The 57,671-nt window shown below is 37.9% G+C and carries 55 protein-coding genes and 2 pseudogenes (1 of these 57 running past the window's edge); 26 read left to right on the forward strand and 31 right to left on the reverse strand.

Translation table 11 applies throughout. From position 1 onward, the window contains the following. The coding region (locus PVV63_RS05965) for a helix-turn-helix domain-containing protein (RefSeq protein ID WP_273791061.1) at positions 1-217 on the forward strand (217 nt) is incomplete at its 5' end. A 160-nt stretch (positions 218-377) separates the two neighbouring features. Here the strand turns inward: PVV63_RS05965 and PVV63_RS05970 are convergent. Beyond that, the gene (locus tag PVV63_RS05970) at positions 378-542 is read right to left on the reverse strand and encodes a hypothetical protein (protein WP_273791062.1); all 165 of its coding nucleotides are present in this window, start codon (positions 540-542) and stop codon (positions 378-380) included. A gap of 572 nt (positions 543-1,114) precedes the next feature. Here PVV63_RS05970 and PVV63_RS05975 point away from each other — a divergent pair. Continuing rightward, complete coding sequence (locus PVV63_RS05975; protein WP_273791063.1) at positions 1,115-2,404, forward strand: MFS transporter; 1,290 nt, start codon at positions 1,115-1,117, stop codon at positions 2,402-2,404. On the opposite strand, the gene PVV63_RS05980 is transcribed toward PVV63_RS05975, so the two are convergent. The 3 genes from PVV63_RS05980 to PVV63_RS05990 are packed head-to-tail and all read right to left on the reverse strand — an operon-like array spanning position 2,401 to position 3,279. Further along, entirely contained in the window at positions 2,401-2,664 is a 264-nt protein-coding gene (locus PVV63_RS05980) for a hypothetical protein (protein ID WP_273791119.1), read from the reverse strand. The two genes, PVV63_RS05975 and PVV63_RS05980, sit on opposite strands and share 4 nt — an antisense overlap. Then, positions 2,654-2,833, reverse strand: coding sequence for a hypothetical protein (locus PVV63_RS05985; protein WP_273791064.1), 180 nt, complete (start codon positions 2,831-2,833; stop codon positions 2,654-2,656). The genes PVV63_RS05980 and PVV63_RS05985 overlap by 11 nt, the downstream gene beginning before the upstream one ends. Further along, positions 2,833-3,279: a DNA polymerase III subunit chi gene (locus tag PVV63_RS05990; protein WP_273791065.1), complete on the reverse strand. Its 447-nt coding sequence runs from the start codon at positions 3,277-3,279 to the stop codon at positions 2,833-2,835. Before PVV63_RS05990 ends, PVV63_RS05985 begins: the two co-directional genes overlap by 1 nt. Before the next feature lie 397 nt (positions 3,280-3,676). Here PVV63_RS05990 and lptF point away from each other — a divergent pair, with 397 nt between their 5' ends. From lptF to rsmA, 6 genes are all read left to right on the forward strand, one after another. Further along, positions 3,677-4,867, forward strand: a complete 1,191-nt coding sequence (lptF, locus tag PVV63_RS05995) for an LPS export ABC transporter permease LptF (protein ID WP_273791066.1) — start codon at positions 3,677-3,679, stop codon at positions 4,865-4,867. Further along, entirely contained in the window at positions 4,864-5,955 is a 1,092-nt protein-coding gene (gene lptG, locus PVV63_RS06000; RefSeq protein WP_273791067.1) for an LPS export ABC transporter permease LptG, read from the forward strand. The genes lptF and lptG overlap by 4 nt, the downstream gene beginning before the upstream one ends. Continuing rightward, positions 5,956-8,316, forward strand: coding sequence for an LPS-assembly protein LptD (locus tag PVV63_RS06005; protein WP_273791068.1), 2,361 nt, complete (start codon positions 5,956-5,958; stop codon positions 8,314-8,316). It begins immediately after the preceding gene. Between the two features lie 109 nt (positions 8,317-8,425). After that, a complete protein-coding gene (locus tag PVV63_RS06010) occupies positions 8,426-9,382 on the forward strand; it encodes a peptidylprolyl isomerase (protein WP_273791069.1) in 957 nt (318 codons plus the stop codon). After that, positions 9,382-10,395, forward strand: coding sequence for a 4-hydroxythreonine-4-phosphate dehydrogenase PdxA (gene pdxA, locus PVV63_RS06015; protein WP_273791070.1), 1,014 nt, complete (start codon positions 9,382-9,384; stop codon positions 10,393-10,395). Before PVV63_RS06010 ends, pdxA begins: the two co-directional genes overlap by 1 nt. Further along, a complete protein-coding gene (rsmA, locus tag PVV63_RS06020; RefSeq protein ID WP_273791071.1) occupies positions 10,386-11,216 on the forward strand; it encodes a 16S rRNA (adenine(1518)-N(6)/adenine(1519)-N(6))-dimethyltransferase RsmA in 831 nt (276 codons plus the stop codon). The genes pdxA and rsmA overlap by 10 nt, the downstream gene beginning before the upstream one ends. A gap of 29 nt (positions 11,217-11,245) precedes the next feature. Here the strand turns inward: rsmA and gmk are convergent, their stop codons facing one another. The 7 genes and pseudogenes from gmk to PVV63_RS06055 form a co-directional block, all read right to left on the reverse strand. Beyond that, the gene (gmk, locus tag PVV63_RS06025) at positions 11,246-11,923 is read right to left on the reverse strand and encodes a guanylate kinase (protein ID WP_273791072.1); all 678 of its coding nucleotides are present in this window, start codon (positions 11,921-11,923) and stop codon (positions 11,246-11,248) included. Between the two features lie 299 nt (positions 11,924-12,222). After that, positions 12,223-13,331: pseudogene (gene mltG / locus PVV63_RS06030) on the reverse strand (endolytic transglycosylase MltG). A 96-nt stretch (positions 13,332-13,427) separates the two neighbouring features. After that, complete coding sequence (gene fabF, locus PVV63_RS06035; protein WP_273791074.1) at positions 13,428-14,690, reverse strand: beta-ketoacyl-ACP synthase II; 1,263 nt, start codon at positions 14,688-14,690, stop codon at positions 13,428-13,430. A 101-nt stretch (positions 14,691-14,791) separates the two neighbouring features. Continuing rightward, entirely contained in the window at positions 14,792-15,028 is a 237-nt protein-coding gene (locus PVV63_RS06040) for an acyl carrier protein (protein WP_004860281.1), read from the reverse strand. A gap of 261 nt (positions 15,029-15,289) precedes the next feature. Next, complete coding sequence (fabG, locus tag PVV63_RS06045) at positions 15,290-16,027, reverse strand: 3-oxoacyl-[acyl-carrier-protein] reductase (protein WP_273791075.1); 738 nt, start codon at positions 16,025-16,027, stop codon at positions 15,290-15,292. Between the two features lie 18 nt (positions 16,028-16,045). Further along, entirely contained in the window at positions 16,046-16,990 is a 945-nt protein-coding gene (gene fabD / locus PVV63_RS06050; RefSeq protein ID WP_273791076.1) for an ACP S-malonyltransferase, read from the reverse strand. A 77-nt stretch (positions 16,991-17,067) separates the two neighbouring features. Then, positions 17,068-17,655 carry an undecaprenyl-diphosphatase gene (locus PVV63_RS06055; RefSeq protein WP_273791077.1) on the reverse strand — a complete coding sequence of 196 codons (588 nt, stop codon included), beginning with the start codon at positions 17,653-17,655 and terminating at the stop codon, positions 17,068-17,070. 334 nt (positions 17,656-17,989) lie between these two features. On the opposite strand from PVV63_RS06055, the gene rpsF reads away from it, so the two are divergent. The 9 genes from rpsF (at position 17,990) to PVV63_RS06100 (ending at position 26,909) form a co-directional block, all read left to right on the forward strand. Beyond that, the gene (rpsF, locus tag PVV63_RS06060) at positions 17,990-18,397 is read left to right on the forward strand and encodes a 30S ribosomal protein S6 (protein ID WP_273791078.1); all 408 of its coding nucleotides are present in this window, start codon (positions 17,990-17,992) and stop codon (positions 18,395-18,397) included. Continuing rightward, entirely contained in the window at positions 18,397-18,645 is a 249-nt protein-coding gene (gene rpsR / locus PVV63_RS06065) for a 30S ribosomal protein S18 (protein ID WP_012754957.1), read from the forward strand. Before rpsF ends, rpsR begins: the two co-directional genes overlap by 1 nt. A 148-nt stretch (positions 18,646-18,793) precedes the next feature. Then, positions 18,794-19,774: a hypothetical protein gene (locus PVV63_RS06070; protein WP_273791079.1), complete on the forward strand. Its 981-nt coding sequence runs from the start codon at positions 18,794-18,796 to the stop codon at positions 19,772-19,774. Positions 19,775-19,799: 25 nt separating this feature from the next. Next, positions 19,800-20,396 carry a 50S ribosomal protein L9 gene (gene rplI, locus PVV63_RS06075; protein ID WP_273791080.1) on the forward strand — a complete coding sequence of 199 codons (597 nt, stop codon included), beginning with the start codon at positions 19,800-19,802 and terminating at the stop codon, positions 20,394-20,396. A 594-nt stretch (positions 20,397-20,990) separates the two neighbouring features. Further along, on the forward strand, positions 20,991-22,481 hold the full coding sequence (locus PVV63_RS06080) for a replicative DNA helicase (protein WP_273791081.1): 1,491 nt from the start codon (positions 20,991-20,993) through the stop codon (positions 22,479-22,481). A gap of 6 nt (positions 22,482-22,487) precedes the next feature. Beyond that, complete coding sequence (gene radA, locus PVV63_RS06085) at positions 22,488-23,864, forward strand: DNA repair protein RadA (protein ID WP_273791082.1); 1,377 nt, start codon at positions 22,488-22,490, stop codon at positions 23,862-23,864. Positions 23,865-24,006: 142 nt separating this feature from the next. Next, positions 24,007-24,588, forward strand: coding sequence for a CvpA family protein (locus tag PVV63_RS06090; RefSeq protein WP_273791083.1), 582 nt, complete (start codon positions 24,007-24,009; stop codon positions 24,586-24,588). Positions 24,589-24,663: 75 nt separating this feature from the next. Next, positions 24,664-26,157 carry an amidophosphoribosyltransferase gene (purF, locus tag PVV63_RS06095; RefSeq protein ID WP_375630765.1) on the forward strand — a complete coding sequence of 498 codons (1,494 nt, stop codon included), beginning with the start codon at positions 24,664-24,666 and terminating at the stop codon, positions 26,155-26,157. Positions 26,158-26,159: 2 nt separating this feature from the next. After that, on the forward strand, positions 26,160-26,909 hold the full coding sequence (locus PVV63_RS06100; protein WP_273791085.1) for an SDR family NAD(P)-dependent oxidoreductase: 750 nt from the start codon (positions 26,160-26,162) through the stop codon (positions 26,907-26,909). Between the two features lie 70 nt (positions 26,910-26,979). Here PVV63_RS06100 and pssA read toward each other — a convergent pair whose 3' ends face one another. The 5 genes from pssA to cysS form a co-directional block, all read right to left on the reverse strand. Next, complete coding sequence (gene pssA, locus PVV63_RS06105; protein WP_273791086.1) at positions 26,980-27,819, reverse strand: CDP-diacylglycerol--serine O-phosphatidyltransferase; 840 nt, start codon at positions 27,817-27,819, stop codon at positions 26,980-26,982. Positions 27,820-27,827: 8 nt separating this feature from the next. Then, positions 27,828-28,526: a phosphatidylserine decarboxylase gene (locus PVV63_RS06110; protein ID WP_273791087.1), complete on the reverse strand. Its 699-nt coding sequence runs from the start codon at positions 28,524-28,526 to the stop codon at positions 27,828-27,830. Between the two features lie 117 nt (positions 28,527-28,643). Next, complete coding sequence (locus PVV63_RS06115) at positions 28,644-30,527, reverse strand: ABC transporter ATP-binding protein/permease (protein ID WP_273791088.1); 1,884 nt, start codon at positions 30,525-30,527, stop codon at positions 28,644-28,646. A gap of 114 nt (positions 30,528-30,641) precedes the next feature. Beyond that, positions 30,642-31,313 (reverse strand): DUF421 domain-containing protein, encoded by a 672-nt coding sequence (locus PVV63_RS06120; protein ID WP_273791089.1) that lies wholly within the window; start codon positions 31,311-31,313, stop codon positions 30,642-30,644. A gap of 39 nt (positions 31,314-31,352) precedes the next feature. Then, on the reverse strand, positions 31,353-32,861 hold the full coding sequence (gene cysS, locus PVV63_RS06125) for a cysteine--tRNA ligase (RefSeq protein WP_273791090.1): 1,509 nt from the start codon (positions 32,859-32,861) through the stop codon (positions 31,353-31,355). Between the two features lie 499 nt (positions 32,862-33,360). Here cysS and PVV63_RS06130 point away from each other — a divergent pair, with 499 nt between their 5' ends. Then, positions 33,361-33,729, forward strand: a complete 369-nt coding sequence (locus PVV63_RS06130) for a TIGR02301 family protein (RefSeq protein ID WP_273791091.1) — start codon at positions 33,361-33,363, stop codon at positions 33,727-33,729. Between the two features lie 419 nt (positions 33,730-34,148). Here PVV63_RS06130 and PVV63_RS06135 read toward each other — a convergent pair whose 3' ends face one another. After that, positions 34,149-35,477: a dihydroorotase gene (locus tag PVV63_RS06135; RefSeq protein ID WP_273791092.1), complete on the reverse strand. Its 1,329-nt coding sequence runs from the start codon at positions 35,475-35,477 to the stop codon at positions 34,149-34,151. Positions 35,478-35,541: 64 nt separating this feature from the next. On the opposite strand from PVV63_RS06135, the gene PVV63_RS06140 reads away from it, so the two are divergent. The 3 genes and pseudogenes from PVV63_RS06140 to PVV63_RS10500 form a co-directional block, all read left to right on the forward strand. Continuing rightward, positions 35,542-36,414 (forward strand): folate-binding protein YgfZ, encoded by an 873-nt coding sequence (locus PVV63_RS06140; protein ID WP_273791093.1) that lies wholly within the window; start codon positions 35,542-35,544, stop codon positions 36,412-36,414. Further along, positions 36,407-37,024: an HD family hydrolase gene (locus PVV63_RS06145; protein WP_273791094.1), complete on the forward strand. Its 618-nt coding sequence runs from the start codon at positions 36,407-36,409 to the stop codon at positions 37,022-37,024. Before PVV63_RS06140 ends, PVV63_RS06145 begins: the two co-directional genes overlap by 8 nt. 351 nt (positions 37,025-37,375) lie before the next feature. After that, positions 37,376-37,518 (forward strand): annotated as a pseudogene (locus PVV63_RS10500) (integrase); the annotation flags it as partial. A 98-nt stretch (positions 37,519-37,616) separates the two neighbouring features. Here PVV63_RS10500 and panB read toward each other — a convergent pair. From panB to rpoZ, 11 genes are all read right to left on the reverse strand, one after another. After that, positions 37,617-38,432, reverse strand: coding sequence for a 3-methyl-2-oxobutanoate hydroxymethyltransferase (gene panB, locus PVV63_RS06155; RefSeq protein ID WP_273791095.1), 816 nt, complete (start codon positions 38,430-38,432; stop codon positions 37,617-37,619). Next, positions 38,429-39,289: a pantoate--beta-alanine ligase gene (panC, locus tag PVV63_RS06160; RefSeq protein WP_273791096.1), complete on the reverse strand. Its 861-nt coding sequence runs from the start codon at positions 39,287-39,289 to the stop codon at positions 38,429-38,431. The genes panB and panC overlap by 4 nt, the downstream gene beginning before the upstream one ends. A gap of 23 nt (positions 39,290-39,312) precedes the next feature. Further along, positions 39,313-40,059, reverse strand: coding sequence for a DNA repair protein RecO (recO, locus tag PVV63_RS06165; protein ID WP_273791097.1), 747 nt, complete (start codon positions 40,057-40,059; stop codon positions 39,313-39,315). A 26-nt stretch (positions 40,060-40,085) separates the two neighbouring features. After that, the gene (gene era / locus PVV63_RS06170; protein WP_273791098.1) at positions 40,086-40,991 is read right to left on the reverse strand and encodes a GTPase Era; all 906 of its coding nucleotides are present in this window, start codon (positions 40,989-40,991) and stop codon (positions 40,086-40,088) included. Further along, positions 40,984-41,691 (reverse strand): ribonuclease III, encoded by a 708-nt coding sequence (gene rnc, locus PVV63_RS06175; RefSeq protein ID WP_273791099.1) that lies wholly within the window; start codon positions 41,689-41,691, stop codon positions 40,984-40,986. Before rnc ends, era begins: the two co-directional genes overlap by 8 nt. Beyond that, positions 41,672-42,484, reverse strand: coding sequence for a signal peptidase I (lepB, locus tag PVV63_RS06180; protein WP_273791100.1), 813 nt, complete (start codon positions 42,482-42,484; stop codon positions 41,672-41,674). Before lepB ends, rnc begins: the two co-directional genes overlap by 20 nt. Positions 42,485-42,564: 80 nt before the next feature. Continuing rightward, the gene (gene acpS / locus PVV63_RS06185) at positions 42,565-42,966 is read right to left on the reverse strand and encodes a holo-ACP synthase (RefSeq protein WP_273791101.1); all 402 of its coding nucleotides are present in this window, start codon (positions 42,964-42,966) and stop codon (positions 42,565-42,567) included. Positions 42,967-42,993: 27 nt separating this feature from the next. Further along, on the reverse strand, positions 42,994-43,602 hold the full coding sequence (locus PVV63_RS06190; RefSeq protein WP_273791102.1) for a DUF2062 domain-containing protein: 609 nt from the start codon (positions 43,600-43,602) through the stop codon (positions 42,994-42,996). A 95-nt stretch (positions 43,603-43,697) separates the two neighbouring features. Continuing rightward, positions 43,698-44,276 (reverse strand): orotate phosphoribosyltransferase, encoded by a 579-nt coding sequence (gene pyrE / locus PVV63_RS06195; RefSeq protein ID WP_273791120.1) that lies wholly within the window; start codon positions 44,274-44,276, stop codon positions 43,698-43,700. A 16-nt stretch (positions 44,277-44,292) separates the two neighbouring features. Then, the gene (locus PVV63_RS06200) at positions 44,293-46,518 is read right to left on the reverse strand and encodes a bifunctional (p)ppGpp synthetase/guanosine-3',5'-bis(diphosphate) 3'-pyrophosphohydrolase (protein ID WP_273791103.1); all 2,226 of its coding nucleotides are present in this window, start codon (positions 46,516-46,518) and stop codon (positions 44,293-44,295) included. A gap of 128 nt (positions 46,519-46,646) precedes the next feature. Continuing rightward, positions 46,647-47,045 (reverse strand): DNA-directed RNA polymerase subunit omega, encoded by a 399-nt coding sequence (gene rpoZ / locus PVV63_RS06205; protein ID WP_273791104.1) that lies wholly within the window; start codon positions 47,043-47,045, stop codon positions 46,647-46,649. A gap of 567 nt (positions 47,046-47,612) precedes the next feature. Between rpoZ and PVV63_RS06210 the strand changes: the two genes are divergently transcribed. Continuing rightward, a complete protein-coding gene (locus PVV63_RS06210) occupies positions 47,613-48,281 on the forward strand; it encodes a uracil-DNA glycosylase (RefSeq protein ID WP_273791121.1) in 669 nt (222 codons plus the stop codon). 48 nt (positions 48,282-48,329) lie between these two features. Here PVV63_RS06210 and smpB read toward each other — a convergent pair whose 3' ends face one another. Further along, positions 48,330-48,806 carry an SsrA-binding protein SmpB gene (smpB, locus tag PVV63_RS06215; protein WP_012231306.1) on the reverse strand — a complete coding sequence of 159 codons (477 nt, stop codon included), beginning with the start codon at positions 48,804-48,806 and terminating at the stop codon, positions 48,330-48,332. Between the two features lie 18 nt (positions 48,807-48,824). Continuing rightward, positions 48,825-49,709 carry a 4-hydroxy-tetrahydrodipicolinate synthase gene (gene dapA / locus PVV63_RS06220; RefSeq protein ID WP_273791105.1) on the reverse strand — a complete coding sequence of 295 codons (885 nt, stop codon included), beginning with the start codon at positions 49,707-49,709 and terminating at the stop codon, positions 48,825-48,827. 250 nt (positions 49,710-49,959) lie between these two features. Between dapA and PVV63_RS06225 the strand changes: the two genes are divergently transcribed. After that, entirely contained in the window at positions 49,960-52,050 is a 2,091-nt protein-coding gene (locus PVV63_RS06225; RefSeq protein WP_273791106.1) for a lytic transglycosylase domain-containing protein, read from the forward strand. Between the two features lie 1,039 nt (positions 52,051-53,089). Here PVV63_RS06225 and PVV63_RS06230 read toward each other — a convergent pair. Then, a complete protein-coding gene (locus PVV63_RS06230) occupies positions 53,090-53,860 on the reverse strand; it encodes an energy transducer TonB (protein ID WP_273791122.1) in 771 nt (256 codons plus the stop codon). 245 nt (positions 53,861-54,105) lie between these two features. Between PVV63_RS06230 and PVV63_RS06235 the strand changes: the two genes are divergently transcribed. From PVV63_RS06235 to PVV63_RS06245, 3 genes are all read left to right on the forward strand, one after another. Continuing rightward, positions 54,106-56,286: a TonB-dependent hemoglobin/transferrin/lactoferrin family receptor gene (locus tag PVV63_RS06235; RefSeq protein ID WP_273791107.1), complete on the forward strand. Its 2,181-nt coding sequence runs from the start codon at positions 54,106-54,108 to the stop codon at positions 56,284-56,286. A 272-nt stretch (positions 56,287-56,558) separates the two neighbouring features. Continuing rightward, positions 56,559-57,602 (forward strand): hemin-degrading factor, encoded by a 1,044-nt coding sequence (locus tag PVV63_RS06240; RefSeq protein ID WP_273791108.1) that lies wholly within the window; start codon positions 56,559-56,561, stop codon positions 57,600-57,602. Between the two features lie 18 nt (positions 57,603-57,620). Beyond that, positions 57,621-57,671, forward strand: the 5' end (the start) of a protein-coding gene (locus tag PVV63_RS06245; RefSeq protein ID WP_273791109.1) for a hemin ABC transporter substrate-binding protein. Its footprint extends 852 nt past the window's final position; the window shows 51 of its 903 coding nt (coding positions 1-51); it begins with the start codon at positions 57,621-57,623; its stop codon lies beyond the right edge, outside the window.

Raw genomic sequence — 57,671 nt, forward strand, 5'->3', positions numbered from 1 at the left:
TCTGAAAGAAAAGAACTTAACACAAAAACAGGCTAGTCAACTTTTGAAAATGACTCAACCAAAACTGTCTAAACTCTTAAGTGGAGAATTTCGAGGAATTAGTGAAATGAAAATGCTTGAGTGTTTGACAAAATTGGGAAACGATATAAAGATTATTGTTAATCCGAAAGAAGTTAAAACGCTTGAAGGACATTTTGAAGTTGTTTTTTCTTCTTAAACTTCTTTATGATTAGCTTTTTTGGGTCTATTCATACATGGCAATTGTTTATAAAAAATGGTCAAATGAATCACGTATAAAAGTGTGGATTCTTGAGTGGATTCATATAAGATAACTACACTCAACCTATTGACTTTATTGTGTTTTTTAGTATTATATCTCATATGACCGATAACAACTTTCTTGTCTCTTCTAGATGTTCACTGATACTTACTGGTGTTAATAACTTTTCTCTTGGTGTAGCTACTCCATCTGCACTCGCAATCTTGACAAAAAAACCACTGGTCATTAGTGCATAAAAACTTAATTTCAATTTGCGTTGCATTCTTTACACTCCATAATTTCAAATTTAAATTCTCCCATTTAGAAAAAAGTGCATAGACAAAAACAACACAACATAATTGCTCAACCTCATGTCTTTTAAGATAGCAAATCATTCGATGGATTAAGCCCTGATAGACGAAATATACACCTTGTGTTTTAAAATGTATGCACAACTAAAAGATTTAATTTGCTTCAGATACACTTTAAAAGTGTTGCAATTACATGCATGAAAAATATTTTTAATATTTTGAAACACTAAACACTGATCTACGAATAAGATTGATCCCTTAATAGATAAAAATGGCATTAAACTTTAAAGGAAACAGCAATGTGAATGAGAGCTGCGTTTATAGCCACCTATTGCCATCTTCTACAGCATTTAAAGCAGCGTCTTTATTTTATTCATTTTGGATAATATATAGAACACTTATTCATACTCATCAGTCCATAATCATTGTTCTAATATATAACGAAGTGTCATAATATTGACTCGACACTGATTTGAAATTTCTATAGTTATAATTAGTTAACTCGTTATTTGATTTGTCATATACTGAAAGGGACATTCTATTCATGTCTATAAACTCAGAAATGAAAGCTACAAGCAACAGAAACTCCCCTCGTCGAATTTTATTTGCTAGCCTTATTGGACCGACAATTGAATTCTTCGATTTCTATGTCTTTGGCACTGCCGCAGCTCTTATATTTCCTCATGTGTTTTTTCCAACACAAAATGATCAGACTGCCATTTTACAATCTTTCCTAATATTTGGAGCAGCCTTTTTTGCCCGCCCTTTTGGATCAGTTGTTTTTGGACATTTTGGGGATAAAATTGGAAGAAAAGCAACACTTATTGCTTCTCTTCTCACAATGGGTCTTTCAACAGTCATTATTGGTTTTCTTCCTACTTATGAAATAGCAGGGTGGTTTGCCCCTTTCCTCTTAACCTTGTGCCGTATTGGACAGGGAATGGGATTAGGAGGAGAATGGGGAGGCGCTGTTTTACTCGCAACAGAAAATGCCCCTCCAGAAAAGCGCGGCTGGTATGCGATGTTCCCCCAATTAGGCGTTTCAATAGGTTTGTTTTTATCTATTGCTGTTTATTTAGCTCTGTTGCATTTCCTTGATCGTGCGGAACTTTTAGCTTGGGGATGGCGTATTCCTTTTATTGCTTCAGTTGTTTTTATGATTATAGGATTATGGGTCCGTCTTTCAATTAATGAAACTGTTCAATTCAAAAAAACTCTTGAAAGTAAAGAACATGTCAAAGTTCCTATCATAGATGTCTTTTTAAAATGTCCACGAATCCTATTTCTTGGAGTATTTTCTGGTATGGCAACTTTTGTTTTGTTTTACTTGGTTACTACATATTTGTTAAGCTATTCAACAAACCATCTGCAATTGCCATTTCATCAAGCTCTTCAAATCGAAATTGTCGGTGCTATTTTTTGTGGGATTTTTACTGTCATCACTGGAAAACTCGCTGACCGTATTAGACGTAGAACTTTGATGATTTGGATTACAATCATCACCGGTATTTATTCTTTCGCAATTCCTTATTTCTTAAATTCTGGAGTTATAGGAGTCCTTGCAATGTCTGTTATTGGTTTGTCTCTCATGGGAATGATATACAGTCCTCTTGGTGCTGTTTTGGCTTCACCATACCCAACAGCAATCCGATATACCGGTTCTTCTATCACTTTCAATTTATCTGCTATCATAGGAGCTTCTCTCGCGCCTTATATTGCAGAATATCTGGTGCAACATTTCGATACATCTTATATCGGTTATTATTTGCTTCTTGCTTCTTTTATTTCACTGATTTGCTTCGTAGGATTTACAGATGATGAAATATCCAACTAAAATATAATAACGAAGAATAAAATAAGGACTGGCGGCAAAAATGCTGCCAGTTTTGTTTTTAAAGACAGGGGTTGAGGTATTTTCCACCACAATATTCCCGCAAACAATGCACTCAAAAAGAAAAATAAAAAATCTGCAATATTACTCATATAAGCAACAGCAAACATTTTTGATAAGATATGCGTTGTCCCCAACCACGACACGCAAAAGAAGGACAACATCACAGCCCATAAAATAAGCAAAATTCGATCAATAATCATCATCATGGCGTTTCGTTTTTTTAATTATAGGCCATATCTTTAGCATGCCTAAAAGAAAAATCACAATAAAAACCCAACGCCCTCCCCCTGAACCTTCCGTAATAAAAAATGCTGGATTTACTATTCCCAGCAATCCTATAAAAATCAGAGCAATAGATACGAGACGCATTAAACCTGTTTTTCCCAGCGACGATCTTCAGTCTGTTGCCAATACGTTAAATTATGATTTTCCATTTTATATTTTTTCCACTGTGCACGAACGAGATTCAACTGCTCTTCACTTCTACCATCAAATATCACGACAAGCCGTTGATAAGCATCAATATCCGAACAAACAGCTCCCTCTATGAGAAAACGAACCTTTGAATCATTCGGATTTTCTTGTCCTGTCGTCAGAAATACAGGCTGAAAGTTTGAATATTGATCACACTCCGTTCCATGTCCAATAAATGATTCATCAGCATAAACCCATAAATGTATATCTATAGAATCGCGTTGTTCTTTACTCACACATTGTATTGTTACTTTACCAAAACGAGCCAATGCACGCTCCACAAGCGTCGGCAAAATATCCTTCAGCGTTGACTGCGTCAAATGATAGAATAAAATATCCAATCTCTTAAGCCTTCATCATTCTTTATAAAAAAGCTAACATCTTTTTAAAAAAACTTCTATATCTCTAATACAAAGGAAACGGTTCAAGATATAAACCCTCTTTTTTGATGGAGATGCATCATCTTTTTGCACGTGTCTTTAAAAGACAATAATTTTTATTTTCAACGTTAATAAAAAAGTTTTTTAAGTTATTTTCTAGATTCTTTGTAGACTATAGTTGAAAATAAAATATAATGTACGGAAAATTTAAAGAGGACCTCATAGGCAATTTGATATTATTTATTTGGTAAAAATATCCAATTCATGAAAGGATATTTTTTCAAACTTTATTACATTTTAACCGAAAGCAGTAAAAATATTTGCTATCGAATTAAAGACTGAGGATTTTCCCCAATTTATGCGTATTATTGAGTTCTACATCCTGAAACGTGTCCTTGTTTTGTTTAGTTCTGTCATGATTGCAGCAGTGGGCGTTAGTTGGACTATACAAATTCTTGCACGGATAAACTTTCTCACAACAAGTAAACAAACACTCCTCACAGTCTTACAATTTTCACTTTCATTGGTTCCTTCTGTTATTTTTCTTGTCATTCCATTTGCATTAGTGATCGCAGTTACAACCATCCTCTCAGCAATGCATCAAGACTCAGAATTTGCTGTCATCAATGCCTCTGGTTTTCCTAAAAGTACTGTTTGGAAACCTATCCTTCTTCTTGCTATTGTTGCATCCTGTATCTCCTTTTCTATAGCTAATTTTGTTGTTCCTCAAGCGCGTCTTCATATGCGACAAATGCTAGCAAGCGCTCATTTTGATCTTATTAATCTATTCATTAGTGAAGGGAGCTTTCAAAAACTCGCCAATAACCTTTACATAGAAATTGGCGAACGAAATCCAAACGGAACACTTGAACGCCTTTTCATTGCCGACCAGCGTGATCCTAAGACTGATCTTTTTTATTATGCAACAGACGCATCCATTGTGAGCAATAAAAACGGCAGTTTTCTGGTTCTCAATAACGGTGAAATAGAAAGAGTCAATCATCAAAATAACAGTGTTTCAATCGTGCAATTTAGCTCATATACTTTTAGCCTAGGAGAGTTTATCCCCAGTGATAAAACACCTACTCTTTATCCAAAAGATCGGTCTCTTTCTTATTTACAAAACCCTGACCCAAAAGATCCCTACTATCAACGAAAACCACTCCAATATAAAGCTGAATTTCACCGTAGATTAACACAATGGCTCTACCCTATTGTTTTTTCACTTATTGCATTAGCAGCGGCAGGGGATGTACGCTCCCATCGACAAGCTCGTCATTCCGCAAATCTCTCGGCAATTGCCCTTTCTTTTCTGGTGTATTGGATAGGATATTTTTTCGCAGAAAAATCAAAAAGCGATCTTGCATACGTTCCTCTCCTTTATATTATACCCATAGGAACAAGTGCATTTGTCTTTTTTATGCTTTTAACGAATCATAAAATTGGGCTTCCCACAAAAGTTAATGAGATACTTCAAATCGCTTTTCAAAAAATAATGAACAAATTTGAACAGCGAAAATCTCAAGATTCCTCGGATAAAATATCATGATTGGGTGGACACTTGGACGATATTTTTTTATACGGTATCTTAAAATAACTTGTTATTTCTGGGGAAGCATTTTTGTTCTTGCTCTTTTAATCGATTTCACAGAGAATTCCGGTAGGCTATCTTCCCTTCCGCATTATACAGCAAAAGATGCATTTTTCCTCTCTGCTTTACGCATCCCTTTTATCATGCAACAACTTATCCCTTTCATTGCACTCTTTTCTGCAATGGCAACGCTTATCTCGCTCAACAAAAAACTTGAACTTGTAGTGACTCGTTCAATCGGTGTTTCTGCATGGCAATTTCTTATGCCAGCTTGTTTTGGAGCTTTTCTTTTGGGATTATTTTCAATTCTTCTCATTAATCCACTTGCTGCATGGGGATTTTCTCAAGCAGAAAAAAAGATGACTGAATGGCGCAATCACAATGTACTAACACCTCTTCACAATACAAGTATCCACTGGTTAACACAACGTACAAATTTAGGCAGAACAACCATTGGTGCCAAATCTATCACCGATCAAGGACTTTCTCTTCTCGATGCAACCTTTGTACAATACAATGACAACGCAACCGTCAAAAATTGGATTAACGCCCCAAAAGCAACCTTGACTAATGGATTTTGGCTATTAACAAATGGAACAATCTATAAAATAGGGCATCCTCCTGAAAAATTTACCGTGTTGCAAATAAAAACCAATCTAAAACCTGAATTTTTAACGGAACGTTTAGTGAATCCCGCAACTATTCCATTTTACCAATTGCCAAAAAAAATTATGATTGCACGTTCATTTGGCTATTCTGCTAATAATTTTGATATGTATTTTCAATCTTTGATTGCATTACCGGCATTGCTTGTGGCAATGACCCTCATTGCAGCAACTGTATCTTTAAATTTTACACGTTTTGGGCAATCTAGAATGTTGATTCTTGGTGGCGTAATAGCTGGGTTTATGCTTTATGTTATTTCCGTACTTGTTCAAGCTTTTGGTAATGCTGGATATATTCCACCAATTATTGCATCTTGGACACCCGTTGTTATTGCGTTATTCTTAGGAATCTCTTTTTTACTTCATAAAGAGGATGGCTAAGTGAAAGCATTAACACTTAAAAAAACTATTTTAACAAAATTAAGTGCTCTCGCTTTTAAAAGTGTTATAGGGGTTATTTTAGGAAGTGCTTTGTCTTATTGTGCGCACGCTCAAAGCCTTCTATCTCCTTCTCAAAGTCGCATTCAAAATCCGGAACCTCCTCTTTTGCTCTCTGCGGATGAACTCATCTACAATCGTGATGAAAACACTGTTTCTGCACACGGTAATGTTCAAATCGAATATGATGGCAATAAAGTTGTCGCTCAAAAAATTATTTACAATCAAAAAACAGGACGGCTTATAGCACAAGGGAACGTTGAAATTACTCAAAAGGATGGTAATAAAATTTATTCCAACCAAATTGATATGACCAAAGATCTTGGCGAGGGTTTTGTAAACGCCTTACGTATTGATACAGCCAACAATGTTCACTTTTCAGCCCAAAATGCTACACGCAAACACAACCACATAACAGTCTTTGAAAATGCAACCTATACAGCCTGTGAACCTTGCTCTTATAAACCAGATCGAGACGTCCTATGGAAAATTAAAGCAAGAAAGATCATATGGAATAATAGCATCAAAAAAATTCGGTTTGAAAATAGCAGTTTTGAAGTTTTTGGTGTACCGATTATAAAATTTCCAAATTTTGAGATCTATGATCCAACTGTTAGGCGTGCTAGCGGTCTGCTTACTCCTCATTTTTTTTATACTGATTATCTCGGTATGGGGATAAAGAATTCTTATTTCTGGAATCTCGCCCCCCATTATGATTTTACCCTTTCTTCTACGGTTTATACCCAACAAGGGCTTTTAACCGAAGGGGAATGGCGTCAGCGTTTAAAAACGGGACGTTATAACATTCGCTTTGCTCATATATATCAAATGAAACCGCATAGATTTGATAATGATACGATTGATGCCCAACATAAAAACCGTTATATGCTGGCGACAAAGGGGGATTTTCGTATTAATTCACACTGGACTTATGGATGGGATATTCTTGCACAATCAGATCGGCATTTTAGTCGTGCCTATAAACTTGAAAACTATAACAATCCTACACAACTTTCTCAGATCTATCTGAATGGTCTTGCAGGAAAAAATTATTTTGATATGCGTTTTTATCATTTTAAAGTTCAAGATTCAATATTGAATGATCCTCATTATGAACGTCACTCTCGGCAAGCGTGGGTCTTACCACACATCGATTATTTTTTCACACCAGATGAACCCATTTATAATGGAGAGCTTACCTTCCATAGTAATATGCAATCAGTTTATCGTCGCCATGCTGACTTCAGTTCACCCGACCAGAACGGAAACCCTCTCAACACAGTAAAACTTTCTGGTATGGCTGGAAATAGTTTGCGTTTAACAAACGAGCTTCAGTGGAAAAAGCGCTTCAACACGCACAACGGACTCATCTTAACCCCTCTTCTCTCTCTACGAGCTGATATCATTACAACCAATGCAAGAGAAAATCACACAGATTCTATAGAAAACAATGCCTTATCCGCAATTCATAGTTCAGCAATTCGTGGCATGGCAACAGCAGGGTTGGAACTACGCTATCCCTTCCTCATTACAGCTGATCATTCTACACATATTATAGAACCAACTGCACAAATTTTTATACGCAATAATGAACAATATATTGGACAAATTCCTAATGAAGATGCTCAAAGCTTTGTCTTTGATGCAACCACTCTCTTTCAACGAGACAAATTTTCTGGTTATGATCGTGTAGAAGGTGGTACAAGAGCCAATATAGGTATAAGATATTCTGGAAGCCTTAATGATAATTGGTCTCTTTATGGTCTCATTGGACAATCCTTTCATCTAGCAGGAAAGAATTCTTTTGCAGAAAAGGACTTTATCAATGTCGGTACTCATTCTAGCTTAGAGGCAAAACGTTCAGACTATGTTGCAATGTTTGGTACAAACCATAAAAGTGGTTTTTCCTTAGAAACGCGTGGACGCTTTGACAAAAAAACAGGAAAAATCCGCCGTAGTGAAATCGAAGCATCACAAAAATGGCAAAATTTTTGGGCAGCTCTACAATATGCCTATATCGCAAAGCAACCAGATTATGAATATTCTCAAGAGCGCCAAGAAATTTCTTTCCAAACAGGACTTAAATTGGCAGATTATTGGTCCATTAATAGCAACGCCGGTTATGATTTAGTATCTGGTACATTTATAAAGCGAGGAATTAGCTTGAGTTATATGGATGAATGTTTCGGGTTAACATTCGGTTATCAACAGGTAACGAATCCAGGCAGGAAAGCACCCTTGCAAAACTTTAATTTCTCTCTTTCATTGCGTACGATTGCAGATATCGGAAAAAAGATAGATTAATTTATAAAGGGAATGTATCAGTCATTTAACTTATCATTGTTTTTATGAAAGAAAGCGTGTATTTTAAGTTGTTGATGAGAATTAATAAACAATGCGAAAGCCTATTTACATGAATAAATTGAAAAAGCGTTTTCTTGCTTTATTTTATATTGCGTCTTTGAGCGTAAGTAGCCTGTTAATAAATGGATTTTTGAGTCCGACAGTCTTTGCGCAGACTTCTATTGTTGTTACAGTTAATGGCAACCCCATCACAAATTATGATATACAAAGACGCCTTGCTTTTCTCAGATTACAACAAAAGCAAGGCAATTTGGTGGCACAGGCTAAAAAAGAGCTTATTGACGAAAAGCTAAAAAATATTGAAATAAAACGTCTTAACATTGAAGTAAGCAATGATGAAGTTGATAGAGCTTTTGAGAATTTTGCGACACAAAATAATATGACGATTGATCAGCTCAACCAGATTCTGATCCAAACTGAGATCACAGTGCAACACTTTAAAGATTACATCCGTGGACAAATAGGATGGGGGCGTCTTGTTAGCGCACGCTATCAAGCTGAAACAGGTATGATTAGCGAACAAGAAGCTGTACGCAGAATATTAAAAAATGGTGGTGTAAAACCTTCAACCAACGAATATACATTACAGCGAATTGTTTTTGTCATTCCTGCACATCGTCGTTCAGAGATCTTTGAAAGACGTCAAAGAGAAGCAAGTAATTTTCGCGCACATTTCCGTGGATGTGCCAATGCTCACAATCAAGCAAGAGGTATTTTAGACGTTACTATCCGCCACTTAGGAAAGTTTCTGGAGCCACAACTTCCTAATGCATGGGAACAAGCTATTCTTGAAACGCCTGCTGGAAAAATGACAAAATTACAAGAAACATCTGATGGAATTGAAGCAATTGCTGTCTGCAAAATAAAAAGAGTTTCTGATGATTATGTCGCTCGACTGATATTTTCTCTTCAAGATAGTAAAAAAAGAAGCCCGCAAAAACTTGAAGAATTAAGCGACAAATATTTAGGAGAACTGCGGCGAGTGGCACGCATTCAAAATTCATAATGGCTGCTCTTATTGTTAGTGGTGGTGATCCTGCCGGTATTGGTCCTGAAATAGTATTAAAAGCGTGGAATTTGCGTGTTACGCGCCAAATTCCACCTTTTGTACTTCTTGCTGATCCAGATGTTATTCGTTCGCGCGCTCGTTTTTTACAGATTGATGTTGAGGTGCAATCTGTTTTAAGCAATAATCCTGCAAAAAATTTTCAAAACGCTCTTCCTATCATACCGTTAAAAAACAAACAAAGTGATCAATTAGGTATACCTTCATCGAATAATGCCGCTGGAATTATTGAAGCAATTAAACGCTGTGTTCAATTGATTCAAAATGGCCATGCATGTGCACTTATCACTTGTCCTATTGCAAAAAAGAATCTTTATGATGCCGGTTTTCAATTTCCAGGTCATACAGAATTTTTAGCTGATTTAGCCCATAAAGCTTTTCATAAATACTATCATCCAGTTATGATGTTAGCAGGACCTCGATTAAAAACAGTACCAATAACTGTTCATATTCCATTTAAAAATGTTCCTTCACAGCTTACCCGTGATTTAATTATTCAAACGGTACTTATTACTGAATGTGACTTAAAAACACGGTTTAAAATAACGTCACCCCGACTAGCTGTTGCTGGTCTTAATCCTCATGCTGGAGAAGGAGGTGCAATGGGCAAAGAAGATATTGAAGTTATCACTCCTGCTATTGAATATCTTAAAAAGAAAGGACTCAATATTGCAGGCCCGCTACCTGCCGACACAATGTTCCATGAATGTGCAAGAAAGGCATATGACGTTGCCATTTGTATGTATCATGATCAAGCCCTTATCCCTGTTAAGACATTAGACTTTGACAGCACTGTTAATGTCACGTTAGGTCTACCTTTTATTCGCACGTCTCCAGATCACGGAACTGCTTTTGACATTGCTGATAAAGGGATAGCCTCTCCCGAAAGCTTTATTGCTGCTCTTAAACTTGCAAATCAACTTGCAAAAAATAGTTTAATACCATGCCAATAGATAATCTCCCTCCTCTGCGTGAGGTCATTGATATATATGGATTACAAGCGCATAAATCTTTGGGGCAGAATTTTCTTTTTGATCTTAATTTAACATCTAAAATTGCTCATCAAGCAGGCAATATAGAAGGAAAACCTGTTCTTGAAATTGGTCCTGGTCCTGGAGGTCTCACACGTGCCTTGCTAGCAAAGGGTGCCATTGTAACAGCAATAGAACGCGATGAGCGCTGCATACCGGCTCTCTTAGAAATAGAAAAACACTATCCTAAAAAATTAAAAGTTATTTGTAATGATGCACTAAAGCAAGACTTCTCAAAACTCTTTGAAACAAGCCCAGAAAAACCTCGTATTATTGCAAATCTTCCCTATAATATTGGGACAAAACTCTTATTAAATTGGCTTTTGACTGAACCATGGCCTCCTTTTTATGAATCAATGACATTGATGTTTCAACGTGAAGTTGCCAAACGGATTACAGCTAAACCTCAATCTACTCATTATGGACGTCTTAGTGTCTTAACTGGCTGGCGTACTACTGCTAAAATTGCTTTCGATGTACCCCCTCAAGCCTTCATACCAATACCTAAAGTAACGTCTTCCGTTGTTCATATTATTCCACGAACACAACCTCTTGCCTGCTCTGCACAAAAACTAAGCCTCGTCACAAAAACCGCCTTTGGGCAAAGACGAAAAATGCTTCGTCAAAATCTCAAAATACTTGGAGGTGAAGTGCTATTAGAAAAAGCTGGAATTGATGGAATGCGCCGTGCTGAAACGCTCTCGGTTTCTGAATTTGTAACTCTAGCGCATCTAGTGCTCTAAAAAATACACTTTGTGTTATGAAACCTTTTTTAATCACAACATTTATCGATTTTTTCAGCAATAAGCCCATCAACAAAAGAGCCAAGATAAGAACAACGCTCACGTTTTACGGTTTCAGCTAAATAAATTGATTTAATAAAAGATAAAGACTGATCTAAATCTTCGTTAATCACAACATAATCATAAGAACGCCAATGCTTTAACTCCGTTCGTGCATTTTCCAATCGCAAATTGATGATATCTTGACTATCTTCTGCTCGACGATGTAAACGCGAAACAAGCTCTTTCATTGATGGTGGAAGGATAAAAACAGATACAGTGTCTCCTAGCATCTTTTTTTGCAGCTGCTCGGTACCTTGATAATCAATATCAAATAACATATCATGGCCAGCATTCAATGCGTTTTCAACAGTTTCACGCAAAGTGCCATAATAATTTCCGTGAACTTCTGCCCATTCAATAAATTCATCTCTATCACGCTTATATTCAAACTCTTCCTTTGAAATAAAGTGATAATGTAGCCCATCTACTTCACTAGGACGCCTTTTCCTTGTGGTCATACTTACGGAAAGCTCTAATTGTCCATCTTTTAGAAGTAATCGAGAAATTGTTGATTTACCAGCACCTGAAGGTGAAGAGAGAATAAATAAAAAACCGCGGCGTTGATTTATTTTTATAGCACTCAATTTACTTTCAAAGACTGTCATTACATCACTCTACTTTGTTCATAAATGTTTCTCCAAAATTTGAATTATACATTATCTCAACCTCTCCCCTAATCAATGTGTTTTCTTAGCAATTCTCAATGTTATTTTGCTCTTTTTTGAGATAAGGTATTAGCAGTATATTCACTTCTTTCTTAAATATTTTTATCCATACGCCAATCCCACTTGTGACAGACAAGAAAATGATTTTTTATCATTCTCATAAAAAGTTTAAATAGAAAAATTTTACTATATTTGGGATTCTCATTTACGATGCAAAAAGATGTGTTATCACTATAAATTCAATGTTTTGCCTTTAATTCTCGCCACTTGCGAACATTCATATTATGTTCCTCTAAAGTTCGAGAAAAAACATGCCCTCCTGAACCATCAGCAACAAAATAAAGTGCATCACTGCTTGGTGGATGTGCCACCGCTTTTAAAGAATCTCGACCTGGATTTGCAATAGCCGTTGGGGGCAAACCATTAATTTTATAAGTATTATATGGTGTTTCCTTCTCAAGATCTGAACGATAAATTGCACGACCGGATGGTTTTCCTTTTCCTCCGAAGAGACCATAAATTACTGTTGGATCTGATTGAAGACGCATATGCTTTGTAAGGCGGTTATAAAATACCGCAGCAACCATTGGTCTTTCTGCTGCAATTCCCGTTTCTTTCTCAACAATTGAGGCTAATATAACAAACTCATCAATTGATTTAATGGGTAAATCAGGTGAACGCGTAGCCCATATAGCATGAATTAATTTTGTCTGTCCTTCACGCAACCTGTTTACAATCTCTTTACGCGTTGTTCCCCGAATAAAACGAACAGTATCCGTCATTAAATAACCTTCTGGAGGCAAAATTTTTGGAAGGTCTCCAATCAAAATTTCATTCGCAGCTAATCGATCGAAAACTTGCTGAACCGTTAAACCTTCAGGTACTGTAAATGTATACTCTATAGATTTTCCTTTCACAAGAATATCCATAATATCCTGCATCGAAGCATGAGCTGGAATTAAATATTCACCAGCCTTCAGATGCGTTGTTTTTTGGTGATAACCAACCCCATAAACAAAAATATCTGATGATCGAATGAAACCACGTTTTTCTAGCAATGAAGCAATTTCACGAATTCCGGTACCAGGATGGATAAGAACAATTTGTTCTTCCTCAATTTTTCCCTTTTCTTCAAAAATACTTTTTCCAATATAAAGAGGAATACTTATGGCAAAAAGAATAATCACAATCAGCATAAGAAAAAAATGACCGAGAATGACCAACGGATTACGGACGATAGATGATTTCTTTCGTTTTTTATGTATTAACATGTCATAACTATCTGCTAAATGATTCGAAGAGGAATCACTTACGCCCTTTAATGATTTCCATTTTTCACATCGGACATAACCCCTCAATAGCGATTAAGGATAATATTATAATTTCTCATTCACCTTATAATAAAATAGAAAACTCAAAAGCAAAAATTAAATAAAAATACTTATTATCCCCTAAAACGTCGCATCACCAACGATGCATTTGTCCCACCAAATCCAAAAGAATTAGAAAGAATCGTATCAATCTTTCGTTCACGCGGTTTGTGTGGTACAAGATCGATTTTCGTTTCAATCGATGGATTGTCAAGATTAAGTGTCGCTGGGGCTATATTATCCCGTATAGCTAAAATAGAAAAAATAGCCTCAGCAGCACCGGCTGCACCAAGTAAATGCCCGATAGATGATTTCGTTGATGACATAGAAACTTGTGGTGCATAACTCCCTAAAACACGCTCAACAGCCGCTAGCTCTATGGAATCAGCCATCGTAGATGTACCATGAGCATTAATATAATCAAGTTCACTCACATTCACTTGTGCACGCTTAAGAGCAGCTATCATACTACGCTGAGCCCCTTCACCACTTTCTGAAGGCGCTGTAATGTGGTAAGCGTCACCAGATAAACCATAACCAATAACCTCAGCATAAATACGCGCTCCTCGTTTTTTGGCATGTTCCAGCTCTTCTAAAACAACAACTGCTGCTCCTTCCCCCATCACAAAACCATCACGATCAGTATCATAAGGACGTGACGCCCGTTCAGGATCATCATTGCGACAAGTGGAAAGAGCTCTACAAGCTGCAAAACCTGCAAGAGATATCCGATTTATCGGAGATTCAGCCCCCCCTGCCACCATGACATCTGCATCACCAAACATAATCAAACGTGCCGCATCACCAATCGCATGCGCCCCTGTTGAACAAGCCGTTACAACAGAATGATTAGGCCCCCGTAAACCATATTGAATAGACACATAACCAGAAGCAAGATTAATCAAACGACCTGGAATAAAAAAAGGAGAAACACGACGTGGGCCCTTATCACGAAGCGTATAACCAGCTTCAACAATACCCTCAACTCCCCCAATTCCCGAACCAATTAACACACCTGTACAAATCTGATCTTCATCACTCTTAGGAAACCATTCGGCATCTGCAAGCGCTTGGTTAGCAGCAGCCATTGCATAAACAATAAATGCATCAACTTTACGTTGCTCTTTAGGTTCCATATACAAATCAGCATTATAAGTCCCCTCTGCTCCATCCCCTAAGGGGATACGCGCAGCAATCTGGCATGGCAAATCTGACACATCAAACTCTGTGATACGTCGGACACCACTTCTTCCTTCAAGAAGTCGTTTCCAACTATATTCAGTATTACCAGCTAATGGAGATACCAACCCTAAACCAGTAACAACAACACGTCTCATAACTTCTAACCTTGAACTAAACTTCACCTCTCAAAGCTCTCTTTTCAAAAGAGCTCCGAAGAATATAGGCAAAAGCAATTCATGCCTTTGCCCTTTAGTAATCACGCAGAAGCTTTATCAATGAACTTGACTGCATCGCCAACTGTGAAAATCGTTTCAGCAGCTTCATCTGGAATTTCTACCCCAAACTCTTCTTCAAAAGCCATAACGAGTTCAACCGTATCAAGGCTATCAGCCCCTAGATCATCGATAAAGCTTGCATTTTCTACAACTTTATCAGCATTAACCCCAAGATGTTCCACGATAATTTTCTTAACGCGCTCTACTGTATCACTCATGTTGAAATCCTCGAATTTATATTTTCCTATAATTTGGTTAACTATATCGGTTCATCTAATCAAGCAATAGATGCATTACTTTAAAAGATTTTAGTAATGATTTAAAACATCCTGTGGATATCCCCTACAAAATGAACCAATCTGACATTCCGACATCAATTGATCAACGACCATATTAAAGAAATAGATGCATCTATCCATTTCAATCGTTACTATCTAAAATAATACAACTCATAAATCAATGTGGAATAAAATAAATACTCAAATCATTGCCATTCCACCATTGATATGGAGTGTTTGACCTGTCGTATAGGCTGCTTCATCGCTTGCTAAATAAACAGCAGCAGCGGCTATTTCTTGCCCACTTCCCATACGCTTCATCGGAATCGCAGCCATAATGGCTTCTTTTTGCTTTTCATTAAGCTTGTCTGTCATTGCGGATTTAATAAATCCTGGAGCAATACAATTGACAGTGATGTTTCGCGAAGCAATTTCTTGTGCCAATGCTTTAGAAAAACCTATCAAGCCTGCTTTTGCAGCACAATAATTCGTTTGTCCAGGGTTTCCCACAACACCAACAACAGATGTAATGTTAATAATCCTTCCATAACGGCGGCGCATCATAGAATGTATTAATTCACGCGTCAAAAGAGAAGCAGCTGTTAGGTTAACTTCTAAAACATCATCCCAGTCTTTATCTTGCATACGCACAAAAAGACCATCCCTAGTGATTCCCGCATTGTTAACCAAAATATCGACGCCATCCATTTCTCTTTCTGCAACTTCAGCCAATTGTTTAATCGATTGGCGTTCAGAAAGATTAGCGGGAAATACAAAAACATTCTGCCCTAATTCTGCCGCCACTTCTCTAAGCTTTTCTTCGCGTGTTCCATGAAGTCCAACAATGGCTCCTTGTGCATGAAAGCAGCGTGCAATTGCCTCACCAATTCCTCCCGAAGCCCCCGTTACAAGAGCTTTACGTCCTGTTAATCTAAACATCTTTTAACTCCTTATAGATTAAACGCCGAGCATACCTAGCGCTGATTCTATTTCATCAACTGTTCCAATGGTTACCCCCTTTATATCTTTGTTAATACGACGCGTTAAACCTGTTAATACTTTTCCAGAACCAACTTCAAAAAGCGTATCAACTCCATTAGCAGCGATCCATTCTATTGTTTCACGCCATCGCACCCTCCCAGTCACTTGTTGGACAAGAAGAGTAGTAATACGCTCTGGATTGCTCTCAGGTGCAACAGAAACATTGGCAATCAAAGGAACAATAGGGGACATTTTGTTAACAGTCAAAAGTGCTTTCTTCATGGCATCAGCAGCAGGTTGCATTAAAGATGAATGAAAAGGTGCAGAAACAGGAAGAAGAAGTGCACGTTTTGCACCTTTTGTTGATGCAATCTCTACCGCTGCCTCAACTGCTTTTGCTTTACCGGAAATAACAATTTGCCCACCACCATTATCATTAGCAATCTGACATAATCCTTCTCCAGAAACAGTTTCGCAAATTTCTTCCACAATGTGCTCTTCTAAACCAATTAATGCTGCCATAGAACCTTCACCAACCGCGACAGCAGCCTGCATAGCATTGCCACGAATACGCAAAAGTCTTGCCGTATCTGTGAGAGTAAATGTACCAGCAGCACAAAGAGCCGAGTATTCGCCTAAAGAATGACCAGCAACAAATCTTACCTTTTCTTCTATACGAAGCCCTAATTGTTTCATCACACGAATGACAGCCATAGATACAGCCATTAATGCCGGTTGTGCATTTGCTGTTAACGTTAAAACATCTGCTGGTCCTTCAAAAATGATCTTTGATAATTTCTCGCCCAAAGCATCATCAACTTCCTCGAAAACCATCCGTGCGGCAATAAATTGCTCTGTAAGCGCCTTCCCCATACCAACAAGTTGACTCCCCTGCCCTGGAAAAATAAAAGCTGCACCCATTTATCAACTCCTAAAACTGTACAATTAAATTATTTTCTTTTGACCTTATTCATCCGCACAAATCAAGATAAAGCCCTTTATTTAAAACGAATACCACACTTAAAATTATATTTTAAGGGCGGAATTTGATATAAAAACTTAGGGAAATAGGGTGCTATAAACTGAATAACACCCAAACTTATGAGACTTCCTAAAATTGCACCTGCTAAAATATCAAAGGGATAATGTACACCCACAAAGATGCGCGCCCAACAGATCAAACACAAAAATACCGAAGCAAATTTAAAAGCAACTTTGTATCGGTAAAAATAAAAGTTAGCTGCATAAGATGCAATGGTCAAGGCATGATTACTAGGAAAAGAAGCTGTCGCACGATGTTGAATAAGCGGTGTCGTCAGCCCTACCACGAATGGGCGAGGATGAAAATAAAAAAGAGAAATGAGATAACCTATGAAAAGAGCCGCACAAATACTCATGCAAATGCTTAGCACGACACATCGTTCCCTCTCCCCACCACAAAACCACAACGCACAGAGATGGAGAGGAATAATATAAATTAAAAACTTTGCACAAAAAATACTAAACAAAACTACAATCGACCAAGCGTGATGATTGCCGACAAACATTTCAAAGAGTGTAACATCAATCTGGTTTAAAAAGTCCATTTTTCCCTCCTTTACCTTTATATTACAGTATTATCTTTTTGTAGAAGAAGGAAATATATCAAGATTTAACAAATCAATTTTTTTATGTGCATAAACTTGCTATTTTAAAAGATAACCTGTAAATGTGAAATGTTCGTTGCCGGCACTTTAGCTGGAGGTTGAACGGAGGGCTGTAAAATATCAGTAGGAAATACAATGTTTCCGGCCTCCCGTGTCTCCGCTCTGAGATGTCTCGAATTGTAAACGCGTCCTTTCTTCTTTGGATTCCAAAAAAGACAAGTCGCAGAGGCTTTGCGCTAAAGCCGGTGAAATTTAATTGAAGAAAGGCAAAACAATGGCTCTTTATGAACATATGTTCCTTGCCCGACAAGACATCGCACCGCAGCAAGTTGATGAACTTTTGAGTCTCTACAAAGGTGTCATTGAAGCGCATGGTGGAAAAGTTGGGCGTATAGAAAATTGGGGACTTCGTCCTCTTGCTTACCGTATTCGTAAAAACCGTAAAGCTTATTATGTCTTGGTCAATATTGATGCACCAGCTTCAGCAATTGCTGAAGTGGAGCGTCAGATGCGCATCAATGAGGATATTTTGCGTTATATGACCATTCGCGTAGAAAAACACGAAAAAGAAAAATCTGCTATGCTCTCACACCTTGATCGCAATAGTCACATTGGACACGATGAAGAGCGTCCTCGTTTTCCACGTCGTCAACGTGAAAATGCTATAGAAGAGGTAGAATGATGACTGATACTAATCAAAACTCTGCACGTCGCCCCTTTCATCGTCGTCGTAAAACATGTCCTTTTTCAGGGACCAATGCTCCCAAAATTGATTATAAAGACATCAAGTTGTTACAACGTTATATTTCCGAACGTGGGAAAATTGTTCCTTCACGGATTACTGCTGTTAGTCAGAAAAAACAGCGTGAATTAGCTAATGCTATCAAACGTGCTCGCTTTTTAGGTTTACTTCCGTACGTTATAAAGTAAGCGATCAATATGTTATGCAACTGGAGAGTTTCTCCAGTTGCTTTTCTTATATGGTTAAAAATAGCTTGTTGTATCCTATGTTAAGCTATTAAATGTCAAAGTTGGGGTATTGACACGCCTCTAACTGCAGAAAGCAGGACAGCAATAAATGAAAAAAAATCGTACTTATGAGATATTAACCGGTATTTTGGCAGGATTATTTGCTGTTGTGATAGGAATGGCAATCATCAGTGTTGCAAATATCGCGCCCTTTTTTTCTCTTCTTCTTGGATGCTTTCTTTCATTGCCAATTTTTATTGTTGCGTTCGGTCAAGGAACATTAGCCAGTCTCATCGCCCTCATAAGTGCCACTGTTGTTCTTATCATAACCACTAATACCTATATTGCTCTTGGCTCTATGTTCTTATTTTTCCTTCCTGCTGTCTATGCTTCTTGGCTTCTTGGGCTTGCACGACCAGCGCAAAAAGAAAACGAACTGATATGGTATCCATTATCATCGGTTATTTTTCATTTAACTAATTTTATCGCTCTTATAGCAACTTTCATTGGGCTCTATGTTCAAACCCGTCCATCCACACCCGTCATTGCAAAAAAAATCACCGAAAACATAGCACAAACTCTGCAACAATCACAGTCAATAAAAGAAGCCGATATACGCGCTTTTAGTGAGCTTTTAATGACGCATACAGCAACTTTTACTGCTTTTTCTTTGACTGTTTATAGTTTGGTTTTTCTCATTGGTAACCTTTACTTTTCCATGATAGCAGCACAACATATGAAATGGCTGAAAAGACCCCGTGATGATTGGAGCCAAACTCTCCGCCTTCCCATTTCTGGAATTATTATTTTCATTATTGTTTGCATAGCATCGATGATTGAGCTGAGCGCTTCTCTTAACTTGAGTACCCGTATCTTTAGCACTGCATACATTGTCATCATATTAATTAGCGGTCTAGCATATCTTCACAATATTACAAAAGGGGTAAACGGTCGAATTATTATACTTTCTCTTGTTTATATTGCTATTTTTACAATCGTTTTTACTCCACCTATTGTTTTCATGATGCTTTTGATGGGAATTTGGGCTGCTATTCAATACAATTTTCAATCACGCAAAAAACTCCACTAAATTTATTTGTTCGAAAGGAAAAACTATGGATATTATTTTACTTGAGCGCATTCCTCGTCTTGGTCAGATGGGTGATATTGTCTCAGTTAAAGATGGTTATGCGCGTAATTTTCTCTTACCTCAAGGTAAAGCTTTACGCGCAAATGAAGCTAATAAAAAACATTTTGAGGTACAACGTGCACAACTTGAAGCACGTAATCTTGAACGCAAAAGCGAAGCGCAAAAAATTGCTGAAAAACTTGATGGACAATCATTCATTGTTGTTCGTTCTGCTGGTGAAACGGGACAACTTTATGGTTCTGTGTCAACACGTGATATTGCTGAAATCATAACAGATGAAGGCTTTTCTATTGGAAGAAATCAAATCGAACTTAATCATCCAATAAAAATGATCGGTCTTCACACTATCACTCTTAGCTTACATCCAGAGGTTCAAATTTCTGTGATTATTAACGTTGCGCGTTCTACCAGTGAAGCACAACGCCAAGCAGAAGGTGAAACTCTCACTTCGGCTAAAGAAATATATAATATTCAAGAAGAATTATTAGAAGAAAGTCAGGAAGAATTATTGGCAGAAGAAATTAATGACAACGATATAAACAGTTCTCATCAAGAAGCTTAATTGCTATTTTTTCTTTGTGTTTTATATTTTTTATTCCATTTTAAATATTGTTCATAAAATACTCACACTTTAAAAGTGAGTATTTTATGGCTATCGTACATAAATAATCTAATTTTTATGAAAGAATTAGAAATATATTATTTAAAGGCATTATATGCCGAGAATGATAATATCACTAAGAGGAAATGTCTTTTGTTTTCCAGCATATAAAGCAAAAATAATTTAAAGTCCTACCCTTAAGGCTAAAGTTTGTATGAGCGTTAAGTTGATTATATCCTCACATGATCTGAAATAATTTCAGTTATAAAAAAATAATTCTACTTACACAGATATTGGAATTTTAAGGTTAAGTAACTTAAAAATACTTAAATTTAGAGTAGCAAAACTTCCACTTTAAAATCACATATTATAAAATAAAATAGATAGACGTTATATAAATAATACACAAATGATAAATGAGAAACGAAAAGAGAGTTTTAAAAAATTATATAATTTTAACTTAAAATGAAGATTTGTCGCTCTATTCTTTTAATTATACGATTTTCAATTTATCGCCTAAAGTAGCTAGACTTAGAATTTTAGTGGAAAAATATTATGGAAGAAACTAACGTTGTTAATGTCAGCTCTTCAAAGAAAGAGGATTCTCCTTCTTTTCGGCAACTTCCGCATAATATTGAAGCTGAACAGGCATTGCTTGGTGCCATCTTTATCAACAATGATTCTCTTGACCGCGTTTCAGATTTTCTAAAACCAGAACATTTTTTTGAACCATTGCATCAAAAAATTTATCATGTTTTATCTCACCTTATTAAAACAGGAAAACGTGTAGATCCAGTTACAATCAAGCCCTATATCCAAATGGAAGAAAAAATTGGAGATATTACTGTATACCAATATGTTGTTCGCTTAGCCACAGAGGCAGTCACTATTATTAACGCTGAAGATTATGGACGCGTCATTTACGATCTTTTTATCCGACGGTCTTTGATTAACCTTGGAACTCAAGTTGTCAATACAGCCTTTGATGCTCCTGTAGAACTCACGCCTACCCAACAAATTGAAACTGTTGAAAATCAGTTATTTGAGCTAGCAGAAAAAGGGAAATATGGAGGTGGATTTGAAAATTTTAATGAGGCTATTAAAAAAGCTATCGATATGGCAAGTGCTGCGAAAAAGCGCTCTTCACAATTATCAGGGATAGCCACCCATATTAAAACACTTGATGAAAAAATGGGAGGATTACAAGCATCTGACTTAATTATCCTTGCGGGGCGCCCTGGTATGGGTAAAACCTCACTGGCTACCAATATTGCCTTTAATATTGCTAATGCTTATAATCGTAATGCCAATATCCAAGAAAATGAAGGCGGCATTGTGGGATTCTTCTCACTTGAGATGTCATCCGAACAGCTTGCAACCCGTATTATTTCTGAACAAACAGAAGTCTCTTCTTCTGATATTCGGCGTGGTAATATTTCAGATGAACAATTTTCAAAAATTATTCGTGCGGTGAACCAACTACAAAAGGCACCACTTTATATTGATCAAACTGGGGGAATATCAATTACGCAATTAGCTGCTCGTGCGCGGCGTCTCAAGCGGCAACATGGTTTAGATATCTTGTTTATTGACTATATCCAACTCATGACAAGCAGTTCAAAGCGCTCATCAGAAAATCGTGTCCAAGAGATCACAGAAATTACCACAGGATTAAAAGCATTAGCGAAAGAATTGAATATTCCTATTATCGCTCTCTCTCAACTTTCACGTCAAGTAGAAAATAGAACAGATAAACGTCCACAGCTCTCAGATTTACGTGAATCTGGTTCAATTGAGCAAGATGCAGACATCGTTCTTTTTGTCTATCGCGAAGAATATTATCTCAAAAATGAAGAACCAAAGTTAGGTAGCTTGGAACATACAAAATGGCAAGAAATAATGGACAAAGCTTTTGGAAAAGCTGATGTTATTATTGCAAAACAGCGCCATGGGCCGACAGGAATCGTGCCCCTTGCCTTTCAATCTGATTTCACACGATTCAGTGATCTTGCCGATAGCAATTATCTTCCAGAGCAAATTGGTTAAATCAACATGGTACGTAATCGTATTCAATTTATCTGTCAAAATTGTGGCACTGTTCATTCTCGTTGGGCAGGAAAATGTAGTGCTTGTGGAGAATGGAATTCCCTTATCGAAGAAAATATAAATGGCGGCATAGGAAGTGGTCCTAAGCAGAATACGCGTAAAGGACGCATCGTTGCCCTTACATCTCTTTCTGGAGATATCCAAGATGCTCCACGTATTTATTCTGGTATTGCGGAACTTGATCGTGTTACCGGTGGGGGCTTTGTCCGTGGATCGGCACTCCTTGTTGGAGGTGATCCGGGTATTGGTAAATCAACATTGCTGACACAAACAGCTGCTGCTTTATCACGTAAAGGATATAATGTCATCTATGTTTCAGGTGAAGAGGCTATTGCGCAAATTTGTCTGCGCGCACAAAGGCTTGAAGCTAACAATACAGAGGTGAAAATTGCTGCTGAAACCAATGTTGAAGATATTCTGGCAACCTTAAGCGAACATAAAAACCTTGATATGGTGATTATCGATTCGATTCAAACCCTATGGTCAGATACAGCAGATTCAGCACCTGGCACTGTCACACAAGTACGTATCGGTGCTCAGGCAATGATCCGCTTTGCCAAGAAAACAGGAGCCGCCGTTGTTCTTGTTGGGCATGTTACAAAAGATGGACAAATTGCTGGTCCTCGGGTCGTTGAACATATGGTTGATGGCGTTCTCTATTTTGAGGGTGAAGGAGGACATCATTATCGCATTCTTAGAACTGTAAAAAATCGCTTCGGACCAACAGATGAAATTGGTGTCTTTGAAATGTCTGATAAAGGATTACGCGAAGTGATAAATCCATCCGAATTGTTTTTAGGAGAACGTAATGAAAAAGCCCCAGGCGCTGCTGTTTTCGCCGGTATGGAAGGAACACGCCCGATACTCGTAGAAATTCAAGCGCTTGTTGCTCCTTCTTCCCTTGGGACACCAAGACGTGCGGTTGTCGGATGGGATGGAAATCGTCTTTCTATGATTCTTGCCGTTTTAGAAGCCCATTGTGGCATTCGTTTTGGACAGCATGATGTCTATCTGAACGTGGCAGGTGGCTATCGCATATCAGAACCCGCTGCTGATTTAGCTGTAGCCGCTGCTTTGGTATCTTCTCTTGCCAATATCGCATTGCCAACGGATTATGTCTATTTTGGTGAAGTCAGTCTTTCAGGAGCTACCCGCGCTGTTGCACATTCAGCACAGCGCATAAATGAAGCCAAAAAACTCGGCTTTCAAGGAGCCTTTCATCCCACAACAACAACCGAAATGATGAAGTCGCTCAACTTTAAACAAAAAACTTTCTCCGACCTTCCCGAACTCGTTGCTACTCTTACCGTAAGTAAAAAATGATCTGCACCACAGATATGATAATATAGAAAAAACTCTATAACATACAAAAGATCCTTGCTATAAGAACAAAAAATGGCATAACAAAAAATATATTTGCACACAGACTTAAAAGAACGCAACTTTATGTATAAGGAACAAACAAATGATCATAACAATCCTTGATGGAATTGTCGTAGTAATCATCCTGTTGTCCGCTTTTCTTGCTATGCTTCGAGGATTTTCACGTGAAGTGTTATCGTTGATTTCTTGGGCAGTTGCAGCTGTTACGACACTGTTTTTATTCAAACCTGTCTTACCTTTCTTTGAACAATATCTCTCTAATAAAATGATTGCATTGATCACAACATTGGTCACAATTTTTATTATTGTTCTCATTATTACTTCAATTATTACAATGAAGATCTCTGATTTTATTATTGATAGTCGAATTGGTATCCTTGACCGTGCTATTGGTTTTATTTTTGGAGCACTTCGTGGTTTACTTATCATGGTCATCGGTATGTTGCTGATTAATGCACTGATTAAACCCGAGCTTCAAGCGAATTGGTTAAAAAATGCAAAAACAAGACCCATTTTAGATTCATTGGGACAAAAAGTTTGGGAAATACTCCCAAAAGATATTGGATCTGTTCTCGAAAAGGCTGAAAATTTGTTTAAAGACAGCAATAAACATACGTATGAGCAACACTCTCATGAAAAGATAATTTTAAAAAATAGAGAATAGTTTTTCATGAGGAAAGAGAACTAAATGATGTAAAATGTGATATTAATGATTCCTCCATATCACAACTGAAAGAATATGATGATAAAAAGCGATGTTTTCTGTCAAGAATTTTCATTAGATGATGATACCCTTCATGAAGAATGTGGAGTTTTTGGTATTCTTGGGCATGAAGATGCCGCAACATTAACAGCTCTTGGACTCCACGCACTTCAGCATCGTGGGCAAGAAGCAGCTGGGATTGTTTCTTACCATAATAAAATATTTCATCAAGAAAAGCATTTAGGTCTTGTTGGTGATCACTATACAAACCCTGCAACACTTGCGCGCTTACCAGGAAATCGTGCTATTGGACATACCCGTTATTCAACAACTGGAGAAGTGGCATTACGCAATGTTCAACCCCTTTTTGCTGAATTGAAAGTTGGAGGTATTGCTATTGCACATAATGGTAATCTTACCAATGGTCTCACATTACGCCGTGAACTCATCGCTTCTGGTGCTATCTGTCAATCAACGTCAGATTCAGAAGTTTTTCTCCATCTTATTGCCCGCTCACGTTATGAATCGTCCTCTGATCGTTTTGTTGATGCGATTCGGCAAGTAGAAGGTGGGTATGCTATGTTAGCGCTCACACGTACAAAGCTTATTGCGGCACGCGATCCAACAGGAATTAGACCTCTCGTGATGGGGGAACTTGATGGTAAGCCTATCTTTTGTTCTGAAACTTGTGCTCTTGATATTATTGGAGCAAAATATGTCCGTGATGTTAAAAATGGAGAAATCATCATATGTGAAATACAAAAAAATGGGGAAATTACGAAAAAAATTATAAAACCAGAAAATACAAAACCAGAAAAACTTTGCTTGTTTGAATATGTTTATTTTGCCCGCCCAGACTCAATCGTTGGAGGACGTAGTGTTTATACAACACGCAAAAATATGGGAATCCATTTAGCACAGGAAGCCCCTTGTGAGGGTGATGTTGTGGTTCCTGTTCCTGATGGAGGAACGCCTGCCGCAATTGGCTATGCACAAGAAATTGGAATTCCCTTCGAGCTTGGTATTATTCGTAATCACTATGTTGGCCGCACTTTTATCGAACCAACACAACAAATTCGTGCTTTTGGCGTCAAGTTAAAACATTCGGCAAACCGTCCTGTGATTGAAGGAAAACGTGTTATTCTGGTTGATGACTCTATTGTACGTGGAACAACATCCCTTAAAATTGTACGAATGCTTCGCGATGCAGGAGCAAAAGAAGTTCATATGCGCATTTCTAGCCCTATGATTTTTTATCCTGACTTTTATGGTATTGATACACCTAAAGCTGAAAATCTTTTAGCAAATCAATATCCAGATTTAAAATCTATGTGTGATTTTATTGGAGCGGATTCATTAGAATTTCTTTCAACGGATGGATTATATCTTGCTGTAGCAGGGGAAAAACGGAATAACGCCGATCCACAATTTACTGACCATTATTTTACTGGATATTATCCTACGCATCTGGTTGATCAAGAAAATCTCTCCAAAATTCATCAATCATCTGTTCTTAAAACAAGAGATTAATGATGGCAAAATGTGATTTTAGTCTCCATGGGCGTGTGGCACTTGTTACTGGCGCATCAAGAGGGATTGGCTATTATTTGGCACTCGAGCTTGCTGCACGCGGGGCTCATATTATTGCTCTTGCACGAACAGTCAGTGGACTTACTGAATTAGATAACCAAATCCGAGAAAAAGGAGCTCATGCAACCCTTGTTCCCCTTGACTTGCATCATATGGAAAACATCGATACTCTTGCTATCTCAATTGCCAAACGCTGGAAAAAACTTGATATTATCGTTGCAAACGCAGGAATTCTTGGAACACTCTCACCAATAGCGCATATAGAAAACACGGTATTTGAAGATGTTTTTCAAATAAATCTTTTCAGCCAATGGCGCTTAATGAAAGCCGTTGAGCCTTTATTACGTGAATCTGATGCTGGACGAGCCATCCTGTTATCCTCAAGCGTTGCGCATGCTGCGCGCCCTTTCTGGGGAGCTTATGCAGCCTCTAAAGCGGCTTTAGAGGTGATTGCCCGCTGTTGGGCAGAAGAACTCAAACAAACCCCTATTAAGATTAATTGTGTCAACCCTGGTGCCACACGCACTGCCATGCGCGCTGAAGCTATGCCCGGTGAAGATCCACAAACTCTGCCTTCACCACAAGAGGTCGCAAAAAAGATCGTACATTTGTTATCACCTGATTTAAAGGAAACTGGAAAACTCTTTAATGTCCATAAAAATCGGTTTGTAAATTATCACATACCTGATTGATCATCATATGAGAAGTAAATCGTTTGACTCTCTCTTTTTTCTGTGCTCTTCGACAGAAGCATGAAGCACTTTATGATTCTTGGATAGCTTTAGCATCAGCCTTTTTCTCTTCTAAAGTAGCACGTTTATTATAAGCGATAAAACTACAGGGGAGAAAAATCATATAGCTAACAGCTGTAATCAATAAAGTTTCCCATGTGTAAGTCGCAAGAAAACCGACATAAATAACAATGACCAACATGCACGGTATAACGATATCGCGCCTTAAATTTTGATCAATTGTTTTTGCATTCCATACCGGTAAACGACTAATCAAAAGAAAAGCAATAATTACAGTATAAAGACTAAAAAATAATGCCCACCCCCAATTGGGAACCAAACCAAGAGTGCCTAAATAGGTAGGCAATAAAAGGAGTAATGCTCCTGCTGGTGCTGGAACACCAACAAAATAACTTTTCTGCCACTTAGGTATATTGGGGTTATCTAACATCACATTAAAACGTGCTAATCGCAAACAACAAGCAACACAATAAACAAGAGCAGCAACCCAACCAATGTGATTTGCTTGATTCAAGATAAAAGAATAAACAATGAGTGCAGGGGTAACACCAAAATTTATAACATCAGCAAGAGAATCCATCTGTGCCCCAAAAGATGAACTACCATCTATTAAACGGGCAATGCGACCATCAGCACCATCTAAAACTGCGGCCAAAAGCACCATTAAAATAGCAGCTTCATAGCGATGTTCAAAAGCCAAACGAATACTGCTCATCCCTGCACAAATTGCTAAAATAGTAATGATATTGGGAATGACATACCGCATCGATGTAGGTGAACGCCGCCGATTTGCACCTTCATCATGCTGCCCCTCAGGATTGAATGAAGAAAATGGCGAAAAATTTTTCATTGTGAGTCCTAATCGTATCTGAAATCCGTTGTGGCACTCTTATCATCAAAAGAACCCAAAACTGTTTCTCCAGCAATTGCTGTCTGTCCAACTGCAACACGCACTTTCATTTCAGTTGGTATATAAATATCAAGGCGAGAACCAAAACGAATCAATCCAAATCGCTCACCAGTCATAACGGCATCATTTTCTTTTGACCAGCAAACAATCCGGCGTGCAACCATTCCCGCTATTTGTACGATACCGATTTTACCATGTTTGCTATCAATTACCATCCCATTACGCTCATTAAACTGACTAGCTTTATCAAAGTCAGCATTAGTAAATCGACCTGGCTGATAAACGATAGACTCTACTGTACCACTGATAGGAATACGATTAATATGGCATGAAAAAACATCCATAAAAATGGAAATACGGATCATTTCATCTTTCCCTAATCCTAATTCTTCAGGTGGAACACATGATTCCACAAATGAAATACGCCCATCTGCAGGCGACATAACCCAATTTGAATTCAAAGGGATCACACGATCTGGATCACGGAAAAAGTATACACACCACACCGTGAGAATGAGACCAAACCAAAACAACGGACTCCATATCCAACCAAGAATGAGCGAAATAACAAAAAACGCTACAATAAAAGGATAGCCTTCTTTATGAACCGATACAAAGCTATTATGGAAAGATTGCAGAATACTCATATAATTTCCTATTCATCGTAAACTTAAACAAGCAACAAATCTTTTTGTTCCTCTTGTGTCTTTTTATGTATTTAATCAATCACTCCATATAAAGATATAGATTACATTTTGCTCTATTTATTTTTTACGATTAACAACACTCATCTCATCTTCTTCACGCATTTTACGTAACTTTTCTTCAGCTTTCGTTGCTTCAAGCTGCTTATTCCACATTGAAGCATAGAGACCTTTCTTGCGTAAAAGCTCTGTATGCGTCCCATTTTCAATAATACGACCACTTTTAAGAACTAAAATTTCATCAGCATTGATAACAGTAGAAAGACGGTGAGCAATAATCAATGTTGTACGTCCACGGCTTACAATATCTAATGCTTGTTGAATTTCCTGTTCCGTCGCCGTATCAAGAGCCGCCGTTGCTTCATCTAGAATAAGAAGTGGGGGAGCTTTTAAAAGTGTCCGGGCAATAGCCACGCGTTGTTTTTCACCACCTGATAATTTGAGACCTCGCTCTCCTACCATAGACTGAAAACCTTCCGGTAAAATTTCAATAAATTTTGATATTTGTGCCATTTCAGCAGCTTTGCGCATCTCTTCATCTGTAGCACTTGGACGCCCATAGCAAATATTATAGGCAATTGTATCATTAAATAACACCGTATCTTGTGGGACCATGCCAATCGCTTCACGCAAACTCTTTTGTGTTACGTCACGAATATCCTGCCCGTCAATTGTGATAGAGCCCGCATCAACATCATAAAACCGAAAAAGCAACCGAGAAATAGTGGATTTACCGGCACCAGATGGACCAACAATGGCGACTGTTTTTCCTCCCGGAACTTTAAAATCAATATCTCTGAGAATCTGACGTCTCGAATCGTAGGAAAACTTTACCTGATGAAAACAAATGGTCCCATCGCTTATCTCTAACGGTTTAGCATCCGATTTATCAACGATCTCCTTCTGAACATCTAAAAGATCAAACATTGCTTCAATATCCGTTAAACCTTGTCGAATATCACGATACATTGACCCAATAAAATTTAGTGGAATAGAAAGTTGCATTAAAAGCGCATTAATAAAAACAAAATCTCCTAAAGTTTGTGTCTTATAAAAAACTTCATAAGCTGACATCAGCATCATGATCGTCATTCCAATACCAAAGATAAGAGTCTGACCAAAATTAAGCCAGCTTAACGATGTCCAAATCTTCGTTGCGGCTTTTTCATAACCTACCATAGAAGCATCAAATCGATCGGCTTCTAGAGTTTCATTACCAAAATATTTGACCGTTTCAAAATTCAAAAGAGAATCAACAGCGCGAGTATTCGCCTCAGTATCCGCTGTATTCATTTTTTGTCGAATGCGAATACGCCAATCACTCGCCTTAATGGTAAATAAGATATATAATCCAACCGTTGCAACAACGATGAGAAGATAATGCCACCCATAACTTATGTAAAATACCAGTGCCGTTAATATAAATTCTAAAACTGTCGGTACTGTACTAAGAATTGAAAATCTTACAATCGCTTCAATTCCTTTTGTTCCACGCTCAATCACACGAGAAAGCCCACCTGTTCGGCGTTCCAAATGAAATCGCAAGGATAACTCATGCATATGTACAAAGGTTTTATAAGCTAATTGACGAACAGCGTATTGACCAACAGTGGCAAACAGGGAATCGCGTAATTGATTTAATCCAGCCTGCATAATACGCGCGACATTGTATGCCAAAACGAGCATGATGGGAATAATCCAACTGGATGGGAACCATTCAGGTAGCTGAAAGCTTGAATCAAGCACATTCGTAGAATATTTAAATAAATACGGTACAGATATGAGAACGAGCTTAGCCAAAACAAGATAAAATATTGCCCATAGCACACGCATTTTTAGATCACGCCGACCTACCGGCCACATATAGGGCCATAAATTGTAAAGTGTGTGCAGAGTCTTCCCTGTATCTGATGATACAGTTTTTGTCATTTCATTGCGTTTCATAAAGTCCTTACTTCTCTATCATCCGCACAAACAGGCAAAATACCCTCTGTGGTTATTTATAGATTTATCTCTTTATTATACTTCCAATAAGCTATACCTACCCGTTTTTTGAAGTTAGACTGTTTTTGAAAAAGGAACAAGAAATAATCCACTATACAATTTATTATTTTGATCTGTATTTTCATACCACTCTGCTGCGAATAAACTTTCAACTTTTACATGTTTTTTTTTCAATTCTGCCTGAAGCCACTTTTTTGTTTTACCAATCTCTTTAAGTCCATCATCAATAACTTCACCATTTTCTATTAAAATCGTCGATTTCTTTCCCTCTTCCTTTTTAATGACAGTGCAATCACCATTGGTTTCCAAACGAACAAAAGCAGCTTCATGTAAGTGACACCCTTTAAGACGTAACATCGTAATGAGATCATTAATATTGATCCCCAAGTTCTTAATCTTATCCATTTGGAAAACTCCATCTAAAACTAATGTGACATTCCGCCCTGCAATAAGACGACGAAAAAAAACTGAATAACGTGCAATAAAATTAAAAGATGTAATCAGGGTTTGCCAGATGAGTAAAACAAGCAATAATTGAATGCTACTAATACTCTGATTATAAATAACGCCTCCAATAATACCTCCCATGACAAAATTACTGACCAAATCAACTGGTGTCATTTGACTAAGACTCCCCCGCCCCGTCGTTCTTAAAATAAATAAGAAGGCAACAAGACCTACAGCCAGCTTAAGCGCGATATATCCATAATGATATAAAAATTCCATCATATTCTCCTTTTTTATGGAGCTGCTGGAATAGAGACATTAGTGTCGCTTTATTTCCCACACAGTTATGCGCTCACCACTCTGCGGATCCTTACTGTCTTTTAAAAGAACCCCCTCGGCTGCAAGCTCATCACGAATTGTATCCGCAGCTTCCCACTCTTTATTATGGATAAGTCTTAGTCTTTCGGCAATGCGCTGATCAATAAATTTTGTATCAAGGAAAGTTTTTCTCATAAATAATGGGCAGTCTATTCCTTTAATCCATTCTTGTCTTAACAGTCCTAATAAATTCATCCCATTTACAAGAGCCAAAGCATTTCCTTCTTTATAAAATTTTCGCAAAAGAGTCAGTGCTTTTGGAGTATTAAGATCATCACTAAGTGCATCTATCAAAGTATCATCAATTGCTTCATTGTTTTTCATCTCACTCTTTTTGCTGCGAAGCCATTTATACCAACGATACAGTTCGCTGCTCGATTGTATTAAACGCTGTGCAGTCCAATTTAATGGTTCACGATAATGCGTTTGCAACATCGAAAAACGCGCAGACAAACCAGCCCAATTTTGCTTCATTTCATCGGTCAAAATACCATTAAGCTCCAAAAAATTATTCTCTAAAACAGAACGAATAGTTATGAAATTGCCAAAGCTTTTCGACATCTTTTTGCCTTCAACTTGTAAAAAACCATTATGCATCCAAAAATTAGCCATTCGCTCCGTCCCAAAAGCTGAACAACTTTGTGCAATCTCATTTTCATGATGAGGAAAAATTAAATCAATTCCACCACCATGGATATCAAAAACATTGGCGGTCGGATCATCACAGGTTAAACCACCGCCATAGGGCGCTAATAACTTTGCCATTGACATTGCAGAACATTCAATATGCCAACCTGGACGACCTAAAACAGGAATTCCGCCCGGTGATTCCCAACCTGGTTCTCCTTCCACAGAAGGCTTCCATAAAACAAAATCCATCTCTTCCCTTTTATAAGCAGCAACATCGATACGCGCCCCCGCCCTCATTTCATCTAAAGAACGATTTGCAAATGCCCCATAATAGGGAGGATTTTTTATGCTACTTACAGAAAACAATATATGATTTTCCGCTTTATAAGCGTGCCCCTTTTCAAGCAATCTTTCAATTAAAGAGCGCATTTCCTCTAAATGCTCGGTTGCGCGCGGCTGGCTGGTTGGCAAAAGACAACCAAGTGCTATTGTATCTTGCTGAAACTGAGAATATGTACGTTCTGTTAATTGACGAATAGCATCATTCAATGACAAGTTTGGATATTCGCAAGCTGCTCGTGCATTAATTTTATCATCAACATCTGTAATATTACGTGCATATAGAACACGCTCATTACCATAAACATGACGCAATAAACGAAATAAAATATCAAAAACAATGACAGGGCGTGCATTTCCTATATGCGCATAATCATAAACTGTCGGACCACAAACATAAAGACGTACTCTTGTCGCATCTATTGGTGTAAAATTTTCTTTTTTACGTGTCAGCGTATTATAAAATCGCAACTCTTTCATTTATTGACTCCATGGACGATATTATGCACCGATCCTTTTAGATGTATCTTATCTCAAATTATTGTATTACGCTGTTTAGGCTAAAAACTTTTATCTTATAGTAAATTCTTCTTACCATTTTCCCATTGTATTCACGGCTGTATCCATCATTTATCATAAAAATAATCTATTTTATTTGATTGGACAAAAGCGTTCTATCATTAGAAATGCTTTCCCTCCTTAAAGAAAACGAGCTTAGAAAAAATTCTATAGGTAATACAATATAAATCTATGTGAAAAATAGATAGTTTGCAGAAAGAAAATCTTAAATTTTAAACTACACAAAGCTTCATCAGTATTTTCAATATTCCACAATGGGTTCCTTACTGCCTCTTACGCCCTATATTTTATAATCAATAATTGAGAATAATGTAGCAAATTAACTCTATTTTTTACACCGTTCTCATGACAAAATTATTTTATCTTTACAGAGTTTTATTCAAAGAAAGCAATAAAAATAATGCGTAATAGATTGATGAACATCATTATTTTAATATTTCTTGTCATTTCAATGCCAACCTTTGCACAACAATCTCCACCTTATGAAAAAAAATTACTCCGACTAGCAGAAATTTTGGGATCATTGCATTCTCTCCAAAATCTTTGCGAGCCTCCAACAAACCAATGGTATGACTATATGAATGCACTGATTGAAGCAGAACACCCCATTCCACAAAGACGTGCTTATTTTTATGAAGCGTTTAATGAAGCGTATCGTGCTTTCTCAGAAAATTATCATCATTGTACACAAGAAGCCATTGAAGCCAATCAAAGATACATTGAGGAAGGAAGAATTTTATCTGAAAACCTCCTCATGTATTATAAATAATTAATCTATACAAAAAGTATCTCTCTCAATTTTAGTGGTATCAATGATACTCCTTTCACAAATGCGGGGAGCAATAAACCAGCTCTGAAAATAGAGAGACGTTTAAAGAATAATGTCTCGATACGCTTTTATTCGTATGAGCGCCTTTTTCCCCATACAAAATCGCTCTTTGGCTTCCTCCCCACACCTCAAAGGACGAAGATTTTTAACTAAATTTGCTCTGTAAATAATCTAGGTTCTTGTTGAACAAGGTTCCTCTTGGCTTCTAACGCATGTAATTTGCTGCATAGTTTCTACAAACAAGCCTAAGAATATTCACCACGCATTAAAAAACACTTATGTATCAAAGAGGCTGACATACCCTATATCACCACTCTAAAAGAGGGTATTTTACGGCATGCTTATAATTTTTAATCTGTTTACACCAAAGTTTCCATAAATTTAACAGGCTCTCCTTGTGAAGGTGTGACAATTTCACCTTCCCACATAACCCGCATACCACGGATAATAGTCCCAACAGGCCAACCTTTAACTTTTTGACCATCATAAGGTGTCCAACCGGCGCGAGAACCAATTAAGCTATTCGTAATAATTTCTTCTCTCTTAAGATCAACAATGGTTAAATCAGCATCAAACCCAACAGCAATGCGCCCTTTACAGCTTATACCAAAAATACGACTAGGGCCATGTGAAGTGAGATCAACAAAACGTTCAAGAGATATTTTTCCTGCATTCACATGTGTCAACATAATTGCTGCTGTTGTTTGCACGCCTGTCATACCTGAAGGTGAAGAGGGATAAGGTTGAAGTTTTTCTTCAAGAGTATGAGGCGCATGATCTGAGCCTAAGACATCAATTATTCCTTGTTGAACACCGTACCAAAGAGCTTCACGGTGGCGCAATTCACGAATAGGCGGATTCATCTGAATTAATGTACCAAACTTCTTATAATCATCAGCCGTGAGTGTCAAATGATGTTGTGTCACTTCAATTGTTGCAACATCCTTATGTTTTTTTAGAAAATCAATTTCTTCTTCTGTCGAAAGATGTAACACATGAATGCGAGCCTTCGTCTCATGAGCAATTTTTACCAAACGCTGCGTACATTTTAATGCCGCAACTTCATCACGCCAAATCGGATGTGACGATGCATCACCTTCAATACGCAATATTTTACGCTCTTTGAGCCTCGCCTCATCTTCAGAATGAAAAGCCGCACGACGGCGTGTATTCTTCAAAACAAGGCGTACACTTTCATCATCATCAACCAAAAGATTACCGGTAGAGGACCCCATAAAGACTTTAATTCCAGCCGCACCAGGAAGTCTTTCTAATTCAGACAATTCATGAGCATTTTCACGCGTTCCTCCAACCCAAAATGCAAAATCACAATGCATTCGATGAAATGCGCGTTGAACCTTATCGCTTAATGTTTCTTCTGATGTTGTCAATGGACTGGTATTAGGCATTTCAAAAACTGCCGTAACCCCCCCTAACACAGCAGAATACGAGCCACTTTCCAAATCCTCCTTATATTCATTTCCTGGTTCACGAAAATGCACTTGGCTATCAATAATTCCTGGTAAAATATGAAGCCCCGTACAATCAATGACCTCACTAGCCGATGCACATGTAAGATCGCCTATTTCAGCAATACGACCATTTGTAATACCAATATCACGCTTGCTTCTTCCATCATGATTCACAAGTGTTGCACCTTTAAAAATTGTATCAAATGTTTTAAACATAACCACGCTCCTTACATATTGCTCACTTATCGATTATGTAACTTTGAGCAGAAAGGCAAGAACCATGATTAAAAAACAAAATGCCATTTGCTTAAAAAACCGCGGGCTTATTCAAATTACAGGCGAAGAAGCAACAGATTTTCTACAATCCCTGATCACGACAGATGTAAAAAAAATCAGTCCACAGGAACTTTTCCCTGGAGCCCTTTTATCCCCACAAGGAAAGGTTCTTGCTGATTTTCTTATCGGAAAAAAAGAAGATGGTTACCTGATTGATATCAGGATGCCTTTAGCTGATACGCTCCATAAGCGTCTGTTGCTCTATAAGCTGCGCAAAAAAGTAGAAATTACACAACCATCCCAAGAGCTTGTTACAGTTTCTTTGAATAATGAATCAGATGCTTTAAATTTTGATTCAAGTTTTGTTGATAAACGCTTCCCACAACAAGAAAAAATAATACGAATCTATAGCAAAAAACCTTTTTTAACTTCAGAATATCATGACACATGGAATCGATTGCGTATCCGTTATGCAATTGCGGAAAGTGGTCAAGACTATGAAGTTGGCAAAGTCTTTCCTCATGATATTAATTACGATCAAATCAATGGACTTGCATTCAATAAAGGATGTTATATTGGACAAGAAATTGTTTCACGAATGCACCACCGCCGTGCAGCACGTCGCCGTATTTTTATTGTAAAAGGCCAGTGTGAATTAACCCCTCAATCTAGCATTGAAGCAGAAACAAAAGTAATTGGCTACTTGGGAACATGTGTAGAAAATGAGGCTCTTGCTTTAATGCGTATTGACCACGTCAAAGATGCTATGGATCATAACATCCCCTTTACTGTAAAAAACATTCCTGTCACTATAAGCATTGCTGAAAATATGAATTTTACCTTTCCTGAAAATACTATAGAAAACACTCATGGCTAAAGCTGAATTATTAAAAAATGGAGAAGCCCGCGCTTGGCAAAGAATGCTCTCTGGAAGGCGACTTGATCTTCTCAACCCTTCTCCTTTTGATGTTGAAATTGAAGATATTGCCCATGGACTTTCTCGCGTGGCACGTTGGAACGGTCAAACACGAGGAGAGCATGCCTATTCTGTTGCACAACATTCACTTTTGGTTGAACAAATATTTCAAAAACTTTTTCCACAATCGGGAAGCAACGAATGTCTTTATGCCCTTCTTCATGATGCTCCAGAATATGTCATCGGCGATATGATTTCCCCTTTTAAAGCTGTCATAGGAAAACAATATGAACGCGTTGAAAAACGCATCCAAGATGCTATCCACATGCGCTTTTCTCTTCCCGTTGCTCTTTCTCAAAAACTTTTAAAAAAAATTAAACAAGCCGACCGTATTGCTGCCTATTATGAAGCGATTACGCTTGCTGGATTTAATACAGAAGAAGCCCTTCGCTATTTTGGCTCTCCCAATAATATTCTACCCGATGATCTTAATTTATCCCCCTATTCTACACAACACATTGAAAACGCATTTTTAACGCGCTTTAATGACTTGGATGCCCAAAGATTATAGACTCTTCGCATTGTTGATTCCTTGTCATTACAGAATCATCACACTGACTTATAATAATAATTCATTGTTTTTTCATTTTGAATGAGAGCTCCTAATATCGTAAGCTTCACTCATTTCAAATCTGTTTATATTGAATCAATCAAAATCATTCTCTTGCACACCACAAGTGGGGCTGGCGTGTAGATAAAACTTTTTAAAGAAAGAATTAAAATGCTTCTTATGAACCATCTCAAGTGCTAAGCGCTGTCGCAACATTGAAAATTGGCAAAGTGCGTGATGATGCCGGCTTGCTCTCTTATGAAGCGTAAAGACGGGAGTGCTCTATAAATTTTATACACTTCATAAGGGACTTACCACTATACTATTCACGAACGCCGTCGCGAAATAGGATTGGGTACCTTAAGAAAGCTTTCTTTAAAAAAGCACGTGAATTAGCGACCCAATGGCGTTCTGTTTTGCATGAGAGGCGTGACTTCATTAAAGAAATGGAAAAAATCACAGTTCAAATTGCATACAAAATATATTAAAAATGCACATTCATTATCAAAATAACAAATGTTCTCTTGTCAAACCTTTCATCTTAAACTGAAGTTTATTTTAGTTTATAAACTTCATTATCCGCTGGGAAAGAACGAGATGTGACATCCTCTGCATAATTCTTTATTGCAGTTTCCATGGCTTGTTCAAGGTCTCCATAACGGCGTACAAATTTTGGCACATGAGAACCATAGCCCAACATATCTTCCATAACCAATACTTGCCCATCACATTGATTGGACGCCCCTATACCGATCGTAGGGATAGAAAGCTTATCTGTCAGTTTCACCGCTAAAGGTTCGACCATTGCTTCTAAAACAACAGCAAAAGCACCTGCCTCTTCAATCGCTGCTCCATCTGCTTCAATTCTTTGCCAATCATTCTCCTTGCGTCCTTGTGTTTTAAAACCACCAAAACGATTCATTGCTTGGGGTGTAAGACCGATATGCCCCATCACTGGAATGCCACGTTTACACAAAAAATCTATTGTTTCGGCTATATAAACGCCCCCTTCAAGCTTAACTGCACCACACCCCGTTTGTGCAAGAATGCGCGATGCATTTAAAAAAGCTTGCTCTGGACTTTCCTCATAAGAACCAAAAGGCATATCAATAACAACAAGAGCTTTTTGAGATCCACGCACCACGGCTTTCCCGTGTGAAATCATCATATCTAAATTAACAGGAAGCGTTGTCTCAAACCCATACACAACCATCCCAACGCTATCACCAACCAAAAGGATATCGCAATATGGATCAGCAATCCGCGCAGTATAAGCTTGATAAGCTGTTAAAGAAACAATTGGCTGTTGTCCCTTTCTTGCACGTATTTCGGAAGATGTTATACGCTTTACGGTTTTATGTACACTCATTTTCCACTCTTCTCTTGTAATATATATTGATCAATCAGCCTTACCTCACCAAAGCGGACAGTAAGGAGTAAAACCGCCGGTTTATTCAATGTTCCTTTAACCACGCATAAAGTTTCCATATCCCGTAAATCTATCGCTTCAATGATTGCACGCGTTTCTTGTTGTAAAATATCACGAACAGTTTTGCATAATTTATCAACCGACCGTTCACCTTCATGATAAAGCTTTTCAGCAGCTTTTCCACTTTCAGGAATAATTTTGGCAGCTTTACGATCTTCTAATGTTAAAAGCTGATTGCGTGAAGAACAAGCTACACCATCTGACTCCCGTAGAATAGGAACTCCAACGATTTCAATAGGAAAAGCCAAATCTTCAACCATACGCCGAATAATTAAAATTTGTTGAAAATCCTTTTCCCCAAAAAAAGCCTTATCTGGTTGGACAATGTTAAAAAGTTTAGCAACAACGCTTGTTACACCACAAAAATGCCCCGGACGTAATTTTCCCATCAAAATACGTGATAATTTTTTCACTTGTACAATTGTATCATTCCCCAGTGGCCACATTTCATCTACAGAAGGAGCAAAAACACATTCAACACCTGCTTCTTTTAACAAAGCACAATCGCCCTTCAAATCTCTTGGATATTGAGAAAAATCTTCTTGAGGTCCAAATTGCTTTGGATTGACAAAAATAGAAACCACTACGCGATCACACATTGCTCTTGCATACTGTACTAATGCAAGATGTCCATCATGCAATGCCCCCATTGTTGGAACAAAACCAATCGAAAAACCTAAACGTCGTTCCTCTGAAGTATATTGGCGGACTTCAGCAATTGTCTTTAAAATTCTCATTTTCCCATTCAATTATCATCAGATCAACCAATTAATGCCTGCACACCAAATTGGCGCTCAAACAATTGTATCATATTCATGCGCACTGACGGCTGCTTTATATCTCGTGGCTCCCAGACATGACGCATAAGAAAAAAACCCGTCAGTATAAAACCATTTATTATGTCACTAAAATCAGCAGGACGAGTCGTTCTTTGTACAAGAAACTGTGGTAGAATGAGAAGCTTTTTTTTCCAAGGTTCCCCTGCTTCTTCACAGACAGCCCGTCCAGATTTTGGTGATACGTAATGAAGCCTTTCCTGACGACCTGTTGCAGCACAACAAGATAAATCAAGACCAAAACCAAGTTCTTCAAGAAGCCGCATTTCAAAACGTACAAGCAATTCTGCATTTACAAATGGTTCATCAAAATTCTGCATAAAAAGGTGTAAAATATCATATAAAATGGGGTGCGGATCACGTTCGGGAAGAAGCCGCAAATGAAAAGCTATCAATTGCAAAGCATAAAGTGCTTCTGGTAGACAGATTAATCGTGCCGCATGTAAATCAAGAGCTTCAAGCCGAAAAAGTCCCAAATGTTCGTCTAAACGAGCCCACCATTCAGCCTCCACAAAATTTCCAGGTTGAAGAAGAGCTGCCATACGACGCGACCGCCCCCCTTTTACCACCCCCATATAACGACCATGTTCACGTGTCATAATCTCAAGAATAACACTTGTTTCACCATATTGGCGTGTACCAAGAATAACAGCTTGTTCTTTCCACTTCATTTTACTTTAATTATTTTTTTAAAATCTTATTTTAAAAAATCCAATCCCATTTCGCGATAACGTTCTGGATCGGTATCCCAATTATCGCGCACTTTCACAAAGAGAAAAAGATGAACCTTTTGATCCATAATTTCCATGAGTTCTTTACGTGCTGCTTGTCCAATCGCTTTAATTGTATCGCCTTTTGCTCCTAAGACAATTTTTTTCTGACTCTCACGCTCGACATAAATAACTTGATTAATTTTAACGGAACCATCTGAACGTTCTTCCCAGCTTTCTGTTTCAACCGTTGAGGAATAAGGAAGTTCATCATGAAGACGAAGAAAAAGTTTTTCACGCGTAATTTCAGCAGCAAGATGACGCATGGGCATATCAGAAATTTGATCTTCCGGATAATACCATGGCCCCTCCTGCATCATATTACTCAACGCATGCAGTAAATCCTTGCAACCAGAACCGTTTAGAGCAGAAATCATAAATGTTTGCGCAAACTTTACACGTTCATTTATTTTAGTGGTTAACGCTAGAAGAGATGATTTAACAACTGTATCAACCTTATTAAGAACAAGAACTTTTTCTTGTTTCAGATTGTTTACAATATCTAACATCATATCAACTTCATCCGAAAGACCATTTTGAGCGTCGATTAAAACGAGTAGAACATCAGCGCTCTTAGCCCCTCCCCAAGCAGCAGAGACCATGGCTCGTTCTAAGCGCTTATGGGGACGAAAAACACCCGGTGTATCGACCAACACAATTTGCACATCATCATGAATGACAATACCGCGGATTAAAGTTCGTGTTGTTTGTACCTTATGCGTTACAATTGAAACCTTTGTTCCAACCAATTGATTAACCAGTGTCGATTTACCGGCATTAGGCATCCCAATAAGCACAACAAATCCAGAACGCGTTTTCATAACGTCACTCATGATCATTTTTTCCCACTGTTTTCCATACACCCTCTCGTCGCAAAATTTTTTCAGCTGCCATTCTTTCGGCATATCTTTTGGAGCTTCCCTGCCCAATCTCTGAAGCAAACCCAGAAATACTGACCTCTACCATAAAAACAGGATCGTGATCGGGACCTGAACGTTTGATAACCTGATAATGTGGTTGTGCATTGCCTTGGATATGCGCCCATTCTTGTAATTCTGTCTTGGCATCACGTCGACCAGCATCCATTTTCTTTGCCCGACTTTGCCAATATTTTTGAATAAAAGGGCGAACGCTTTCCAATCCTCCATCGAGATATATCACGGCAATCAAAGCTTCCACGACATCTGCATGCATATTGATAAGTCGACGCCCCTCGAAATTTTTCATCTCAAAACCAACACGAATCATATCAGGAAGCCTCATTTCACGCGCAATATCAGCACATGTCTGCGCATTAACAAGATGATTCAAACGGACTGATAATTCACCTTCACTTGCCTGAGGAAAAAGTTGATACAGCATTTCCGCAATCAAAAGCCCTAAAACCCGATCCCCTAAAAACTCTAGTCGTTCATAATTTCCCTGTTCCGAATCTTGTACACTCGAATGTGTTAATGCCTTCGTTAACCTCTCTTCATCTTTAAAACGATGCCCCGTCAGCTTGAAAAGCTGATCAATCATGAGACGTTTCATCGTTGTTTCCTTGCTTGATAAGCGGCAAATCATGAACCGTATTTATGAAAGAAAACAAACGTTTCCAACGCACATCAAATGGCCAGCGCCAAATCTGCCAAGCACTTGAACCGTTACTGATAGAAAAGAAAATCACGCTCGCGCGACCAATAAGATTTTCTTCTGGAACATAGCCTACATCTAAACGACTATCATCTGAATTGTCGCGGTTATCTCCCATCATAAAGTAATGTCCTTGAGGAACTTCAAAAACTTTTGTATCATCAACTTTCGGGATGAAAGCTAAATCAAGTGTATCATAACTGACACCGTTAGGCATTGTCTCGCGATAAACCTCAACAGGATAGTTAACCTCTGTTATATCAGAATTATTAATCTCCCCCATAAAGTGACGTGAAACAGCCTCATCATTAATATAAAGAACACTTTGACGGACTTGTATACGATCACCTGGTAGCCCAACAACGCGTTTTATATAATCAATCTTCGGATTACTTGGTAAGCGAAAAACGACCACATCTCCACGTTGAGGTTGAGATGCCCAAATCCGTCCAGAAAAAAGAGGGGGAGAAAAGGGGATGGAAAAATGAGAATACCCATATGCATACTTAGAAACAAACAGATAATCTCCCACCAACAAAGTAGGACGCATTGAACCGGAAGGAATACTAAACGGCTGGAAAAAAAGTGTCCGAATAAACGCTGCTAAAAGCAGAGCCTGTACTAAAACAGAAATAAATTCACGAATCCCACCTTTTTTTTCTTTTTTATGCACTTTATCTTTTTGGATCATCACCAACTGCCTTCTCATCACAGATATAATTTTTTTTCATCATAATATTCAAATAACAAAAGCACAATCTCTCACGCCATCTATCCACGTGGAAGTGCTTCGATAATAATAAATGCCTGTGCCCAAGGAAAATCATCTGTTATGCTAAGATGAATAACTGCATCATGATGAGGAGGTAATAACTTTTGAAGTTGCATTTGCGCACGATTTGTTAATTGCATTATTGGTTTACCAGATGGCAAATTAACTACCCCCATGTCTTTCCAATTGATACCACAAGCGATTCCCGTTCCTAAGGCTTTAGCACATGCTTCTTTAGCAGCAAATCTTTTTGCATAGGAAGAGGAGCTTTTTTTGAGATTTTCAGATCTATTTTTTTCAATATCCGTAAAAATACGTTGGATAAAACGCTCACCATAACGAACCAACATTTTCTCAATACGTCGTATATCAACCAGATCATTTCCAAGACCAATAATCATAAGATATTAACCCGATCTTTCTCAAATTTATTTCTGTTTTAATACAGGCGATGAACGCTTCTTTAAACGCCTTTTTTTTATAATCTTTTGATATCGCCTTTGTTTAAAACGAACCGTTGCTCTGTAAACACCTATATAAGATAAACCACCAAAAACAATACCTAAAAGAGTTCCACCTAAAATCATAGGACTCATAATTGTGTCCCATGCGCCTTTAAAGAGGAGAGAGAGATTTGACAATGTCAAACCATTAAATAGAGCACGAATTTGCGAAAGAGAAATCTCTTTGACATCGCTAAAAAGTGATAAACAAAAGTACCCTACTTTATAATCAGCCATGATAATCAATAAAAATGTGAGTGGATTAGAAAAAATCGTCCCAATGATTGCGGCAGCAAAGTTTGCACGCAAAAGCCAAGAAAAAAATATTGCCAAAATAATATGCAGCCCAAAGAAAGGGGAACAAGCTAAAAAAATGCCAACAGCAACCCCTAATGCTACTTCATGCGGTGTTGCTGATATACGCAAAATACGTTTATATATGTAGCAAAATGAGCGAGAAAATGAACGACGTGGCCATAACCAAAGTCGAATACGCGTTACAAAATCTATTGGTTCTCGACGACGAAAAAGCATATGACTCTCAATATACATCTTTTGATAATGAAATAACCTATATCATCCAAATTAATCTTTTTAAGCTTTTGCACAAAAAAAAAATAGAAAGACAATTAAATATTTCGACTGCCTGGTTTAATCGCTGGAAGAACAGAAAGCTCTGCAGGAAGAGCATCACTAGCATAAGAGGTTATCTCGTATTCAGCAAGCGCAATCAATGGAACTCCAACATTGACCTTACCACCAGAACGATCAAGAATACATGCACTGGCCAATACCTCTGCTCCTGCTGCAACAAGCGCTTCAACAGTCTCACGAATGGAAAGACCCGTTGTCACAATATCTTCAACAATAACAACCCGTGCACCCTTCTTGATTTCAAAACGACGCAATTCAAAGATGCCATTTACACGCTCTACCCAAAGAGAAGGAACACCAAGGTGACGTGAAGTTTCATAGGAAGGAATAAGACCGCCAATTGCGGGCCCAACAACATAATCAATTTTTTCCTCGATAGATTTTTTAATTTTTTCAGCCAATCCACGACATAACTTTTCTGTCAAGTCAGCATGCATGAATACTTTCGCTTTTTGCATATAAGTCGCACTATGGCGCCCCGATGTTAAAATAAAATGCCCTTCTAGAATAGCATCTGCTTGTTTAAAAATATCAATGACATCTTGTGTATTCATTGCTAAATCTTTCTTTTTATCCATGAACCCGCCGTACTGTACTTACTGAACCTGCCTTTTTTAATTGAGAAAAAATACGATTCAAATGTTTTAAATCCCACACTTCCAAATCAATCATAATTTCTGTAAAATCTGGTGCTGTACGGATAAAAGATAAATTTTGGATATTGGCATCGTTAGCAGAAATTATTTGTGTAATTTCAGCTAAAGAACCAGGACTATTTACAACCAAAATATTCATCCGTGCAGGAAAACGTTCATTCATTTGGGCATCAATATCCCAGCGAACATCAATCCATCGTTCTGGCTGATCATCATACGCCATCAAAGCTGAAGACTGTATTGGATAAATAACGATCCCAGCTCCTGGCTGCATAATACCAACAATCCGATCTCCAGGTACTGCTCCTTCCGGTGAAAAACGTACGGGTATATCTCCATGGGTTCCTCTAATAGGCAATGCTTTAGATTGATGATTCTCGACCTTTGCATTCTTTTCATTTTCTGGAACTTTAAAAATCATACCTTGAGCATTTTCAATATTAAACCAACCTTCTTCCCCAGGCCTAAAAGATGACTTTTGTACCACACGGTGATCTTGATAATCAGGATAAACCGCTTTAATCACATCAGCGGAAAACAGCTCTCCACGCCCAACAGCAGCCAATACATCCTCTACATCTTTACGTGCTAAACGTGGCAAAACTTTCTTCAAAAGGTCTTTTGAAAATTGCTTTCCCATATATTCAAATGAACGCTCGAGAATACGATATCCTAAACCCGAATATTGTTTACGTACCGCTGCACGACTTGCTCGTCGAATAGCTGAACGTGCTTTACCTGTGACAACAAGAAATTCCCATGCTGCTGGCGGAATTTGAGCGTGTGAGCGAATAATATCAACCTCATCACCATTTTTTAATTTGGTCATTAAAGGCATAATACGACCATTGATTTTTACACCCACACAAGAATCACCGATGTCTGTATGGACGGCATAAGCAAAATCAATAGGCGTAGCTCCTTTAGGAAAAGCAATTAATCGACCTTTCGGCGTAAAACAAAAAACTTGGTCTTGAAAAAGCTCAAGTTTTGTATGTTCTAAAAACTCTTCTGGATTATCTCCATCAGACAAAGATTGTATCGTTTGACGCAACCATGCATAGGCATTCGTTTCACTTGATAACTTCACAGTCGAATAATTGGAACCGCGCTCTTTATATATGGAATGAGCAGCAACCCCATATTCAGCAACTTCATCCATAGCAGCCGTTCTAATTTGCAACTCAACACGTTGTCTTGAAGGGCCAACAATTGTTGTATGAATAGAACGATAATCATTTTGCTTTGGTATAGAGATATAATCTTTGAAACGACCAGGAACCATTGGCCATGTCGTATGAATGACACCAAGAGCACGATAACAATCATTCACGGACTCAACAATCACACGAAATCCAAAAATATCCGATAATTGTTCAAAAGATAATGCTTTACTTTCCATTTTGCGAAAGACTGAATAAGATTTTTTCTGACGGCTTTTAACATCTGCTTTAATGCCATGCTCCAAAAAAAGTTTTGTCAATTCATTTTCAATTGTGGAAAGCAAATCACGGTTGTGTTTCAATAATTCAGAAAGTCGATTGGTAATCGTACGATAACCTTCTGGATTTAAATAAAAGAAAGAGAGATCCTCTAATTCCTCACGCATATCCTGCATACCCATACGGCCTGCAAGTGGCGCATAGATATCCATCGTCTCTTCAGCAATTCGCCGACGTTTATCATCACGCATAACACCAAGGGTACGCATATTATGAAGACGGTCAGCAAGTTTGACTAAAAGAACACGAACATCATCAGAAATAGCAATAAGAAGTTTACGAAGATTTTCTGCCTGTACGGCTTTCTTTGATACAAGATCAAGCTTATTAAGCTTTGTAAGCCCTTCAACCAACTTCCCAATTTCAGAACCAAAAAGCTGATCAATTTCTGCTCGTGTAGCGCTTGTATCTTCAATTGTATCATGCAAAAGAGCAACAGCAATCGTTGCCTCGTCCAACCGCATATCTGTCAAAATAGCAGCAACTTCTAAAGGATGAGAAAAATAAAGATCACCTGACGCACGCTTTTGATGCGCATGCTTTTTCATTGCATAATCATAGGCCCTGTTTAAAAGAGCCTCATCTACGTCAGACTTGTAACGTTGAACACGTCCAACAAGCTCACACTGACGCATCATACGAGCATATCCTTTATCTTTTCACACCCCTAATCTTTATTGAACACGTCCTATTAATAAAAGACACGAAAAATAATTGCTCCTCACATGACAAAGTATCTTTACTCCTGTAACATAAATTGCTGCAATTAATAATCGTCACTTTTTTCTGGAACAACCAAACCTTCAATACCCGCTAAAAGCTCTTCTTCTGACATATGATCAAATGAAGTACCTTCTTCTTGCGATGACGTATTAAAAACACTTTCAGCTTCACCTGAATGGGTAATAAATTCACTTGCCATTTCTGGCTCATCTACTTCCACGTGCTTTTGCAGCGAATGAATAAGGTCTTCCTTTAAATCAGCAGGCGACAATGTTTCTTCTGCTATTTCACGCAAAGCAACAACTGGATTTTTATCATTATCGCGATCAACCGTAATCTGCGCTCCTTGTGAAATCTGACGCGCCCGATGACCTGCTAAAAGTACCAACTCAAAGCGGTTGTCAACTTTATCAATACAATCTTCTACCGTTACGCGGGCCATTTATGCCTCTTTCTCAAATAAAAAAATTTAATAGCGGATAAAGGAGTATATACAATAATCAAAATAAAACACAAGAAAAACAACACAAACTTTTATATTTTTTGATTAAAGAACTTATTTAAGAAAATTCTTGGAAAATTTATAAAAATGTATAACCTATTCATGCTCGTTATCAAAGTTTCTCGTAAAAGCATTCCAATAGATTGACTTCAAACAAAGGACGGTCTTTCTTGACAAAATATTTGTCTGGAGTATTCATCCTTTTAAAAGGAATACCAGCTATTTAAAATCCTTTGCAATAACGGCAGCCTTACGCATACTTTTTATGATAATATCTTTATCTAAAGAGAAAACTTTTTTCTTTGAACATCATGTGTATTGCACTCTTATTCATCGAATAAATTACTGAAAGATGACCTCTTACACAATAGTTAGCAATAAGTTTATATTAAACTTTCTTCTAAAAAAGTTTATTTATATTCATTATAGATTGTTTATCAAAACATAACCCGTCATATACGCTATAAAAGACTCAAAAAAATAGAAAAACGATTAATGCCTAACACCATGAATAGCCAATTAACATCACTTTGCCCAGAACCACCCCAAAATTGCAATTTATGTCCTAGGCTTCATCAATTTATCGCTGGCTGGCGTGTAAAAGAACCAAGTTGGTATAACGCACCGGTGCGCCCATTCTTTCCTCATAAAGGGCCCGACACAACACGCCTTCTTATTGTTGGGCTTGCTCCTGGATTGCGCGGAGCAAATCGAACTGGACGTCCATTTACTGGTGATTATGCTGGGCACTTACTGTATTCAACTTTAAAAAAGTTTGGTTTTGCCCAAGGAACCTTTGAAGAAAGAGCAGACGATACTCTTGAACTTATTGATGCAGCAATCGTTAACTCTGTTCGTTGCGTTCCACCAGAAAATAAACCCACCGGTGCAGAAATTAACACGTGCCGCTATTTCTTCTCACCTCTTTTAACAAATCTTCCCAAACTTAAAGCCGTTATTACCTTAGGCACCATTGCGCACCATTCAACGATACGTGCCCTTAATGCAAAAGTTTTATCTCACCCTTTTGGACACGGTGAAATCAATAACATCGGCAGATTACGCATCTTTTCGAGCTATCACTGTTCTCGTTATAATACAAATACTGGGCGCTTGACAGACGCCATGTTTCACCAAATCTTTCAAGCAGCAAAAACATACTTAGATCAATGCTAAAACTGTTTTAAAAAGTGCTATAAATAAAGAATATCGAAATTGCATCCATCATCCATATCTTTTTAAAAGTCTTGCTTTTTCACGTCCCCAATCACGTTTTTTTTCCGTTTCGCGCTTATCATGAAGCTTTTTCCCCCGCGCTAGAGCGATCTCCAACTTAACGCGCCCTCGTTCATTAAAATAAAGTTTGAGAGGAACAAGCGTCATTCCTTCACGAGACGTTGCATTAAAAAAACGTGCCATCTCACGTTTTGAAAGTAATAATTTGCGCAAACGTCGTGGTTCATGATTAAAACGATTAGCCTGCGTATATTCAGGAATATAGCTGTTTACTAACCATAATTCCCCATTCTCAAAACTCGCATAGCTTTCAGCAATATTGGCATGATTAGAACGTAAGGACTTCACTTCCGCTCCCTGAAGGACAAGACCAGCCTCGAGATTATTAAGGATTTCAAAATTAAAACGTGCTTTACGATTGTCAGCAATTATTTTCCGTACGGGCGCGTTCTTTTTTTTATTCATGGCTTTGTCAATATCATTTTATGCTTTTAAAAGACCAGCATGACTGAGGGCTGCATCAATAATCTTCTTTGTTCTTTCTGTTAATGGAACAATAGGAGAACGCACAGTATCACCACAAAATCCTAATTTTGCAGCAGCATATTTAATACCTGCTGGACTAGGTTCAATAAACACAGCACGATTAAGAGGCATCAAGCGATCATTTAATTCTCGTGCTGTTTTATAATCACCACGAAAACAAGCTGCTTGAAGTTCTGCACAAAGCTTCGGAGCAACATTGGAGGAAACTGAAATACACCCCATACCTCCATGTGCATTAAAACCTAACGCCGTACAATCATCACCGGAAAGCTGCACAAAATCTTTTCCACACTTTTCACTTTGTTCACTAACGCGCTCAATTCTGCTCGTTGCATCCTTAACACCAATGATATTGTTAAAATCTTGATAAAGGTCTTTCATCGTTTCTACAGCCATATCGATAATAGAACGACCAGGAATATTATAAATTATAATCGGAATAGAAACAGCTTTGGCAATGGAAGAAAAATGCTTGTATAAACCAGATTGATTTGGTTTATTATAATAGGGAGTGACAACCAAAACTGCATCTGCACCAGCTTTTTGCGCGTATTGTGCAAGCTCTACAGCCTCGCTTGTGCTATTTGATCCCGCTCCAGCAACAACAGGAACACGCTTTGCAACCTGCTCAACACACAATTCTATAATCCGCTTATGTTCTTCATGACTTAACGTTGCTGATTCACCTGTTGTCCCAACAGGGCTTACACCGTTAATCCCTTGTGTGATCTGCCATTCAACAAAATCACAAAACGCCTTCTCATCAATTGCGCCCTTGTTATCAAACGGTGTGATAAGCGCAGTTATAGCTCCCTTGAGCATGATAAACTCCCTATAATGTTTGCTTTTATTTTTTTATAATCGCCTTTTATAAATTTTAAATAGAGCATAATCTTGCTCTATCATTGAAGCAAGATGAATTTCAAAAAAAGCCCTCATAAGATGAAAATGCCCCTCCTTAAATGTTGAACAGTTCTTTAAAATAAGCCGTCTATATTAACGCGTTTTTCACGCTTGTGTTCTATAAATCCTTAAGTTTTTACAAAAAGCAAGGTCTCAAGGTCTTTTCTCTATGCGTGTATTCTCCACCTCTCTTTTCGTATCAACCTTTACTGCACTTATACTGGCAATAAGAATTTTATTTTCAAGTGCATACGCGCAAACACCCCTTTTGCAAGGGAAAGCGCCAATCCCTTTGGTTCGCCCTACTCCCTTTACCACAAAAGAAGCTCAAGACTCTCTTCAACAGATACACACGACATCACACAATACTGCTACACTTCAGCAACTGAAAGCTGGGCTAGATGCACTAGCAAACAACAATATTGCAAAAACAATAAATCTTCGTAATTCAATGGAAAAACATAGCCTTGATCGTCATATTTTGACATGGGCGCTGGGGGTATCAAACCAAGCGAATATACCAAGTTCTGAAATATTTAATGCAATCAACATGCTAAAAGGATGGCCAGGTATAGAAACGATGCAACGCAATGCTGAACGTGCTTTTCTTAACGAAACCAACGTTACACGCGCAATCATCCAAAAATTTTCTCATCACCCGCCCCAAACAGCACAAGGGATGGCTCTCTTCGCTAAAGCACTTATCGAAACCAGACAAACCACTCGTGCTCAACACATTATTGCACCATGGTGGCATAAAACACAACTCAGTGCAAAAGAAGAAGTATTTGTTCTTAAAAATACAAGCGCTGCATTAAAACCTATTGATCATTTGAAACGCATGCAGTTTATGCTGTATGCACATCGTTTTGATTCAGCAGCACGCGTTGCAAAATTAGCCCATGCTCAATCTCTTTTTAATGCTTTTGTGGCCGTTGAAAAAAATGATCCTAGAGCTACACAAAAATTAAAAGCTGTAGAGAGATCATGGCAAAAAGATCCTCTTTTTCAGTTTGCTCGAATACGCCATCTTCGACGAACAGAGCAATATGATGCAGCCGCAGCACTCATGATGAAAACATCAAACGATGCATTTCGCCTTATGAACCCTCATTCATTGTGGAAAGAACAACGCGCCCTTTCTCGTGAAATGCTCGATTTAAACAAACCAAAAATTGCTTATCAACTCGTTGCAATGCACACTGGTATAACATCTGCATTAGCCGTCGATGCTGAGTTTCATGCAGGATGGTATGCACTACGGTTTCTTCATAACCCTAAATTAGCAATGCAGCATTTTTCACGTATTCCTCAACTCTCTTCTTTACCTTTTTATGCATCACGTGGATATTACTGGATGGGACGAACAGCAGAAACGCTAAAAGAACATCAAAATGCCCAGCAATACTTTCATCGTGCAGCTCATTTTGGTGCAACTTACTATGGTCAATTAGCCGCTGCACGACTCAACCAACAAAAGCTTAAAGTTTTCTTTCCCAAACCAACAACCGCTGAGCGACAACATTTTAGTGCACGAAAAGCGATCAAAGCAATTCAACGTCTTGAAGCAGCCGGCTATGCTGATTTTGCTAAAATTTTTTATAGAGAGCTCGGAAAAAGAATAGAAAGCCCCGGTGAATTAGCTCTTCTGGCTGTTATGGCAGAAAAAAATGGAGACTATTATACCAGCCTCAAAATTGGAAAAATGGCTGCTTTTCAGGGAAAAAATGTTGGTGCACTCTCTCATCCTCTGGGAGCTATACCAGCTTCTGCTAATATTTCTGTAGAAGAAAAATCGCTTATCTATGCCATTGCACGCCAAGAAAGCGAATTTAATCCAACAGCCATATCAAAAGCAGGTGCACAAGGTATACTCCAATTGCTTCCTACAACAGCAAAAGCACTGGCAAAAAAATACTCAATCGCATGGTCTCCTAAAAAATTTAGCAGTGATGCTCATTATAATGCAACATTAGGTGCCCATTTTCTCAATGAACAATTAGAACGTTTTAATGGATCCTATATACTAACTCTTATTGGCTATAATGCGGGTCCCCGTCGAGTCAATGAATGGATAAAACGTTATGGCGATCCTCGAGGACAATCTCTCGATAACGTCATTGATTGGATTGAACGTATTCCTTATACAGAAACACGTAATTACGTGATGCGTGTCATGGAAAATTATGGTGTCTACAAAGCAAGACTCACTGGGAAAATAGATATAAAAACCGACCTGCTTTCTGGTCGACGGAAATAATATGCCTTAACTTCCCAAATAGCATTTCAAAGCATTCATAAGAAGTGTTTTTATTCCTTTTTAAATAGTACCCACATACCAACTTTCTTATGATGTATAAGCAAGTAATTTTAATTGATTCAGTATCAATAAATTCAAAATAAGAAAACCCTGCGCTATTCGGGTCTTTTATTCTAAATACAAAATGATGACTTATCATTATAAATCAACATGTCGTACAAATAGTTCATTTCTTCTCAACATAAACGACAATATCATAGAGATTACAAATATAAGAGAAGAGTGAAACAAATAGCTCATCCTTTTACTGTTGCTTATTAGTCAATATTCAAATCTTGTGAAACAGCATATTTTAAAACTATTTTTTTCTGCTTATAACATTTCTATACCAAATAGAGAGTAGGTTGTTATATATATCGTTTGGATTATCTCTGATAACAGAAAGACAGACTCATTGAGTTAGAAAGCCTTAAAGACAAACAATTTTCTTCTGCCCCTTCCCTTTCATTCGGTTTTACGACTTTTAAATATGTCAATATCTTTTAATGATGAAGATGAAGCTTTGCTTTTTGTTTTTCTCATTTTTACATATAAGTTCACATCCTTCACACAAAAACAGAGCATCCCAAAATAGTATGTTTTTCTTATTGATATTCTTGTTTTATTTTAATGTTTCTAAGTCTATTTCACAACGGTGTATCTGGAAAGTACTTACGAAAATCCTCTCACGAACGGTATAAAAATCGATTAGACACGATTAACCTTTACTTAATTACTTAATAAAAGCTATAGCTCTATCATCCCATAACTCCCAATGTTGCAACAACCCTTTCATTTAGAGCATTCATAAGAAGTATATTCGCTGCTTTTTAGAAGTTTTTATTCATGCTCCCCCCTCAACTTATATCATAAGTAAGCGAATGGTTTTGATTAATTCAACGTCAAAAAAATTAGAACAAACTATATTTTAACTTTCATTAAAATTATAAACAATCATTATAAATCAATATATTATAAGAAAAGCGCCCCGCATAAGAAATCAGCTAAATATTAGGGATACTCTGATTGTTTTATTCACTTTTGATGGTGGTGGTGGTGGAAAAGAACCAATGCGTTGAAGTGCCGCCATCGCTAATCGATCAAGTTCCGGATCACCAGCAGAGACTGCTACACGACTAGAAAAAATACTCCCCTGCTCATGTACCATAAATTCTAACTTCACCGTTCCTTTTGTATGACTGGTACGCTGTCCCACAATATAATTTTTTTGCCTTTCTAATTGTGACTGTACCTTTGCTAACCACTCCATTAACAACATATCTTCAGTCCCTGCTGTACCACCGCCCTTATTGGTGGAAGAAGAACGTACCGCCTTTGTATTGGAGCGCTTTACTACAGCCTTTGGCATCGGTATTGTTTTTTTGATAAACGCTTTATGCTCCACTTTTTGAGGAAGGGGGTCTTCTAAAGACTTTAAGTCATCCTGTTTTACTATATGCTGAGGTTCTTGCGATTGAACTTCATCCACGGATTGCAATCCTTCTAACTCCTGCTCTAGGAGATCAGACTGTAATACTTCTGGCTCTGTATTAATATCCGACTCTGTATGAATATCTGGCAAGTCTGTATCAACATCCGGATATACAGTTTCTTGCGCAAAAGTCAGCATAATCTCCGACGAGAGCAAGCCATTACTTACACCAATACTTTGAAAATAAAACTGCGCTCCCAATAATACATGCAAAAAGAAAGCTCCAACAAATGCACCAATCCAAAGAGTTAATAATTGCTTCGTATTTGCAAAATTCATCGTTTTTTCTGCCACTATTTTAAGCTTAATATTGGTGTTCAATCTCATTAAAACAGGCTATTTTGAAATTGCAACTTTTTTCTTGACTGATTTTGTCATGTTTAATATGGTTTTCCAGTGATTTTGTGTTGTTTTCAAAATCATTTCTACTTGGCTGGCAAGTTTTAATCAGCGGGTCCAGCCTTTTTGTATGTAAATAAAATTTCAAAACAGAGAGGGGACGTTTAAAAGGGTTGTGATGTGTTATGCAAATAAGACGAAAAAATATCTATAAAAGCTGTGTGATTTTAAGTGCATTATCGGTCTGTATACCTTCATTTGTTTTCGCACGAAGTAATGATGGAGCTTCTGTCACTGAACTCAAACCAATTGTTATTGAAGAGAAAAAAATAGGGACGGCCTTGGATTCGGTCACTATCCTGACAGATCGGAAAACCGCGAAGGATATTCGTGAGAAACAAATAACTGATGCCTATGATATTAGTCGTCTTTATCCAAGCGTGTCCTATAGCCCAGGAAATAACAGTTTTGTCATTCGTGGTTTAGAAGCAAACCGTGTTCTCACAACGATGGATGGTATTATTCTTCCATGGTTCAATGATATATTGCGTGAAAACAGTGGTAACACAATGTTTGACTTTAGTGCGCTTTCCACACTTGATATTATTCAGGGATCGGATTCTAGTCTTTATGGATCTGGTGCACTAGGGGGAGTAGTTGCGTTGCGTACCCTTGATCCTGAAGATCTTATCACAGAAGGAAAAAATTGGGGTGGCCTTATAAGGGGTAGTTATCATTCTGTTGATAATAGTTGGCACGTAGATCAAGCTGTTGCAATGCGTGCTCAACAAACGTTTTTGCTTTTCCAAGGTTCTTATGCGGAAGGTCATGAGCGCAAAAATATGGGAACCTTAGAGGGCTATGGAGAGCGCACACGTAAAAACCCTGCTCATTTTGATCAAAATAATTTGCTCTTTAAAATTCACCAATACCTTGATGATAATCACCGACTTGGTTTTACCGCCGAGCGTTTTGGTCACAATGTTGATACACATTCATTGAATGCTTCTGAGAGATATTATGCCCCTAGTTCTGTTTATGATAAGGACGACAAACTCCGTGAACGCCTTTCTCTTTCTTATGACTATAATGGCAATGAAGATGCACTTTTTGATGCATTTCGTGGGCAGATTTATTGGCAAAGACAGTCAAGTCATGATATTATGACTGCATTTCGTGTTAGGGCCCCCAAAGGGGATTTTTTGAGAGATAATTTTTTGCGTAATACTAATTATGGTGTCAATGCTAACGCTCTCAAGAAGGTTCATATTGGCACTGTAGATCATACGTTAAAGATTGCCGCTAATGTCTTGTCATCTAAGTTCCATCATTATTTGTTAGGGAAAGATAATTGTCACTTGGCGGAAAATGCACGGGGATGTCTCTTTGTACCCGCTAATCGGTCAGATTCACCAGATACAAATGGCTATAATTTGGGTTTTGTTTTCGAAGATGAAATTGGCTTTGCTGATAACCATTTCCGTGTAACACCTGGAGTTCGTTATGATTGGTATAAGTATGTCCCTCAAAAAACGTCCTCTTATGAGAAAGCTCTGATTTCTGATAAATTTCCTCCAGAAAGAAATGGTTCACGTTTTTCTCCCAAATTACGTGTGGAGTGGGATGTTTATGATCAAGTAACACTTTATGCTCAATGGGCACAAGCTTTTCGCGCACCACGTGTTGCAGAACTTTACGTCTCTTATATAAAACCCTCTGCTTATTACTCGAAGGGCAATCCTGATCTTAAAGCAGAAACGAGCAATGGGTATGATGTTGGCATAAGGTATGGAGATAGAAATTTTGGTGGTTCAGTCACTGCCTTTTTCAATCAATACAAGGACTTCATAGACACTATAGATAAAGGTCCATCAGAGGCATTCCCATTAGCACGTAGCCATTATATAAATCGTGCAAATGTGCGTATTTATGGTGCTGAAGCAAAAATACATTTGGCTCTTAATGGTGGATTCCATAGTAATTTTGCTCTTGCCTATTCGCAAGGAAAAGATCTTGATAAAGATGAATATCTTAACTCAATTCCAGCTTTAAAAGCGATTGTTGGGATCGGATATGCAAAAGAAATCTGGGGAGCAGACGTTGTTCTTACCTCATCTGCCAAACGCGATAAAGTTGCTAAGGAATCGGACTATCAAAAAATTCCAGGTTATAATATTATTGATGTGTCAGGTTGGTTGAAGCCATTTGGTGAAAAGGGTCCTGTTATAAGGGCTGGTGTTTATAATCTGTTCAATCAAAAATATTGGAATGTATCAGATCTTCCTTCCGGTGAAAGCTCAACGCCGAAGGATTATTATACTCAGCCTGGTCGCAACTTTAAAGTTTCGTTCGTGCAAAAATTTTAGTTACTTTTGTTAACCATTAGATCAATTAAAAAGGTTAGATCGATAAAGAATAAGTTATTGTGTTTCTGTTCTTCTTGTTCTCTAAACAACAGATTTTGAGGTTTAAGCTTTAGCTTTTTGTAATTTATCGGTTTTTATTGTTCTACTGTTAATAAAAAAAGGGCTTATTTGGTAGTAGGTTGAACCATTAGTTGATAGTGGTTCGACTTACTGTCTTTCTAGTTGTAAAATTAAATAATTAACCCTCAAACAGGTAACATAAGGATAAGCCCATGTCATACACAGCCGAAATGATTATTCGCTTGCGTGAAGAAAAAAAAGAGATGCGTAACCGCGATTTCGCGGACTCTATTGGTATATCCGAAGCAGAACTCATTGCGGCTTATTGTACAATTGGAAAAGCAAAAAAACTACGCGCTGATGTCGCTACTCTCTTGGAAAATGCTCCTAAACTTGGCACAGTTATGGCATTGACACGGAATGATAATGCTGTCCATGAAATAACAGGATGTTTTGAGAAAATTGTTCAAAGCCAGCATATCCCGATAACACTCGGTGAAATTGACTTGCGTGTTTTTTCAAAAAAATGGAAGTTTGGTTTCGAGCATGATGTGATTATTCTCGGAACACCTATGAAAAGTTTGCAATTCTTTGATCAATATGGCATTGCCATTTTCAAACTCTATTCTAAAGACGCAACAAATATGGAAGAATGGGCTGCACTTGTTGAAAAGTTGCTTCATGACGATCAATCACCTGTACTTGATATTTCTCCCGTTCTTACTCCAGTACAATGTGATACGACAAAGCTGGATGTTGAAAAGTTCCGAGATCGTTGGCGCCAGATGACTGATGTGCATCAACTTCATGAGATTATTTCTGAACTGAAAATTAATCGACATGATGCTGTAAAACATGTCGGAAATGAGTTTGCCGATGAGTTAAAAATAGAAGCTGTTGAAATGATGCTCAGACAAGTTGCACAACAAGAGTTACCAATTATGTGTTTTGTTGGTAATAAAGGATGTATTCAAATTTTCACTGGGCAAGTAAAGAACATTAAGCAAATGGGACCTTGGCTTAATGTTCTCGATCAGAAATTTCACCTCCATTTACTCGTTTCTGGATTTTATAAGGTATGGCGTGTTCGCAAGCCTACGATTGATGGGTATGTCAGCTCACTTGAAGTTTTCGATAAAGCTGATGAGATGGTTATTCAATTCTTTGGCGTACGCAAGGAGGGACAAAAAGAACGTGACGATTGGCGCTCTTTATTGAATAGTTTGCCATCATGCCAAGAAAACAGCAGTAACTAAGATAAGGTAAGGTTGGACATGTTCATATCTCTTTTACATAGGTTATCAAACCTTTTTCTTATGTGTTTA

The organism is Bartonella sp. CM31XJBT (assembly GCF_028618555.1).
Classification (GTDB): domain Bacteria; phylum Pseudomonadota; class Alphaproteobacteria; order Rhizobiales; family Rhizobiaceae; genus Bartonella.

Bases quoted from the DNA above. Each gene is read 5' to 3' on its own strand.
- PVV63_RS06200 (WP_273791103.1), bottom strand. From the start codon at position 46,518: ATGATGCGTCAGTGTGAGCTTGTTGGACGTGTTCAACGTTACAAGTCT.
- radA (WP_273791082.1), top strand. From the start codon at position 22,488: ATGGTACGTAATCGTATTCAATTTATCTGTCAAAATTGTGGCACTGTT.
- PVV63_RS05985 (WP_273791064.1), bottom strand. From the start codon at position 2,833: ATGCGTCTCGTATCTATTGCTCTGATTTTTATAGGATTGCTGGGAATA.
- fabD (WP_273791076.1), bottom strand. From the start codon at position 16,990: ATGGGTGCAGCTTTTATTTTTCCAGGGCAGGGGAGTCAACTTGTTGGT.
- PVV63_RS05970 (WP_273791062.1), bottom strand. From the start codon at position 542: ATGCAACGCAAATTGAAATTAAGTTTTTATGCACTAATGACCAGTGGT.
- pdxA (WP_273791070.1), top strand. From the start codon at position 9,382: ATGGCTGCTCTTATTGTTAGTGGTGGTGATCCTGCCGGTATTGGTCCT.
- cysS (WP_273791090.1), bottom strand. From the start codon at position 32,861: ATGAAAGAGTTGCGATTTTATAATACGCTGACACGTAAAAAAGAAAAT.
- PVV63_RS06130 (WP_273791091.1), top strand. From the start codon at position 33,361: ATGCGTAATAGATTGATGAACATCATTATTTTAATATTTCTTGTCATT.
- panB (WP_273791095.1), bottom strand. From the start codon at position 38,432: ATGAGTGTACATAAAACCGTAAAGCGTATAACATCTTCCGAAATACGT.
- PVV63_RS06110 (WP_273791087.1), bottom strand. From the start codon at position 28,526: ATGAGTATTCTGCAATCTTTCCATAATAGCTTTGTATCGGTTCATAAA.
- purF (WP_375630765.1), top strand. From the start codon at position 24,664: ATGATGATAAAAAGCGATGTTTTCTGTCAAGAATTTTCATTAGATGAT.
- PVV63_RS06240 (WP_273791108.1), top strand. From the start codon at position 56,559: ATGTCATACACAGCCGAAATGATTATTCGCTTGCGTGAAGAAAAAAAA.
- lptF (WP_273791066.1), top strand. From the start codon at position 3,677: ATGCGTATTATTGAGTTCTACATCCTGAAACGTGTCCTTGTTTTGTTT.
- recO (WP_273791097.1), bottom strand. From the start codon at position 40,059: ATGAAGTGGAAAGAACAAGCTGTTATTCTTGGTACACGCCAATATGGT.
- rpoZ (WP_273791104.1), bottom strand. From the start codon at position 47,045: ATGGCCCGCGTAACGGTAGAAGATTGTATTGATAAAGTTGACAACCGC.
- PVV63_RS06235 (WP_273791107.1), top strand. From the start codon at position 54,106: ATGCAAATAAGACGAAAAAATATCTATAAAAGCTGTGTGATTTTAAGT.
- fabG (WP_273791075.1), bottom strand. From the start codon at position 16,027: ATGTTTAGATTAACAGGACGTAAAGCTCTTGTAACGGGGGCTTCGGGA.
- gmk (WP_273791072.1), bottom strand. From the start codon at position 11,923: ATGACAGTCTTTGAAAGTAAATTGAGTGCTATAAAAATAAATCAACGC.
- PVV63_RS06145 (WP_273791094.1), top strand. From the start codon at position 36,407: ATGGCTAAAGCTGAATTATTAAAAAATGGAGAAGCCCGCGCTTGGCAA.
- rpsF (WP_273791078.1), top strand. From the start codon at position 17,990: ATGGCTCTTTATGAACATATGTTCCTTGCCCGACAAGACATCGCACCG.
- rplI (WP_273791080.1), top strand. From the start codon at position 19,800: ATGGATATTATTTTACTTGAGCGCATTCCTCGTCTTGGTCAGATGGGT.
- PVV63_RS06070 (WP_273791079.1), top strand. From the start codon at position 18,794: ATGAAAAAAAATCGTACTTATGAGATATTAACCGGTATTTTGGCAGGA.
- PVV63_RS06055 (WP_273791077.1), bottom strand. From the start codon at position 17,655: ATGGACTTTTTAAACCAGATTGATGTTACACTCTTTGAAATGTTTGTC.
- PVV63_RS06010 (WP_273791069.1), top strand. From the start codon at position 8,426: ATGAATAAATTGAAAAAGCGTTTTCTTGCTTTATTTTATATTGCGTCT.
- PVV63_RS06120 (WP_273791089.1), bottom strand. From the start codon at position 31,313: ATGGAATTTTTATATCATTATGGATATATCGCGCTTAAGCTGGCTGTA.
- PVV63_RS06190 (WP_273791102.1), bottom strand. From the start codon at position 43,602: ATGCTTTTTCGTCGTCGAGAACCAATAGATTTTGTAACGCGTATTCGA.
- lepB (WP_273791100.1), bottom strand. From the start codon at position 42,484: ATGATCCAAAAAGATAAAGTGCATAAAAAAGAAAAAAAAGGTGGGATT.
- rsmA (WP_273791071.1), top strand. From the start codon at position 10,386: ATGCCAATAGATAATCTCCCTCCTCTGCGTGAGGTCATTGATATATAT.
- PVV63_RS06040 (WP_004860281.1), bottom strand. From the start codon at position 15,028: ATGAGTGATACAGTAGAGCGCGTTAAGAAAATTATCGTGGAACATCTT.
- PVV63_RS06135 (WP_273791092.1), bottom strand. From the start codon at position 35,477: ATGTTTAAAACATTTGATACAATTTTTAAAGGTGCAACACTTGTGAAT.
- PVV63_RS06230 (WP_273791122.1), bottom strand. From the start codon at position 53,860: ATGAATTTTGCAAATACGAAGCAATTATTAACTCTTTGGATTGGTGCA.
- pyrE (WP_273791120.1), bottom strand. From the start codon at position 44,276: ATGAATACACAAGATGTCATTGATATTTTTAAACAAGCAGATGCTATT.
- pssA (WP_273791086.1), bottom strand. From the start codon at position 27,819: ATGAAAAATTTTTCGCCATTTTCTTCATTCAATCCTGAGGGGCAGCAT.
- era (WP_273791098.1), bottom strand. From the start codon at position 40,991: ATGAGTGACGTTATGAAAACGCGTTCTGGATTTGTTGTGCTTATTGGG.
- PVV63_RS06115 (WP_273791088.1), bottom strand. From the start codon at position 30,527: ATGAAACGCAATGAAATGACAAAAACTGTATCATCAGATACAGGGAAG.
- PVV63_RS06100 (WP_273791085.1), top strand. From the start codon at position 26,160: ATGGCAAAATGTGATTTTAGTCTCCATGGGCGTGTGGCACTTGTTACT.
- PVV63_RS06210 (WP_273791121.1), top strand. From the start codon at position 47,613: ATGAATAGCCAATTAACATCACTTTGCCCAGAACCACCCCAAAATTGC.
- panC (WP_273791096.1), bottom strand. From the start codon at position 39,289: ATGAGAATTTTAAAGACAATTGCTGAAGTCCGCCAATATACTTCAGAG.
- rpsR (WP_012754957.1), top strand. From the start codon at position 18,397: ATGACTGATACTAATCAAAACTCTGCACGTCGCCCCTTTCATCGTCGT.
- PVV63_RS06140 (WP_273791093.1), top strand. From the start codon at position 35,542: ATGATTAAAAAACAAAATGCCATTTGCTTAAAAAACCGCGGGCTTATT.
- dapA (WP_273791105.1), bottom strand. From the start codon at position 49,709: ATGCTCAAGGGAGCTATAACTGCGCTTATCACACCGTTTGATAACAAG.
- lptG (WP_273791067.1), top strand. From the start codon at position 4,864: ATGATTGGGTGGACACTTGGACGATATTTTTTTATACGGTATCTTAAA.
- PVV63_RS06225 (WP_273791106.1), top strand. From the start codon at position 49,960: ATGCGTGTATTCTCCACCTCTCTTTTCGTATCAACCTTTACTGCACTT.
- rnc (WP_273791099.1), bottom strand. From the start codon at position 41,691: ATGAAACGTCTCATGATTGATCAGCTTTTCAAGCTGACGGGGCATCGT.
- acpS (WP_273791101.1), bottom strand. From the start codon at position 42,966: ATGATTATTGGTCTTGGAAATGATCTGGTTGATATACGACGTATTGAG.
- fabF (WP_273791074.1), bottom strand. From the start codon at position 14,690: ATGAGACGTGTTGTTGTTACTGGTTTAGGGTTGGTATCTCCATTAGCT.
- PVV63_RS06080 (WP_273791081.1), top strand. From the start codon at position 20,991: ATGGAAGAAACTAACGTTGTTAATGTCAGCTCTTCAAAGAAAGAGGAT.
- smpB (WP_012231306.1), bottom strand. From the start codon at position 48,806: ATGAATAAAAAAAAGAACGCGCCCGTACGGAAAATAATTGCTGACAAT.
- PVV63_RS05975 (WP_273791063.1), top strand. From the start codon at position 1,115: ATGTCTATAAACTCAGAAATGAAAGCTACAAGCAACAGAAACTCCCCT.
- PVV63_RS05980 (WP_273791119.1), bottom strand. From the start codon at position 2,664: ATGATTATTGATCGAATTTTGCTTATTTTATGGGCTGTGATGTTGTCC.
- PVV63_RS06090 (WP_273791083.1), top strand. From the start codon at position 24,007: ATGATCATAACAATCCTTGATGGAATTGTCGTAGTAATCATCCTGTTG.